We start from the raw sequence: 56,328 nt of genomic DNA on the forward strand, positions 1-56,328 counted from the left end.
CCAGCTCAGTCAACGCAAGACGTTGCAGATGGCAATTGTGTGGGTGATGATCATCGCAGGGCTGGCGTTGCTTTTTGGCAATTTCACCGGCTGAGCGGGCCATATTGCTGAGTTTGCATTTAACATAATATATATTATCATTCCAATATGTCCGAACCAGCCAGCCCCCCTCTCGACCGCCTCCTCGCGATCATGGCCCACCTGCGCGATCCGCAGCGCGGCTGTGAATGGGACTGCGCGCAGAACTTTGCAACGATCGCGCCGTATACGCTCGAGGAAGCCTACGAAGTTGCCGACGCGATCGAACGCGGCGACATGGATGCGCTCAAGGATGAACTTGGCGATCTGCTCCTCCAGGTCGTGTTCCACGCGCGTATGGCCGAAGAAGCCGGCCTGTTCGCGTTCAGTGATGTTGCCGCAGCCATCTCAACGAAGATGGAAGCACGGCACCCGCACATATTTGGTGATACGCCCGATCTTGGCCAAAGCCGCGAAGATCGCTGGGAGGGTTTGAAGGCCGCCGAACGCAAGGCCAAGGGCGCCGAGAGCGCAATGGACGGCGTCACCCTCGCCCTTCCCGCCCTGCTCCGCGCTGAAAAGCTGCAGAAGCGCGCGGCACGCCAAGGCTTCGATTGGCCTGATGTTCAGGGCCCGGGCGAAAAGCTCGTCGAAGAAATCGCAGAACTTGCGCAGGCCGGAACGGATGCGGAACGGGCTGAAGAGGCCGGAGACCTGCTGTTTGCTGCGGTCAACGTGGTCCGTGCCTATGGCGTTGCCCCGGAAGATGCCCTGCGCGCGGCCAACATCAAGTTCGAACGCCGGTTCCGGGCCATGGAAGCGCTGGCCAGCCAGCAAGGGAACAATTTCCCCGCATTGACGCTCGATCAGCAGGAAGAGCTGTGGCAGGCCGTCAAAGCCTCAGAGCCGGGCAAAGCGCCCTAACTCGCGCGGATCAAGCCGCACCTCCAGACGCCGCAATGGCCCGCGTTCGTCTTCTCCGGCATCAGCATCGTTCACCACCTCACCGTGGGCATGGAGCCAGGCGAGCCGCTGGCCGTCGCTGACCGGCAGGACAAAACTGTGCAGGCGGGCCCCCTGGGTGAGGAGCTTGCCAACGGCCTCAAGCAAGTCGTCGCAGCCCATTCCGGTTAGCGCTGAGACCGGGACAATCAGCTCGTCCGGATGTGCAAGGCGTTGCTCAGCCAATTCGCTCGCGCGTCCGGCATCGAGCAGATCCCATTTGTTCCAGGCTTCAACGATCGGCACCCGCGGGGTGGCACCTTCGGCTTCGATCAGACCGAGGTCTTCCAGGATTTCCAGCACCTGGCGCTTTTGCGCGCCACTATCTGGATTGGCCACGTCGCGCACGTGGACGATCACGTCGGCGGCCGTGACCTCTTCAAGCGTTGCGCGAAACGCGGCAATAAGCTGGGTCGGCAGATCGGAGATGAACCCCACGGTGTCCGACAGGATCGCCTTCTCAACCCCTGGCAGCCGGATCCGGCGCATGGTCGGGTCGAGCGTGGCAAACAGCAGGTCCTCGGCCATGACCCCGGCCCCGGTCAGGCGGTTGAACAGCGTGCTCTTGCCGGCATTGGTATAGCCGACCAGGGCGATGACCGGCCAGGGGGCCTTCTCGCGCCGACTGCGGTGCAGGCCGCGGGTGCGGCGCACCTGATCCAGTTCACGCCGCAACTTGGCCATCCGGTCACGGATCATCCGGCGGTCGGCCTCGATCTGGGTCTCGCCCGGGCCGCCCAGGAAGCCGAAGCCGCCGCGCTGGCGCTCAAGGTGGGTCCAGCTGCGCACCAGTCGCCCGGCCTGATAATCGAGGTGGGCCAGTTCTACTTGCAACCGCCCTTCAGCCGTGGCCGCACGTTCGCCGAAGATTTCCAGAATCAGGCCAGTCCGGTCGATCACCTTGCGCTTGAGCTTTTCCTCAAGGTTGCGCTGCTGGATCGCGCTGAGCGAGCCATCAACGATCACCAGATCAGCCTCGCCCAGGTTGCAGGCGACGTCGATGTTCTGGATCTGCCCTTCCCCGAACAACGTCCCGGCGCGCGCTTCGCGGATCGGGATGGCCATGGCTTCAACCACCACCAGTCCGATCGCCAGGGCAAGGCCCTTGGCTTCCTCAAGCCGGGCGGCGGTGTCGATCCCTGCCCCGCCCCGCTTGAATTCCGGGTAAACGACCAAGGCCCGCGCGCCGCGGGTTACCTCGCCATCGGTTTCCTCACCGAAGATCAGGCGAGTTCGCCTTCTTCGGCATCGCCGGTCAGATCGACAGGACCCAACGGCTGAATCGTCGAAACCGCATGTTTGTAGGCCAGCTGGACATAGCCTTCACGTTCCAGCAGCATGCAGAACAGGTCATAGGCGGCGACGCGGCCCTGCAGCATCACCCCGTTGACCAGGAACATGTTGACCTGAACCTCAGCCTGGCGAACGCTCGACAGGAACACGTCCTGCAGCAGACGGACCTTCTTGCCCCCTTCCCCGGTGCTGCCGAACTGGCGGGCATCGATCGGCTGGCTGGGCATGATGGTGGAGATCGCGTGCTTGTAAACCAGCTGGGCCTGGCCGTCGCGGCGCAGCAGGATCGAAAAATTGTCAAACCAGGTGACGATGCCCTGCAGCTTCACGCCCTTGACCAGGAACATGGTGACCGGGGTCTTGTTCTTGCGCAGCAGGTTCAGGAACTGGTCCTGCAGGTTCTGACCCTTCGGTGCAGCCGGTACAGGGCTTTCTTCGCTCGCTTCGGGTTCGGGCTTCGGCGGGCGCGGACGCGCGCTGAGTGTGCGAGAGGTCATTTCCTGGCTCCTTCTTGTTGGCGGCCGCCACTGCGGTCCGCGATCTGGCCCCTGGCGCGATGGCTGGGCCGTTTTCATCAAGCTTCTACTTAATCCCCTTTAGCCGACGGGTAAACGCCATTTTCATGACGTTTCCTTGTCAGCCGTCAAGCTCACCTTCGTCATCCTCTTCGCCTTCGCGCCGCTCAACCATGCCGAGCAGCTTGAGTTTGCGGTGCAGGGCCGAGCGTTCCATTCCGATGAAACTGGCCGTGCGCGAGATGTTGCCGGAGAACCGCTTGATCTGCACCCTGAGGTACTCGCGCTCGAAATTCTCGCGCGCCTCGCGCAGTGGGACACCCATCAAAGATGGCATCCCGTTGTCGCCCGAAATGCGGCCTGAAACCACTTCACCTGGGAGCATGTCGGAGTCGATCCGGGCCAGCTTGTCGCGCGGGGTGAGGATAATCGTGCGCTCAACCACGTTGCGCAGCTGGCGGACATTGCCCGGCCATTCATAGCTTTGCAGTGCGGCCAGAGCCTCGGGCGTCACTTCGGGAGGCGGTACGCCTTGATCGGCGGCAAACCGGGCAAAGAAGTGGTCGGCCAGCATCGGGATATCGTCGCGCCGCTCGGCCAGAGAAGGGATCGAGACCGGGACCACGTTGAGCCGGTAGAACAGGTCCTCGCGGAAGCGCCGTTCGGCGATCTCCTTTTCCAGATCCCGCGCGGTTGAGGACACGACTCTCACATCGACCCGGATCTGACGATTGCCCCCGACCCGCACGAACGACTGGTCAGTCAAGACCCGCAGGATCCGCGCCTGGGTCGAAAGCGGCATATCGGCCACTTCGTCGAGGTAAAGCGTGCCGCCATCGGCCATTTCGAGCAGCCCGGCCCGGATCAGCTTGCCGTCCGCTTCCTCCCCGAACAGCTCGCTTTCAAATCGTTCGGGCGTGATCCGCGCCGAATTGACGGTAACGAAGGCACCGCTCGAACGCCCGCTCCAGCTGTGCAGCAGCCGGGCCGCCACTTCCTTGCCGGATCCGGCCGGCCCGCTGATCAGCAGGCGACTGCCGGTATTGGCAACACGCTTCAGCGTTGCGCGAACCTGGTTGATCGCTGCGGAATTGCCGGTGAATTCGTCCGATGTCGCGAAGCCTTCGCGCAGCCGCGCGTTCTCGCGCCGCAGGCGTTCGGTTTCGGTTGCCCGTCCGACCAGCAGCATCAGCCGCTCAGCTTCGAATGGCTTTTCGATGAAATCCATCGCGCCGCGACTGATCGCGGACACGGCGGTGTCGATATTCCCGTGGCCGGAAAAGATCACCACTGGCAGTTCGGGTTCGCGCTGCTTGATCGCGTCGAGAACTTCAAGCCCGTCCATCGGGCTGCCGTGCAGCCAGACGTCGAGCAGCACCAGGCTGGGCCGACGTTCATCGATCATCTCCAGCGCGGTGACGCTGTCACCAGCCGTGCGGCATTCATAGCCTTCGTCGCTCAGCACGCCGGCCACGAGATCGCGGATATCGCGTTCGTCATCGACGATCAGGATTTCGAGCGCCATTTCAACCTACCTCTGCTTTCAACTACTCAGCCGCTTCCGGCTTGTCCTGCCGGTCGAGCGGATCACGCGCGAACCGCATGGTGACTACGGTTCCTTCGGTCTTGCCCGGGGTGAACTGGATATCGCCGCCATGTTCCTCGACGATCTTCTTGACGATCGCCAGGCCCAGCCCGGTGCCCTTGTCACGCGTGGTCACATAGGGCTCGATAATCCGTTCACCTTCCTGGGGCAGGCCGATACCGTTATCGGTTACCGCAACGACGACATCCTCAGAGCTGCCGGTAAGGACAACGCTGATCCGGCCGCGATAGTCTGCGTCTTCCTGCTTTTGCCGGGCTTCAACAGCTTCGACTGCGTTCTTGAGGACGTTGGTCATGGCCTGGCCGAACTGGTGCCGATCACATGCGATAATCCCGAAATCGGCATCCGCTGCGAACGAGAAGTTGATATCAGGCCGGGCCACTTCCTGCAGGAACAAGGCTTGCCGGGCCAGATCGACCGGATCTTCGCCGCGGAACAGCGGTTTGGGCAGCCGCGCAAAAGACGAAAACTCGTCAACCATGCGGCGCAGATCGCCGACCTGGCGGATGATCGTGCCGGTCAGCTCCTCGAACAGTTCGCCATCGGCAACCACCTGTTTGGCATAGCGCCGCTTGAGCCGTTCGGTTGCCAGCTGGATCGGGGTTAGCGGGTTCTTGATCTCATGCGCGATGCGGCGGGCCACGTCGGACCAGGCAGCCTGGCGCTGATCGACCAGCTGGCGGGTGATATCCTCGAAGGTCACGACGTGTCCGGTGGCCGATCGGGTTGATTTGACCGCCAGGGTCAACAGGTCATTCCCCTTGGAAAACTGAACGATTCCGCCCTCACTGCCCTCTTGGGCCAGCGCGGCAATCTGCGGGGCGATCTGGGCCAGCTCCACGCCGATCGGGATCTCCGCGCCGCGTTCAAGCAGCAGTTTCTGGGCCGACCCGTTCATGAGCTGGATTTCGCCCTTGGAATTGGTGCTGATGATCCCGGCGGTGACCGATTCCAGCACCGCTTCCATGAACGCGCGCCGCTCATCAAGCTGCTGATTGGCGCCGAGCAGCGCCTGGTTCTGGCGTTCAAGCTGCTGGGTCATGCGGTTGAAGGCGCGATTGAGCAGGCCAACCTCGTCAGCCCCGGTGCGCCCTTCGACCCGCATTGAAAAGTTGCCCGAGCCGACCTGTCTGGCAGCGTCAACCAGATCGTAGAGCGGCTTAACCTGCCGGTCGGCAAAGCGCAGCGCGAACCACACCGAAAGCCCGACCAGCGCCAGGCTGGCCACGAACAGCGCGACATTGACCCGCAGCTGCTGGATCCGGGTTCGCTGGGTCAACTCGTCATAGGAGCGCAGGATGTTCTGAGCATAGCCGGCCGAAAGCAGATCGCTCTTGCGCACGGTGTAGAGGTAGATCCCGGCCCGGCGATCGATTGGCGTGATCGCTCGGATCGTGTTGCCGCCACTCGAAACCGAAATCGCCTCGCCGCGATCCAACTGGCGCAGGACATCGGCGGAAATCTCCGACAGCGGGGCCTCGCCGCGGGTAAAGGCCGCCTTGTCCAGCCCGCCATCGGCGCGCTTTTGCAGGATCGTCGATTCATCGATCTTCCGGTGAAGCACCTGATAGAGGTAGTATTCCTGGAATTCCGCGCTGCCAAAGGGCACCAGCGTGATTTCCTCACGCAGGTCCTGAGCCATCGCCAGCGATTCGTACTCCATGTCCTTCTTGATCTGCTCGGAATAGCCCAAAGCCAGCTGGTTCGCGTTCTCCAGCAGCCCGCGTGACTTGTCCGAAAACCAGAACTCGACACCCGACTGGAACAGTACCGAGGCGAAGATCACGACCAGCAGTGTCGGCACTGCCGAAATCAGCGAGAACAGAAACACCAGGCGAACGTGCAGCTGACCGCTGCGCCCGATCTCTTCCTGCGCGCGCTGCAGTGCCAGGCGTCTTCCAAGCAGGACCAGAATTGCCATGGCCGGAACCAGGGTCCCGACCAGCAACGTCGAAGTCAGCTCGGTCGGCAGCATCTGTCCGCGATCGGACTGCGAGCGGAAGACGAACCAGGTAATCCCGGTCATCACCAGGAAGGCGACGACAGCACCAATTTCGAGGATCTGAAAAAGGTTGGAGCGACGCACAGCCACCTGGGCCCGACGCAAGATACGCGCCCAGGCCTTGCGGCGATCAGGCCGTTTCAAGGTACGTTGAGGGGGTGAGCCAGATTGCTCCATCGTTGCCTAGTTACAACACTACTGTTGCAACTGTGCAAGGCCTTTCGCAGTACCGGTTAACGCTGGTGTCCGCCCGGATCAATTTCGAGATCGGTCAAACGCTTGCGCAGGGTGTTGCGATTGATCCCCAGATACTGCGCGGCGCGTAGCTGGTTGCCGCCGGTTCGCCGCAAAGCCTCGATGAACAGTGGGCGTTCAAATGCCGCCAGCGCCGCATCATAGACCTGCCCCTCGCCTGGCCGGTTGTGGTTGAGCCAGTCGGCCACCGCGTCATCCATTGCGGTGTCTTCACCTGTGCGCGCTTCGGCAACGCCGCTCTCCAGCATAGGTTCCAACACTGCCGCGTCGATCAGGTCCTCACGCGCCAGCAATGCCATGCGATAGATGAAATTGCGCAGTTCGCGGACGTTGCCGCGCCAGGGCTGGCTGGCCAGCAGCGCAGTCGCATCGTCGGACAGTCGGTGACGTGGCAACCCCTCCCCTGCCGCCAGGTGGAGGAAATGCCGTGCCAGGGCCGGAACATCGTCGGCCCGCTCGCGCAGCGGCGGCAGCGTGATTGGCACCACGTTCAGCCGGTAGAACAGGTCTTCGCGGAAAGTCCCGGCTGCGATCATCGGAGCCAGGTCTCTGTTGGTGGCTGCCACGATCCGCACGTCGACCGCCACTTCCTCGCGCCCACCGACCCGGCGGATGCGTCCGGATTGCAGCGCGCGCAGCAGCCGGGTCTGGGCATCGAGCGGCATGTCGCCGATTTCGTCGAGGAACAGCGTGCCGCCCTGGGCCTGCTCGAACTTGCCCGCGTGCCGGGCCATGGCACCAGTGAAGGCGCCTTTTTCGTGCCCGAACAGCTCGCTTTCGATCAGGTCCGCCGGAATGGCTGCGGTGTTGACCGCTACGAATGGTCCGGACTTGCGATGACCTAGCTGATGAATTGCCTCGGCCACCAGTTCCTTGCCGGTGCCGCTTTCACCCAGCACAAGCACGGTCAGGTCATTGCGCAGCACCCGGGTGATCATCCGGTAAACCGCCTGCATCGGTGCCGACCGGCCGACCAATGGCAGACCAGCGACCGGCGCATCGTCCTCATCCCCGCTGCGTGATGCGGCATTGCCGACGGCCTGGCGGACGGTCCGGGCCAACTCGTCGATATCAAACGGCTTGGGGAAATACTCGAACGCGCCGGTGTCGCTGGCACGCACTGCCGTATCCAGGGTGTTCTGCGCCGAAAGGATGATGATCGGCATGTCGGGCGCTGCGTCGCGCACAGCCCCCAGGGTCTCAATCCCGTCGCCATCGGTCAACATCACATCGGTGACCAGCGCGGCATAGGCGCGTTTCTGCAGCAACCGATCGCGCTCGGCGATCGAATCGCATCCGGTCACCGCAAAGCCTTCGGCTTCCAGCGCGGCGGTGATTACCAGTGCGATCGAGGCGTCGTCTTCAACCAGCAAGACAGTCATGCGGCTTCCTCATGTGGTGCCCTGCGGCGATCTTCGGCCAGCGCGAGGTGGACCCGGAAATGGGTCCAGCCGGCTGCCTCGTCACGATCATGGGTGATCCGTCCGTTCATGTCTGCAACCAGACGGCGCACGAGCGCCAGGCCCAGCCCCTGCCCGCTCTTCTTGCTGGTTACGAACGGTTCGAACACATGATCACGCAGTTGCGGGTCGATCCCTGGGCCATTGTCACTGATCCGCAGTTCGATTGGCAGGCGGACCGATGATCCATCAGCAGCCCGATGCAGTTGCAGCCCGCTGGCAAAGCGGGTGCGTACCGCGATCCTGGGCTGTTCAAGCCCGCGCACAGCGTCGGCGGCATTGGCCAGCAGGTTGATCAGGACCTGCAGCAGCGCATCGGCATTGCCCAACACAGCCGGCAGCGAGGGATCGAACTCCTCGGCGATCTGTGGGGATTTGCCGCTGGCCTCGATCACTGCGCGAGCATGCCGAACCGCTTCGTGAAGGTTGCAGGGTGAAAGCTCGGGCGCAGTACGGCGCGAGAGTGACTGCATCTGGTCGATCAGCTTGGCAATCCGGTCCACCTCGTCGGCGATCAGCCCGGTCAGGGCCAGATCGTTGCCTTCCAGCTTGCGGCCCAGAAGCTGCGCCGCGCCGCGAATTCCCGCCAGCGGGTTCTTGATTTCATGGGCCAGCACGTCTGGCGCGCGCAGCATGCTGTCTTCGCCAGAGGATTGCGTTTCGCGCATCGCCTCGGCCCCACCGATATCGTGGAGGGTCAGCAGTTGCCATCCGGGCTGGTCGATGACCGGGGCAACCGTCACATCAACGCGGCGGCTCCCCTGCCCCAGCACCCGAATACCGGTTGCCCGCGCCGAAAGCTGCGCATCGGTTTCGGCCAAGCGCGCGGCCAGGCGTTCTTCATCGAAGACCAGCAATTCACCCAATCCGCGCCCTTCCAGTCGCTTGAACGACTGGCCCAGAAGATGCTCGGCTGCAGGATTGGCCGCTGCCAGCTTTTGCCCCGGCGCCAGCAGCACCACCGCGTGCGGCAGGCTGGCCAGCTGGCGGAGCGGATCAACCATCAGGCCGCCGCCCGGCTGAGGAACGGATCGTAGAATTCGGTCAGTTCACGGACCACGTCGTCGGCGCTCTCAATGAAATTGACCTTGTTCCGGAAGGCCGCTGAACCAGCTAGTCCCCGCGTGTACCAGGCCAGGTGCTTGCGGGCCATGCGCACGCCGGTGTGCTCACCGTAGTGTTCCAGCATCCAGCGATAGTGCTCAAGAACCAGATCGAACTGCGCGTCGATATCGGGATCGGCCAGTTCCTGCCCGGTCTTCAGCCAATGCATGACCTGCGCCAGCAGCCACGGCCGGCCATAGGCCCCGCGCCCGATCATCACGCCATCGGCGCCCGACTGCTCAAACGCCTTGGCGCTGTCAGCGATCGAACAGATATCACCATTGACGATCACCGGGATCGAAACGGCTTCCTTGACACTGCGGACGAAGGCCCAGTCGGCATCACCGCGGTACATCTGGTTACGGGTGCGGCCATGGACCGTGACCATCTTGGCACCCAGATCCTCGGCTATGCGCGCCAGTTCCGGTGCATTGAGGCTGTCGTGGCACCAGCCCATCCTCATCTTGACGGTAACCGGAACCGAGACCGCCTTGACCGTTGCCTCGATCAGCCGGGTCGCCAACGGGATATCGCGCATCAGCGCGGATCCGGCATCGCCGTTGACCACCTTTTTGACTGGGCAGCCCATATTGATGTCAATGATCGCCGCGCCGCGGTCTTCCTGCAATTTGGCCGCCTCGGCCATCTGCTCGGGCTCGCAGCCGACCAGTTGCATCGAAACCGGTTCTTCGATCGGGTCCCAAGCGGCCTTCTGGACCGACTGACGCGTTTCGCGGATCGCTGCCGGGCTGGCGATCATCTCGGTGACGTTGAGGCCCGATCCGAACCGACGCACCAGTCGGCGGAACGGCAGGTCGGTGACGCCAGTCATCGGCGCCAGGATCACCGGGCAATCGATCCGCACCGGGCCGACCATGATCGGCGCCACTTGCGGCGGGGAAGGTAGCGTGCTCATTGCAGATGCCTAAAATTTAGGCAGCACATAGGGAATTGCCCCGGCGAGAGCAAGCCTATACCGCGTTGCAACATGAAACCGTCCAATCCTTCGCCGCGCACCGCTGCCGTGATCGTCGCGGCCGGACAAGGGCTGCGCGCCGGGCAGCCTCTGCCCAAGCAATTTGCCCCGTGGCGCGGCAAGCCGGTGGTGCGACACTCGGCAGAAGCGCTGGCTTTGGCTGGCATCGCCCCGATTGTTGTGGCCATCCCCGACGGCGGGCAAGACCTGGCCGGCGCAGCATTGGCAGGTGTTCCGGGTGTGCGATTTGTAACCGGCGGGACCAGTCGCCAGGAATCGGTGCGCAATGCGTTGGAATCGCTCGTGCCAGATGCGCCCGTACAGGTGCTGATCCATGACGCGGCACGGCCAGGCTTGGGCCAGAATGTGATTGATCGGCTGGTCGCCGCGCTTGAGGTCCTGCCTGGTGCAATACCGGTGCTGCCGGTGGTTGATAGCCTGGCCGAAGCCCGCGGTGACGTGATGGGCGCGCCTGCCCGGCGCGAAGCCTTGCGGCGGGTGCAGACCCCGCAAGCATTCCGGTTTGCCGATATCCTGGCCGCTCATCGGGCCTGGCAAGGATCGAGCGAGGCAGGCGATGACGCGCAGGTGGCCCAGGCGGCAGGCCTGGCCGTTGGTTTGGTCGAAGGAGATGAAAAGCTGCACAAGCTGACTTTCGCGGAAGACTTTGCCGCCCAAGCCGCACCAATACGGGTCGGGATGGGCTATGATGTCCACCGCCTGGCCGACGGCGAAGAGTTGTGGCTCTGCGGCGTGCGGATCGACCATCCACGCGGCCTCGCCGGGCACAGTGATGCCGATGTCGCAATTCATGCGCTGGTCGACGCAATGCTCGGGGCGATCTGCGCCGGTGATATCGGCAGCCATTTCCCGCCAAGCGACCCACAGTGGAAGGGCGCCAGTTCCGACCGTTTTCTGGCCCACGCCGTAACCCTGGTGAATGAAGCCGGTTATCGGATCGGCAATGTCGATCTGACCATCGTGTGCGAAGCGCCAAGGATCGGTCCGCATCGCGAAGCTATGCGAACCCGCCTTGCCGAATTGCTGGGAACGGACATTGCAGCGGTAAGCGTAAAAGCGACCACCACCGAGCGGTTAGGCTTTACCGGGCGAGGTGAAGGGATCGCTGCGCAGGCTGTCGCAACACTGTTGGCCCAATAACTATTCGGACTGGATTTTGCGGTGGTTTCACGGCAGGTGATGACCAAGTCCGCGCTCAACAACGGAAACCTGAACAATGTCGAAGACCAAGTCAAAGATCGCCGCTACCCTTGCCCTTGCTGCTCTGACCCTTCCGCAGGCCGCTCAGGCTGCCGCCACGACGCAGTGCATGACGCGTCCGGAACTGCACGGGATGATGGCCTATATGATGCCGTTCGCGATCGACTCACTGGTCCAGAAATGTTCGACTCGCCTTTCGGCAAATTCATTCGTGGTTTCGCGTGGGCCCGCATTGTCGAAGGATCTGGCAACCGGTCAGGCCGCTGCCTGGCCCATGGCAAAGCGCGCATTCATGAAGTTTGGCGGCTCGGCTGACAAGGACGCCACCGCGATGATGGAAGCCATGCCCGAATCCGCGATGCGCCCGCTCCTTGAAAGCGTTGTGACCCAGGAGTTCTCGGGGATGATCAAACCGGAAAACTGCAAGGATATTGACGCAGTCCTTGGCACACTTGCTCCGCTTCCTGCCTCCAGCTACGTCGATCTTTTGACTCAGGTCGTGATCATCGGCGCCCGCGGCGACAAGGAAATGCAGATCTGCGAGGATTGAGGACGCAGCGGTGAGCACCAGCCTGCTGCCTGCCGAACTGACCGAACTTGCCGCGCGGGTCATCCATGAGAACCGCGCGGCAGGACGGACGGTTGCGCTTGCTGAAAGCTGCACTGGCGGCCTGGTTAGTGCTGCACTGACCGAAATTCCTGGCTCGTCTGCCGTGCTTGACCGGTCCTTCATCACTTATTCGAATGAATCCAAGAACGAAGCCCTGGGGGTTTCGAACGATATTATCGACACCTTTGGTGCAGTCTCGATCGCCTGTGCCTGGGCCATGGCGCAGGGCGCCCTGAAGAAGAGCCAAGCCGATGTTGCCGTGGCGGTCAGCGGAATCGCCGGGCCGGACGGCGGTACGCGGCAGAAGCCGGTTGGAACGGTGGTCTTCGCCCGGGCACTTCGCGGCGATGAAGAACTGCTGGCGGAGGAACGCCTGTTTGAAGCGCCCGATCGTGCTAACGTCAGGCTTCAAGCCGCGCTGGTCGCGCTTGAGTTGCTGTTGCCATAGAGGACAGCAGCACGATCTTCGAACGCGCCAACCATCTTGCGGAAAGCGCGATCGAAATATTGGCCGGCCAGCTTCTCGAACATGGCGTTGCGGAAGGTGAACTGGACCATGAAGTCCACTTCGCAGCCGCCTTCGACAGAACGGAATTGCCAGACATTGTCGAGATCGCGCATCGGGCCGTCGAGGTAGTGCACCTTGATCTCTAGCGGTCGCTGCTTGATCACCCGCGAGGTGAATTTTTCACGCAGGGCGTTGAAACCGATCAGCAGGTCCGCGATCATTTCGGTTTCCGAATTGGAGCGGATTCGGGTGCCGACCACCCAGGGCAGAAACTCGTGATAGCGCCCGACATCCGCCACCAGGTCGAACATCTGTTCGGCGCTGTACGGCAGACGGCGAGTTTCTCGAACGCCGGGCATCAGAGCTTCGCTGACAGCCTTGCCGTCTGGGCCTGGCGCGCTGCGCGCATTTCCTTGAAGTCATCGCCGGCGTGATAGCTTGAACGGGTCAGCGGGCTCGACGCGACCTGCAGGAAGCCCTTGGCCCGGGCAATCGCTCCATAGGCTTCGAACCCCTTGGGTTCGACGAATTCGATCACTTTGGTGTGCTTGGGGGTCGGCTGCAGGTATTGTCCCATTGTCAGAAAATCGATGCCGGCGCTGCGCATGTCATCCATCACCTGGTGGACTTCCAGCCGTTCCTCGCCCAGCCCCAGCATGATCCCGCTCTTGGTGAAGATCAGCGGGTCGTGGTTCTTGACCTCTTCCAGCAACCGCAATGAAGCGTAGTATCGCGCACCCGGCCGGATGGTGGGATAGAGCCGCGGAACGGTTTCAAGGTTGTGGTTGTAAACATCTGGTCCGGCGGCGACGATCGCCTCAACCGCCGCGCGCATCTTGCCGCGGAAATCAGGGGTCAGGATCTCGATCGTGGTATCCGGCGTATTGGCGCGCAGCGCCTTGATCACCTTGACGAACTGCCCTGCCCCGCCATCGGGCAGGTCATCGCGATCGACCGATGTAATGACGATGTGTTCCAGCCCCATCTTCGCTGCAGCCACCGCGACATGCTCGGGCTCGAGTGGATCGACCGGGCGCGGCATCCCGGTCTTGACGTTGCAAAAGGCGCAGGCCCGGGTGCAGACATCACCCAGGATCATTACTGTGGCGTGCTTCTTGGTCCAGCATTCACCGATGTTCGGGCAGGCGGCCTCCTCACACACGGTATGCAGGTTGAGATCGCGCATCAGCTTGCGCGTTTCGCCATAGCCCTTGCTGGTCGGCGCCTTGACGCGGATCCAATCGGGCTTGCGTTGGCGTTCGGTCTGGGGAGCACTGGAGAGGTCGTTCATGGCGCCCAGATAGGCTTTACCCGCCGGGGTTGCCAGCGGGAATTTGCACCGCCACAAGCGCGAGCATGACCCAAGATTCGTCGCTCGGATTTGACCGCCTCCTGGCCGGCTATCGCCGCTTTCGTGGATCTGGCTGGGAACCCAATCGCAAGCGCTGGGAACAGCTTCGCGACGGCCAAACTCCGGAAACGATGATTATCGCCTGTTCGGACAGTCGGGTCGATCCATCACAAATCTTCGACGTTGATCCCGGCGAGATCTTTGTCGTGCGCAATGTCGCAGCACTGGTTCCGCCTTACGAGACGTCTCCCGGCCATCACGGGGTGTCCGCCGCGCTTGAATTCGCGGTGCAGTTCCTGAATGTGAAAGAGGTACTGGTGATGGGCCACGGCCGCTGCGGTGGCTGCAAGGCCGCCCTGACCCAGGAAATGCACGGTCAGGAAATGGGCGCGGGCGGCTTCGTTGCCAACTGGATTTCAATGCTCGACGAAGTGCGCGCGCCAATCGCTCAGAGCCTTGGCATCGACGGACGCCCAGCCGAGCAGGCGATGGAGCAGGCAGCGGTCAAGGTCAGCCTGGCCAACCTCCGGACCTTTCCCTACATCCGTCAGAAAGAAGCAGCCGGCTCGCTCAGACTGCGCGGGGCCTTGTTTGCGATTTCGGATGGCGCGCTGCACGTGCTTGATGAAGCCGACGGCACTTTTTCGGCGGTCGAATAGCCATACAGAAAGGGCGACGGTTACCCGTCGCCCTTTCCCATTTTCGGTTATGCGCGCGGCCTATTTGCCGGCAGCCTTGCCCTTGGCATAGGCCGCCCACAGCTGTGCGATCGGCGCACGAGTGTCGGTGACCTTGTCGAAGCTGGCAATGGCATCCGCCCACTTGCCCTGATCGGCCTGGACGATACCAAGGCGCAGCTGGACGCGGTTGGCATCGACACCCGGCTTGCCCAGCGCGAGCTTGTACATTTCCTCGGCCTTGGCGGCATCGTCATAGCTGAGGTAGGCATCGCCGGCAGCCTGAGCCGTGGCAGCGGTGGAATTGGCTGCGCGGGCATCCTTATCCATGCCCGGAAGCGAGGCCTTGTCAGCTGCGATACGGCCGCTTGCCTGCGCCTTGGCGTCAGACACGAACTGATCGGCTCCGTTGAGCTTGCCTGCCGCGAGGCCAGCATTGATGATCTTCAGGGCTTCGCCCGGCAGACGCCGCGGATCGGCCGCCTGGATGTATTCAACGTAGTCACGCTCTTCCATGAAGCTCTTGGTGCGTTCCATCAGACGCAGCAGATCGATCTGGTCCTGACCCGAATAGCCACGCAGATCGCGCACGACTGCAATCGCCAGCGACCAGTTCTCGGTCGTCGGATAGTTGGTGACCAGATTGTTCGAGAACCACGAGGCTTCATTCGCCAGCTTGGCCTTGTACGATACGGCAATGCCATAGCGCAGCCAGTCTGAAGGGGTAGCCGCGCCAGATTTGGCAGCGGCGTCCTGCAGCACCTTGAGCCCGGCAGCCTGCTGACCATCCTTGATATAGGCATCGGCAAGCAGGATCGCGACGTCACCCTGGGTGTAACCGCCATCGAGAGCCGCCTGCAGCGCCGGACGGGCTGCGGCATAGTCCTTCAACTCCATCGAGAGCTGGCCATAGATGGCGTTGTACTTGGGCACATCAGCTGCCGGCAGCTTGCCGCTGTCAATCTGCATCCGCACGCCCTGCCGCTGAGCCTGCTTGTCAAAACCAAGATTGCCCAGATTCAGCAGCAGGCCGCCCGAAAGGTACTTGTCATCAGGCGTGGTCGCAGCCGCAACCGCAGTATCGACGGCTGTGCGTTCGGCGGGCAGCAGAGCGGCCAGTTCCTTGTTGCCTGCATCGATTGCCAGCTGGGCATCGGCCTTTGCCTTCTTTGTTGCAGCGTTGTTGTATGCTGCCTGGGCGGTCGTTACCTTTTGCCGAGCGGCGACAACGTCAGCGCGCTTGGCGCCTTCGTCCAAAGCCTTCTTGGCAGCAACATAGATGGGAATATACGCCTTGGACGGCGCAATCTTCATTTCCTGCGGCTTGCCCTTGTCCTTTTCCTTGTCCTTGGCCGCAGCGGGGCTGGCGGCACCGGCAGCAAGGCCCATCGCCATGACCAGGCCCAGCGCACTGCGGGCGAAAAACTTGGTACGGATCATCGACTTCGTCTCCTTCGCGAACCGCCGGAGCGGGCGGAATGCCCTTCCCGCGGCACTTATCCCTCGGTTTCGCCATAGGCGTTCTGGCGCCGGTTTGGCAACAGTCATGCGCACTAGTGCCGGGGCGCTGAACCATGATTGAATGCGGCAATGACCAATGGTTCAGAAATGCCCTTCCAGATGTGGAAAAATAGCACTTGACCGTGCCTTCAGGTGGCCTTGGCGCACCGCATCGCCTAGGGTCAGCGCAACCAAATTCCCCGCAACAGATGAAGTGATCCCAGGCGCGTGAGCGACGAGACCGAAACTCCCGATTCCACCCCCGAGCCGACCGGCCCCTCGGGCGAATTCCAGCGCGTCGATATCGTCGACGAAATGAAGAATTCCTACCTCGATTACGCGATGAGCGTGATCGTGGCGCGTGCCCTGCCCGATGTGCGCGACGGGTTGAAGCCGGTGCACCGCCGGATCCTGTTCGCCAGCCAGGAAGGCGGCTTTGTCGCCGGACGATCCTATCGCAAGAGCGCAAAGATCGTCGGCGACGTGATGGGCAACTATCACCCGCATGGCGACAGCGCGATCTATGACGCGCTGGCCCGCATGACCCAGGACTGGTCGATGCGGCTGCCGCTGGTCGATGGCCAGGGCAACTTCGGCTCGATGGACCCCGATCCGCCGGCCTCGATGCGCTACACAGAAGCGCGCCTGGCCAAGGTTGCCAACTCGCTGCTCGAGGATCTCGACAAGGACACCGTCGATTTCACCGACAACTATGACGGTTCGCGGCAAGAGCCGACCGTCCTGCCGGCCCGCTTCCCCAACCTGCTGGTCAACGGCGCGGGCGGGATCGCGGTGGGCATGGCGACCAACATCCCGCCGCACAACCTGGGCGAAGTGATCGACGGCTGCCTGGCCTACATGGACCGGCCCGCGATCACCTCGGAAGAGCTGTTCGAAATCATTCCCGGGCCGGACTTCCCCACTGCCCCGCTGATCCTGGGCCAGTCTGGCGCGCGCAAGGCCTATACCGAAGGGCGCGGCAGCATCATCATGCGCTGCCGGCACGAGATTGAGGAAGGCCGCGGCGATCGCCGTTCAATCGTGCTGACCAGCATCCCCTATCAGGTCGGCAAGTCGGGCCTGGTCGAAAAGATCGCCGAGGCCGCCAAGGACAAGCGGATCGAGGGCATTTCCGACATCCGCGACGAATCGAGCCGCCTGGGCGTGCGCGTGGTGATCGATCTCAAGCGCGATGCCACGCCTGAAGTGGTGCTCAACCAGCTATGGCGCAACACGCCGGCGCAGTCGAACTTCCCGGCCAACATGCTGGCGATCCGCGGCGGCCGCCCCGAAGTGCTGACGCTGCGCGATTTCATCAGCGCGTTCATCCAGTTCCGCGAAGAGGTGATCACCCGGCGCACCAAGTTTGAGCTCAACAAGGCGCGCGACCGGGCGCATATCTTGCTGGGTCTGGTGGTTGCGGTCACCAATCTGGACGAAGTGGTCCGGATCATCCGTGCCGCCCCCAATCCGGGCGCCGCGCGTGATGCGCTGCTGACCCGCGAATGGCCGATCGGCGAGATCGCGCCCTATATCCGTCTGGTCGAGGCAATCGAACCCAGCGCCGAACAGGACGGCGGCACCTATCGCCTGTCCGAAGCCCAGGTGAAGGCGATCCTTGACCTGCGCCTGCACCGGCTGACCGCGCTGGGGCGTGACGAGATCGGCGACGAGCTCAAGGAGCTGGCGCTGGCGATCGAGCACTACCTTTCGATCCTGGCCGACCGGATCAAGCTTTATGGCGTGATGCGCGACGAACTGGTCGCGATCCGCGAAGCCTATGCCACCCCGCGCCTGTCCGAAATTACCGCCGCCGCCGACGGGATCGAGGACGAGGACCTGATCGAACGCGATGAGATGGTCGTCACCGTCACCATGGACGGTTACATCAAGCGCACCCCGCTCTCCACCTTCCGCGCCCAGAACCGCGGCGGCAAGGGCCGTGCCGGCATGGCGACCAAGGACGAGGACGTCGTCACCTCGATGTTCGTCACCAGCACCCACAACCCGGTGCTGTTCTTCTCGACAGCCGGCAAGGTCTATCGCCTCAAGGTCTGGAGGCTGCCCGAAGGCGGGCCGACCACGCGCGGCCGGCCGATCGTCAACCTGCTGCCTGCGCTCGACAAGGACGAAACGATCCAGACCGTGCTGCCGCTGCCCGAGGACGAGGCCGAATGGGCCAAGCTTTCGGTGGTCTTCGCCACGGCCAAGGGCAACGTGCGGCGCAACAGCATGGATTCCTTCGCCAACATCCCGTCAAACGGCAAGTTTGCAATGCGCTTCGAAGAGGACAGCTCCGATCGCCTGATCGGCGTCGCCCTGCTGGAAACCAGTGACGATGTGCTGCTCGCCACCCGCAGCGGCAAGGCGATCCGCTTTGCCGGTGACGAGGTGCGCGAATTCCAGAGCCGCACTTCGACCGGCGTGCGCGGCATGACGCTGAAGGGCGATGACGAGGTGATCAGCCTCTCGATCCTGCACCGCGTCGGCACCAGCAGCGAAGAGCGTGAGGAATACGTCAAGTTCGCACCATGGAAGGGCGAAAAGGAAGGCGCACCGTCGCTCTCGCCCGAACGGATGGCCGAACTGGCCGAGCGTGAACAGTTCATCCTCACCGTCTGCGCCAACGGCTATGGCAAGATGAGCTCGGCCTACGAATACCGTCGCACCGGTCGCGGCGGCCAGGGGATCACCAATATCGACAACATCGCCCGCAACGGCCTGGTTGTCGCCAGCTTCCCTGCCACCCGGGGCGACCAGCTGATGCTGGTGACCGATCAGGCCAAGCTGATCCGCCTGCCGCTCGAAAGCCTGCGGGTGATCGGACGCGGCTCGGCCGGGGTACGGCTGTTCAACGTCGCGGATGAGGAACATGTCGTTTCGGCAGTGCGCCTGGCAGAAGAAGACAGCGACAGCGAAGGCGACGAGGCTGAAACCGGCGGCGGTGAAGCTCCACCGGCTGAAGCGTGAGCGCCCTGCCCGGCCACGCCTGGAAAGTGCTGACGGCTGAGCAGAAAGACCGGTTTCTCGCTGATGGCGTCTTCCATGGCGCGCCGGTCGATCTGGCTGATGGCTATATCCATCTTTCGGCCGAACCGCAGGTCGCGGGGACGCTCGACAAGCATTTTGCGGGTCAATCGGACCTGTGGCTGGCCCGCGTGGACTTGACGCGGCTTGGCGATCTCGTCCGCTGGGAGCGGTCGCGCGGCGATGCCCTGTTCCCCCACATCTACGCTCCGCTGCCGCTCGATGCGGTGACCGCCTTGGGGGCCTTGCAGCGTGCGGATGATGGTTCGATCGTCTATCCGACCTGACGCCGGTTTGGCTTGCGCGGCCCCGCAATCAGAGTGAAGATGCGGGGAAGACTGAACAGGATTTCAGGCGATGGGATTGATGGTTGAACCTTCGGGGCAGGCCTGCGGGGCGCGCGTCACCGGGCTTGATCTCAAGGCCGGGCTGAGCACAGATCTGGTGGCTGAGCTTCGCGCGGTCTGGCTTGAACATCATGTCCTGGCCTTCCCGGGCCAGTTCCTCAGCGATGATGATCTTGAGCGCCTGACCCTGGCCTTCGGCGGGTTCGGCGTTGACCCGTTCTTCGCGCCGATCGCAGGCCGTCAGCACATTGCCGCGATCCGGCGCGAGGCCGATGAGCAAAGCCCGCTCTTTGCCGAAAACTGGCATGCGGACTGGTCGTTCCAGGAATTTCCGCCCGCCGGGACCTGCCTCAATGCGGTCGATATCCCGCCGCTGGGCGGTGACACGCTGTTTGCCAACCAGCATCTGGCCTGGGAAACGCTGAGCGCAGAGCAGCAGGCGCGCTATGCCGATCTGATTGCGGTCCATTCGGCCAGGCTGCCCTATGCCCCAGACGGAACTTATGGAGTGAAGGACAAAGGGCGGTCGATGGACATCCGGCCGAGCGAAGCGGCATTGGCCGAGCAAACCCACCCGCTGGTTCCGGCACACCCTGAAACCGGGCGGCGCGGGTTCTATTCAACCTTGGGCTACATCGTCGGGATCGAAGGCATGGAGCAATCGGCTGCGATTGCCCTGCTGATGGAGCTGCAAAGCTGGCAAGGCGATTCCCGTTTTACCTACACCCACAAGTGGGAACCCGGGATGCTGGTGATGTGGGACAACCGCTCGGTTCTGCACCGTGCAACCGGCGGCTATGAAGGCCACCGGCGCGAACTGCACCGAACCACTATCGCGGCGTGGCGGGGTTAGAACTCCACCGTTCCGCCGTTCTTCTTGATGCAGCTTTTCAGATGGTTGTACCCGTAATTCGGCATCATTTTGGGTGATTGCTGGATCTGGATCGGGCCATACTTCTTGCCCTCAAACTCGACCGTCACCGTGGTTCCGTCCTTGAGCGCGGAAAGCACCGGCAGGCCATTCTTCGAATCCGCCCACCAGCCCAGATACTTGTAATAGTAACCGCTGCGCAGCGAGCCCTTGTCGGTCTTGATCTTGGTTTTGCCGAAAGTCAGCTTCACCGGCCCTTGGGCCTCCTGCAGCTTGGGCGTGGCGATGCTGCTTGGCAGCTTTGACATGCCGACATTGACATTGCCGTTCTTGGCCAGGACGCTGATTTCCAGCTCTGGCTCTTCAAGATTGTCCGGGTTGGTGGGCAGGTAGATGTAGCAGACCCCGCCCCGGTCATTGGTGCCCACGGTAATCTTGAAGCTGATGGTCTCAGCCGATGCCGATACGGCGCAGGCAAGGGGCAGTAGCCCCAGCACGAGATAACGCATGCCAATCTCTCCTATGGGTTTCTAGCAGTAGGGATTGCTGGAACGGCAGACCGAGGTTCCGCCCGAGTAGTAACTGATCGCATTGTTGAAATTGTGCTGGTCATAGATCTGCGAAACCGACGGCCCGCTGTAGGTCGGGGTCGGGTTGTAGCTGGTGCTCGGTGCGGTCCAGCTGCGTGAGAACATCGAGGCCGGGCTGTTCCAGAACTCGCGGCTTTGGCGGGCCCATTCCTCGTACTGGGCCTGGCGCCGGGCATTGGCCTGGCGGATCGGCTCGTTTTTCATCGAGGTCAGGATCGCATCGGCCTTGCGATCACCGCGGCTGGCGGCAATCGCCATGTAGTTCATGCCCTTGTTCTGATCGACCGGCACTTCCTGGCCATACCAATAGGCCATGCCCATAAAGATCGCGGCATCGACATGCCCCACCCGGGCGGCATTCTCGAACAGGATCAGCCCGTCCTTGCGGCGCTCGGTCCCAAACAGACCGGGGAGCCCATAGTACATCCAGCCGCCCAGCAACCAGTCGGCATCCTCGTTGCCTTCGCGCATCAGGCGAACAACCGTGGCCAGCCCGGTGTCGCGGCCACTGCCCCCTTCAACCATTGTGCGGGCCTGTTGCAATTGCTGGACCGCCGGGGCCGCCGGGTTGATCGCCGGGCGACTGGATTTGAAGGCGGGATTGGCCGCTGCCATCTTGGCCACGCGCCCGCACGAAGCCTGTTCGCCCAGTGCGCAGCCGCGCTCGAACAATGCGAATGCGACAGGTTGTTCGATTGTGACCTTGCCGTAATCCCCGGTATAGATCAGCCCCAGCAGCAGGCAGGCCCGCCCCTCACCCAGTTCGCAGCCGCGGCGGGCGAAATACATGGTTTCCTGAAATGTCGTTGTTGCCCCCGGATTGCCGAGCAGGAAAACCCGCGCCACGTAGAAGCAGGCCTGGCCATCGTTGGCCGAGCAGGAGGCTGACAGGTACTGCTCGCCGCGGTTGAAATCGGTCTTGGCGCTGGATTTGGTCAGGCGTTCACCATGGTAGGTGCACAGCCTGAGCTTGTCGCCAGACGTTTCGACACAGCCAATCCGCTCGAACTCGCTCGCCTTGGCGGAATCGGCGGCTACGCCCCAGCCGTTGCGATAGGCATCGGCCATGCCCATGCAGCCCCACGATTTGCGGGAGCTGCAGGCCGGTTCATACAGTTTCAGGGCTTCGGCCCGCGAGGCGGCATCCTTGCGGACATAGAACAGACTGTTGGCCCGGTTGCGGCACCCGGCGTCGTCGCCACCTGCGCAGGCCTTGGCCAACAGGGCGTCTGACTGATCCGATCCGGTCGGAGCACTCGCCGCCTGGCTGACCGCCAGCGAGGCACAGGCCGGTTGATACTTGAGCTGGTTGCAGCCGCGATCGACCTGCTGCTGCGCCATTGCCGGCAGCTTGTAGCCCGGCACACCTTCGCGCAGCATCTCTGCCGCGCGGACGCAGCCGGCACCGGAGCCTCTCTTGCAGGCCTCCATATGAAAGCCGACCGCCGCCCGCTGATCGGCGCCGATCACGCCAAAGCCGGTTTCAAGCGCCTGGGCCAGTTTCAGGCAAGCCTCGGCCTTACCCTTCCAGCAGGCCTTTTCCCAGTCGATCATGACGCCGCGCAGCACGATCGGATAGTTCTGGCGTCCATCCACCACATAGGTTTCGCGATAGGGATCATAGCCCGTCGGCGGTTTGTCCTTGGCCTGCGCCAGCGACGAACCCATTACAGAAACCAGCAAAGTCAAAAGCGCAATGCGCAGCACACGGCTCATCGGCCTACCTCAGCAGAGGGTGCGCGTCCTGATGGGAATATTGCGAACGAAATTCCGCTTGGCAAGCCCTACCCGTGGCGGCGACGCAGTTCGCCGATCACCCCGGTGCAGATCAGGAACTGTCCGAAGTAATACAGCGGCCAGATCAGTAGGTTGGGAATCGCGCTCTGCGCCAGGGGGCCAATCCGGGCAAAGATCAGCAGGTCCGAAATGGCGAACATCACCGCGCCCAGCCCTACGGTGTAGCGCGAGAAACTGCTGGTCCAGGCGGCGGCGGTCATCGCGCCAAGGCCGGTTGCGTAGAGCGCCACTCCCGGAGCCGCCGCACGGTCAGCCGGCAGCAGGAACGAGATTGCCGGGATCAGCACCAGGAATGCCAAAGCGGCGGCTTTCTGGCTGATCTTCACCTTGCTGCGGCGGTGGCGGAGATAGAGGTGGATCGCCACCAGATGGCCGATCAAAAAGGCTACCGCGCCCCATTCCAACTGGATCTCGATCAGCACGTCGCCCAGCGCCCCGAACGCCATCACCGCCGCGATCTGGCGAGAGTCCGCTCCGGAATGCCGCACCAGCGCATAGACTGCCAGCAGCGCCACCCCTGCCCCTTTCCAGGCCATCTGGTAGAGGCCCGGCAACTGGGTTTCACGGATGAAGTAGAAGCTGATCCCGGCCACCAGGCTGGCAAGTAGCCAGGGACGCTCTTCGATCAGGGCACGTTGGGGCATCCGCAAAATCCTCTCGAGCGCCTGCTTGCCGTTGGAATTTGCCGCGCGCAAGGCTAGGCGACCGATGATGACCTACGATGTTCACATTATCGGCGGCGGGATGGCCGGCAGCGAAGCGGCCTGGCAGCTCGCGCGGCGCGGCTGCAAGGTGCGGCTGTCGGAAATGCGCGGCGGCGGCGACAGCACCCCGGCGCACCAGGGCACCGGCCTCGCTGAACTGGTCTGTTCGAACTCGTTCCGTTCGGACGATCACGAAAACAATGCGGTCGGTCTGCTGCATTATGAGATGCGCGCGCTGGATTCGCTGCTGATGGGCGCTGCGGAGATCGCCAAGGTTCCGGCCGGATCGGCGCTGGCGGTGGACCGCGATGTCTTCTCGGCGGAAGTCGAGCGGCGGCTGGGCGAATTGCCCAATCTCGATGTGGTGCGCGAACGGATCGACACCCTGCCCGCAGCCGGACTGACGATTGTCGCCACCGGCCCGCTTACCGCCGCCAGCCTTGCAGAAAGCATCGGCAAGGCGACCGGAGAGAGCAGCCTGGCATTCTTCGATGCGATCGCCCCGATCGTCCACCATGATACGATCGACATGGATGTGGCCTGGCGCGCGGCCCGCTGGGACAAGGGCGGCAAGGACTACATCAACTGCCCGCTCAACCGCGAACAGTACCTGGCCTTCCACCAGGGGCTGCTCGATGGCGAGAAGACCGAATTCCGTGAGTGGGAGGCCAATACCCCCTATTTCGAGGGCTGCATGCCGATCGAGGTGATGGCCGGACGCGGGATCGATACCTTGCGGTTCGGGCCGATGAAGCCGGTCGGGCTGGACAACCCGCACTGGGCCACGCCCGAGCATCCCAACGGCCGCTGGCCCTATGCGGTGGTCCAGCTGCGCCAGGACAACAAGCTGGGCACGCTGTGGAACATGGTCGGCTTCCAGACCAAGCTGAAGCATGCCGAGCAGGTCCGGCTGTTCCGGTCCATCCCGGGGCTTGAAAATGCCGAGTTCGCCCGGCTGGGTGGGCTGCATCGCAACACGTTCCTGAATTCCCCGCTACTGCTTGATCGCCAGCTTCGCCTGAAGAGCGCGCCGCACATCCGCTTTGCCGGGCAGGTCACCGGCTGCGAGGGCTATGTCGAAAGCGCGGCGGTTGGCCTGCTGGCCGGGCTGATGGCGGCAACCGAGCTGGCCGGGCAATCGTGGACCGCCCCGCCCCGCACCACGGCGCTGGGGGCCTTGCTGTCGCATATCACCGGTGATGCCGAGGCCGAGAGCTATCAGCCAATGAACGTCAACTTCGGACTGTTTCCGCCGGTTGATGACGCAGTGAAGAAGAAGCAGCGCAAGGCCGCCTACACCACCCGCGCCAAGGCAGATCTGGCCGCCTGGCTGGGGTAATCAGCAACGACAGGCGGGCTTCTTGGCCGGCTTGGGCTTGGTCGCGACAAATTCCTGCCGGGTCAGATTGCTGTCACCATTCGCATCGGCCTGCTTGAACCGGTTCGAGGTGGCGACTGCCCATTCCTCAAAGCTCAACAGGTTGTTGTGATCGGTATCCAGCTTGCGGAAAGCCGCGACGCGCGGCTGCAGGATTTCGACCCGGCTGATCACGTTGTCACGATTGCGGTCCAGACGATTGAACCGCTTTTCCTCGCGACTGGCCGCGTTGGCGCCCGGCGGCGCCGCGCCAACCAGGCCATCTCCGTCCTCGGTCGGCAGTTCCTCAAGCGGCAGGCCGCTTTCCTCGATTTCGGCCATCGGCGGCGGCGGCGGTGCGCTGGCATCGATCGATGCGCGTCCCTGCCACCAGAACAGGCCGGCCCCGGCAAGCAACAATGCCGAAACGGCGCCCAATACGATCCGGTTCATCCAGCAGCCTCCAGTTGCACCGAAGCCTAACTCAAAAACCCAGCAAGCCAAGCCGGAATCCAGCGAGTAAATCGCGCCGACGTCCCAGCAGGGGCCGTGATCCGCGTGATCGTCGTGCCAGGCCGTGCAGGACCTTGAGTGGACGCAGGTCCCGCGGCACATCTGCTGGAAGCCAGCGACAGTCACCGATCAAGCCCATCACGCCAGCCCGCTCGTCCGGGTTGCTCAGGTGGCAGCCCAAATCGGCCAGTGCCCATTCGTATCCCGCAGTGCGGGCCTTCTGGGCAGCCGAACCGTTACCAACCACTTGCGCCACCCTGGCCCAGGCTTCGCCGCGCGCCTCGGCCAGGGCATTGAAAGCCTGGCCGGCAATAGCAGCCTCGCCCAGCAAGCCTTCCCAGGCGTCGATCAAGCCAACCAATTCGCCGGTACGCTCCCCGAAGACCTCAAGAGCGTCCAGCAGAGGCTCGCCCTTTGCCCGGGTTCCGACCGGTTTCGCCAGTTCTTCCCGCCACCAGGCCAGGCGCAGCTGGCCAAGCAGCGGTTCGCGGCTGCTGCGGATCAGGTGTCCCAGCATGGCATCAAAGCCAAGCAATGCCCCACAGGCCCGGCGAGCCGCTGACGCGGCATAGCTCAAGGCCAAACGGCGCTCGATCGGGAGGGATTCGGCCAGATCGCTGAAATTCATTGCTTAGGTACTAACCCACTTGGTCTGGCTGGCAAATCCCGGCGCGGTTAGCCCGCCGCTTGCCCAGCGCAATTTACTTTTGATTAACCACGGTTTTTCAATACCCTGACACCTTACCTCGGTACTCGCACTGGCATAGTCCAGATTTGCTGGGGATCGAAATGCTGGTTCGAATTGCTAACAAGCTGCGCAAATTGGGCAAGGATACCGGCGGAAACGCGGTCCTTCTGGTTGCGGTGGGTGTACCGATGCTGATCGGAGGCGCCGGAGCTGCGGTCGATATTGCCCAATGGTATTCGTGGAAGCGCGAACTGCAGCAGGCGGCTGATCAGGGGGCTTTGGCTGCTGCCTGGGCGCTGTCCAATTCCAGCATGCGCGACAACTATCGCACGCGTGGCCAGCAGGACTATCAGAACAACCTGGCGCTGACCCGGGACTTTGCTTCTGCTGCATCGTTTCGCCTGGCCAACTACTCGAACGGCAGCAACAACAGCGTGGTCGCCACCGCCAGCGCCTCTAGGTCGCTTCCTTTCTCTGGCTTCCTCACCGGCAATGCGGTGACTGTATCAGTCTCATCACAGGCCAGTTTCCGCGCCGGGGCGAACTATTCGGCATGCCTGATTGCGGTTGGTGACAGCGGCACGACCTTCAGCGTCGGCGGGAACGCGAATGTCCAGGCGCGTTGCGGCCTCGCCGCGCTGTCCTGTTCGGATGATGCGATCGTGATCGACGGTTCGGCCACGGTGGTGACAGATTCGATCGCCACCTGCGGTACGGCCTCGGTACCTTCGGCAAACGAAAGCGTACTGACCGAGAACGCCACCGGCCTGGTCGATTCCTTCGCTGATCTGACGCCGCCCACCAACAACACGACGCGAAGCTATGCCTGCACTGGCACCGGCCAGAACAAGCAAGCATCGCCGCTTGCAGGAACATATGCAGGGGGCTTGACGGTAAGATGCCGCACCACCTTCGGGGCTGGCATCTATGTCATCAACGGTGGCACTCTGGATCTGACCGGAAACTACACGGTGACGGGCAGCAATGTCATGTTCGTGCTAAAGAATGGCGCCACGCTCAAGCTGGGCGGTAGCGGCAATAACAACACGCTGTCGCTGACCCCGATGCAGGCATCGAACTTCATTGCGTTGGGCTATTCAACCACACTGGCAAACCGTTATGCCAACATGTTGATCTTCGAGGATCGCACCAGCAATCCCACCCAGGATCACATCATCAACGGCAACTCCACCTCGCTGTTCCAGGGCACGATCTACCTGCCCAAGGGGACCGCACGCCTAAACGGTACGTCAAGCATTTCGAGCACCTGCCTGCAGATCTCGGCGCGCAATATCAATATCCTGGGTAACGCGTATCTCGATACGCGTTGCACCACCAGCCAAACCAACAGCGCCGGCCATTCCGCCGCTCGCGTGCTGCTGGTGGCATGATGTTGCGGCTTGCCTCTCTGTTTGCGCGCCTGCGGGATGATCGTGCCGGATCAGTCGTGGTCGAAACCGCGATCGTGATCCCGGTTCTGGTCGTCCTGGCCCTGGGTACGTTCGATGTCAGTCGGATGATTGCCCGCCAATCGGAAATGCAGGCCGGCTCAACCGACGTGCAGGGTATTGTTCTGGCAGTTTCGAACGGAACCGCCACGAATGTTGGCACGATCAAGCAGGTGCTGATGAGCTCGCTCTCGCTCAGTTCTGATGAAGTGGCGGTGACAAAGGTCTATCGCTGCACCACGAACGACACCCTGGTTACCGCGATCAGTTCTTGCAGCAGCAATGCAATCATTTCGACTTACGTCCAGGTGACGTTGACCGAAAGCTATGAGCCGGTCTGGACCAATTTCGGGGTCGGTCAAGCAATCAATTACCGTATCCAGCGCACGGTGCAGGTATCATGAAGCCAGAAGCGCTCTTGAAGCGGCTGCTGCGTGACCAGAATGGTGCGGCGATCATCGAATTCGCGATTCTCTCGCCAGTGATCCTCGGGCTGCTGCTTGGCGTATTACAGGTGGGCCTGCACATGCATGCCTACAACGCCGTGCGTTCGATCGTGACAGACACTTCGCGCTTTACGGTGGTTGAATACCAGAAGAACAACGACCTGACGCTGGAGCAGATCGAAAGCCGGGCGCGAGCCTACGCGGTTAACCCGCCTTATGGGCTGGACACCAACGCGCTGACGGTCACGGTCACCCAGCCAACGTCGGGTATCACCGGCACTACTCGCTTTGATGTTCAGGTCAGCTACGTTCCGCGTGGTATCCTGGGCGTCTTCGGCGTCACTGCACCGACGATTACGGTGACAAGGCCTGTCTTCGTTGGCAGCTAGGCTGTCGTTGCCTCGCAATAACTACCCAAATTCATTGTAGAATTAACCATATCTTTTTCCCGAGCCGTTACCCGGACGGCTTATGGCCCGATGCTGGGCAAAAGGGATTTTGATTGCTGCATGGGACGCAAATTCGCCAACTCCGATGCTGACGGCACCGTGAAGGTGCTGCGTCGGCTGCTGCGGGATCGCGCGGGTAACACGCTGGCGCTGATCGCAGCCGGGCTTGTGCCGATCATGGCGATGATTGGTGGCGGTGTCGATATGGGCCGCAGCTATCTGGCGCAGAGCCGCCTGCAGCAAGCCTGCGACGCCGGGGTACTGGCCGCGCGCAAAAAGCTCGGTTCGGAAGTGGTAACCACTGGCGTGATCCCTGCCCAGGTTACCGAGATCGGCAACAAGTTTTTCAATATCAACTATCGCAACGGTGCCTACTGGACCGAAAACCGCAGCTTCGAAATGACGCTGGAATCAGACTATGCGATCAGCGGCGTGGCCAGCGTGGATGTGCCGACCACGATCATGGGGCTGTTCGGCTACAACGAAGTTGCTCTTCAGGTCGATTGCGCTGCCAAGCTGAACTTCTCCAACACCGATATCATGTTCGTGCTCGACACCACCGGGTCGATGACCACGACCAATTCGGGTGACAGCGAGCCGCGGATCGATGTCCTCAAAAACGTGGTGCGCAATTTCCACGGCCAGATCGAAGGGGCCAAATCGCCGGGCACACGCGTGCGCTATGGCTTCCTGCCCTATTCCACCAACGTCAATGTCGGCCTGTTGCTCAAGTCCGATTGGGTGGTTGACAAGTGGAAGTACAACGGGCGCGAGTCGATTGATACCGGGGTTACCCAAACCTATTGGGATACCAGCACCACCTATACCTATGTCAGTGGCAGTGCCTCAGCGATTGCCACTTTCGCATCGGCCACCTGTCCGGCTGATACGGTGACCTATACCTATTCGGGAACTGGGACCAACCCGGATGGCAGCACCTATGGCACGACCACGGTCAACGGTACGCGGTACGATAATTACACCTATTCCTGGCTGACCACCGCCCCGGTTGAAAAGACCCGCCAGATCTACAAGTGGCGCTATCATCCGATGAAATTCAACCTGGCCTTCGTGAAGGGCGCCACCGGCGAAGATCCGCTGAAGACCGGGGTGATGCAGGCGCGGATGTATGGCTATCCCTCCCCCACGCCGGAAAACCTTGACATCTATTTCCGCGGCTGTGTCGAAGAACGCGATACCTACGAAATCGATGATTATGACAACGTCGATCTGTCGAAGGCGCTGGATCTTGATATCGATCTGGTCCCGACCCCAGGTGACGAGAAGACCCAGTGGCGTCCGATGCTGCACGAAATCTCGTTCGAACCGGAAGTCTGGTGGGATGGTTCGGGCACGTTCAAGAGCCCGGCAGTAGCCGAGTACGACTATCTCATGGCCAGTTGGGCCAACCTTTCGGCTTGCCCGGCAGAAGCGCGCAAGCTGGATGAAATGGCCGCCGCTGATGTTGACGCGTACCTCGACACGCTGACCGCCGATGGCAATACCTATCACGATATCGGGATGATCTGGGGCGGACGGCTGCTGTCGCCGACCGGACTTTTCTCGGGTGAGAATGCCGACGTTGATGGCAAGCCCACCAGCCGCCACATGATCTTCCTGACCGACGGCGAAACCGCACCGCTCGATCTGTCATACGGGACTTACGGGATCGAGCCGCTCGACAAGCGGCGCTGGAACCCTGAAAGTCCCAAGCTGGGCCTGACGCTGACCGATGTGGTTGAACGCCGGTTCGGGGTCGCCTGCGAAGAGGTCAAGAAGCGCAACATCACGGTCTGGGTGATTGGCTTCGGCACGACGCTCAACCCGATCATGACCGAATGCGCCGGGCCGGGGCATTTCTTTGAAGCCCGCGATTCCGCGGAATTGAGCGATGTGTTCAGCGAGATCGCAGCACAGATGGGCGATCTGCGGGTTTCCAAGTGATGCGTCGGCTTGTCGCCCTTCGCAGCGACGTGGAAGGCGTCAGCGCGGTTGAATTCGCGATGATCGCGCCGGCGCTGTTTGTTCTGCTGTTTGGCCTCTTTGACCTGTCGTACAACATGTACACGGCTGAGATGCTGCAGGGAGCAATCCAGAAAGCAGCCCGCGATTCGACGATTGAAGGCGCTTCGGTCCACTCGAGCGAACTCGATGGCATCGTGACCAAGGCCGTGAAATCCGTGGCTCCCGGCGCCACCCTTACCTTCAATCGATCGTCCTATGCCAATTTCACCGATGTCGGTCGACCCGAAGACTATACGGATCTCAACGCCAACGGAACCTGTGACAACGGTGAGCCGTTCGAGGATGCGAACAGCAACTCGGCCTGGGATGCCAGCAGCGGGACCAACGGTTTTGGCGGTGCGCGTGATGCGGTGCTCTATTCGGTGACCGTGCGCTATCAGCGCGCATTTCCGATCGCTTCGTTCATCCCGGGCCAGAGCGATGAATTCACGCTGGTGGCCAACACCGTGCTGCGCAATCAGCCCTATGGTTTGCAGGAATCTCCCCCAACCCCGCCGGTCGGAAACTGCACATGAGCAAATCAAGACTCCTCCGGAGCCTGGCCAACAGCCGTTCGGGCGTGGCGATGACCGAATTCGCACTTGGTGCGCCGTTCCTGCTCATGGCGGGATTGTGGGGTGCGGAAGAAGCGAACTTCGCGCTGACCACAATGAAGATCAACCAGCTGGCCATTCACATCGCTGACAACGCCAGCCGGATCGGTGACACCAGCACGCTTCAGGATCGCAAGATCTATGAAAGCGATATCAATGAAGTGATCTACGGTGCCCAGCTTCAGGGCGGCGTCGGAATAGACCTGTACGCCTTTGGCCGCGTCTTCATATCCAGTGTCCAGGTCGATCCGGCTGCCGGCAACCAGTATATCGACTGGCAACGCTGCCGCGGCGCGAAGCCTGTCGGATCAAGCTATGGCGATGCGAACGACAATCTGGGAACTGCCGGGATCGGCCCTACGGGCGAGGAAGTCCTGGCCATGCCCGATGACGCGGTGATCTTTGTCGAGATCAATTACACCTACCAGCCGCTCATTTCGCATCGGTTCCTGGGCCGGCCGGATATCCGTTCGATCGCTTCATTCACGGTGCGTGACGACCGCGATCTTACGCAGATCTACCAGCGCGACCCTGCTAGCCCTGATCCGGTTCAAAGCTGCAGCTCGTACGCAGGGCGTATGGTTGTCGGCAGCGATGGCTCGATTTCGGATGGTGGCTCCAGTTCCGGCAGCAGCAGCACAACCACGAGCAGCGGCAGCAGCAGCACAACCACGAGCAGCGGCGGCAGCAGCTCGACAACGTCCAGCGGCGGCAGCAGCACATCGACCGGGGGCAGCTCTACCACCAGCGGTGGCAGCTCGACCACTAGCGGTGGCAGCTCCTCTTCTGGCGGAAGCAGTGGCGGCGCTAGCAGCGGCGGTGCCAGCAGCGGCGGTGCAAGTGGTGGTGGCGCCAGCAGTGGTGGCGCCAGCAGCAGCGGTGGTCGTCCCTAAAGTTGCAAATCAGCGATAGCAGACTTTCCGCACCGCGGCGGCAATCCGTCCGGCGTCGATCAGCGCCGCCTTTTCCAGGTTTGCGGCATAGGGCAGCGGCACGTCTTCATCGCACACCCGCAGCACGGGCGCGTCGAGATGGTCGAAGCCGTCTTCCATGCAAATTGCCATGATCTCGGATGCGATCGAGCATTGCGGCCAGCCTTCTTCGGCCACCACCAGACGGTTGGTCTTGGCCAGCGAGATCAACACCGCTTCGCGATCGAGCGGGCGCAGGGTGCGCAGGTCAAGCACTTCGGCGTCGATCCCCTCACCCGCCAATTGCTCAGCCGCTTCAAGCGCCAGACCGACCCCGATCGAGTATGAGACGATCGTAACGTCCTTGCCCTCGCGCATGATCCGCGCCTTGCCGATCGGCAGGACATGGTCGTCAAGCTCAGGCAGGTCGAAGCTGCGGCCATAGACCAGTTCGTTTTCCAGGAAGACGACCGGGTCCTCGCTGCGGATCGCGGCCTTGAGCAGGCCCTTGGCGTCCGCCGCATCGTAAGGCGCGATCACGATCAGCCCGGGGACATTCGCGTACCACGGGCCATAGTTCTGGCTGTGCTGCGCGCCCACCCGGCTGGCCGCCCCATTGGGGCCGCGGAACACCACCGGGCAGCGCATCTGGCCCCCGGACATGTAATTGGTCTTGGCGGCCGAATTGATGACGTGGTCGATCGCCTGCATGGCGAAGTTGAAGGTCATGAATTCGACGATCGGACGCAGCCCGCCCATCGCCGCGCCTGCACCGATCCCGGCAAAACCGTATTCGGTGATCGGGGTGTCAATCACGCGCTTGGGCCCGAATTCTTCGAGCAGCCCTTGGGTGACCTTGTAGGCGCCCTGATACTGCGCAACTTCCTCGCCCATCACGAAGACGCGGCTGTCGCGGCGCATTTCCTCGGCCATGGCATCGCGCAGCGCTTCGCGCACGGTGGATTGGCGCATGTTGGTGCCGGCGGGTATTGCCGGGTCCGAGGCGCGCGGCGCGGCGATCGGGCGATCAACTGGTGCGGGAGCGGGAACAGCGATCGGCGCGGGAGCGGCGACAGGCGCCGCAGCAGGGGCAGGAGTGGTGGCCGCGCCATCCTCGCCGATCACCGCAATGACGGTGCCAACCTTGACGCCTTCACTCCCTTCGGGAACCAGAATCTTGCCGATCACGCCTTCATCGACGGCTTCGAATTCCATCGTCGCCTTGTCGGTTTCGATCTCGGCCAGGATGTCACCCGATTTGACCTCGTCGCCTTCCTTGACCAGCCACTTGGCCAGCGTCCCCTCTTCCATCGTCGGGGACAGCGCGGGCATTTTCAGTTCGATAGCCATCAGTAGCTCTCCACCAGGACGTCGGTGTAGAGTTCGCTCATTTCAGGCTCCGGTGAGTTTTCGGCAAAATCGGCAGCCTCGTTAACCTGGCTGCGGATCTGCTTTTCAATTTCCTTGAGGCGATCCTCGGCGACGCCGCGCTTCAGCAGTTCAGCTTTGGCGGCATCGATCGGATCGTGCTTCTCGCGCATTTCCTGCACTTCTTCGCGGCTGCGGTACTTGGCCGGATCGGACATCGAGTGGCCGCGGTAGCGGTAGGTGTGCAGTTCCATCAGCACCGGACCCTTGCCGGCGCGAACGTGAGCAACCGCCACTTCAGCCGCCGCGCGCACTTCCAACACGTCCATCCCGTTGACGCTAATCCCGGGAATGCGGAACGCAGTGCCGCGGCGATGGAAATGGGTTTCAGCCGAGCCGCGTTGGACAGCGGTGCCCATCGCATAGCCATTGTTTTCGACCACGAAGATCACCGGCAGGTTCCACAACGCGGCCATGTTGAAGGCTTCATAGACCTGCCCCTGGTTGGCCGCGCCGTCGCCGAAATAGGCCATGCACAGCCCGCCATCCTCGCGGTACTGATGCGCGAAGGCCAGCCCTGCCCCCAGCGGCACCTGCGCGCCGACGATGCCGTGACCGCCATAGAACTTGTGGTCGGTGCTGAACATATGCATCGAACCGCCCTTGCCGCGCGAAATCCCCGCGCCGCGCCCGGTCAGCTCGGCCATGATGACCTTCGGATCGATCCCATAGGCGAGCATGTGGCCATGATCGCGATAGCCGGTGATCACGCTGTCCTTGCCGCCATCGAGCGCGGATTGGAGCCCAACCGCAACTGCTTCCTGGCCGATGTAAAGGTGGCAGAAGCCGCCGATCAGGCCCAGGCCGTACAGCTGCCCGGCCTTTTCCTCAAACCGGCGGATCAGCAGCATCTGTTCGTAGAACTTCAGCAGCTGCTCATCGCTGGCCGCAAAGCGCGGATTGGCATCGTGAGCATCCTGCAGGCTGCGCAGCGCGAAATTTTCGTCGCCAGCAGCAACCTTTGCAGGTGTCTTGCGGCTCGAACCGGTCTTGGCCAAGTTGGGCTCCCCTGGGGTTTTGGAACGCTAGAGCGAGCCTATAGGGCCAGTTTGCCCTTAGGGAAACCGCCCCATACGTATTTCGCTGGCGAATTTTTCAGGCGGATCAACGCCTGTGCGATCTGCTCAGTCGAGCAGCAGCACCATTTCGTCGGGATGGACCACGTTGAGGTCAGTGCGCAGCAACTGCCCGGCCATGTCGGCATCGACGTGATTCGGGTTGAGCAGGGCAACGCGATTCTTCAAAACGTCACGCTCTGCCGAAAGCTGTTGCAGCTCCTTCTGGCGTTCGGTCAGCAAGCGGTTGTTTTCGCTCCACGAAATAAGTCCGCTCGGCCCGAAGAGCACCCACCCGCCCATCAACAGCAGGCAAGCCAGAGCCAAGCCCTGCGACATGCTTTCCTTGACCAGCTTTGGAGTTCCCCGCCCATTCATGGTTTGCACTAGAATCATAATTGATTCAGCAGTTCAACCCCTAAATTTGTCGCGAAAGGCAAGCTCGGTCGATTTAACTATCCACAGCCTTGTTAACAGGCTGTCTGCAGTAGGAAAATCGCTTGGGGTTGGTGCGCCCGACGGGATTGGCCTCGCCTTCGGCTCGGCCGTCTGCGCGCCAAAGGCGCTTCGACTCCGAATGGTTCGCTCCCGAAGCGTCAAACCATCTTTCAGCAATGCCCGGGCATCACGGAAAGATGGTGCGCCCGACGGGATTCGAACCCATGGCCCCCAGATTAGGAATCTGGTGCTCTATCCTGCTGAGCTACGGGCGCGCCGCGATCCCCATAGGGGCGCAGCGGGCGCTAGGCAATCAGTTGAGTTCGTCGGGCGGAGCGACCGGGAATGGCAGCGGCATCAGCGCTATCCCTTCGTCGAGCAGATCGCGCGCCTGTTCGGGCGTGGCCTGGCCGTGGATCGTTTCGGCTTCGCTTTCGCCATAATGCATCTTGCGCGATTCATCGGCGAAGTTCTTGCCAACCCAGCGTGATTGTTTGAGCGCCTCAGCCTGAAGCGTCGCCAGCTTGGCCATCAGTTCTTGGGCTTCGGGTGGGAGTTGACCGGCGAGCACCGGCTGCGCAGCGACTGCCGTCGTTTGTGCAAGCTGGTTACCCTTGCGGCCTACGCTGGGTGCCATCACCGCCTTTGTGACATCGGCCGTGCCGCAATGCGGGCAGCCTATCAGTCCACGCTGTTGCTGGGCGGCGTAGTCATCGGAGCTGGCGAACCAGCCTTCGAAGCGGTGGCCAAGGGGCCGGCATTCAAGATCGAAGACAATCATTGCAGCTGCTTATGAGGCGATTTGCCGCTTGTTTGCAAGACACGGAACCTGCGACCGGATCGCGGCGATGCGCGCCGGATCAATCTCGGCAAAGCTCAGACCCGTGTCGCGACCGCCCATGTCGAGCAGCACTTCGCCCCACGGATCGACCACCAGGCTGTGCCCGAAGGTCTCGCGGCCATCGGCATGCTGACCAACCTGCGCCGCGCTGACGACATAGCCGGTCGCTTCGATCGCCCGGGCGCGTTGCATCACATGCCAGTGCGCCTGGCCGGTTGGGACGGTAAAGGCCGCCGGGATCGCGATCAGATCGCACTCTGCGCGGCCATAGGCTTCGAACAGCGCCGGGAAACGCAGGTCATAGCAGATCGTAAGTCCCAGCCGGCCCAGCGGGGTATCGACCACCACCGGCCCTTCACCGGGGGCATAGGCATTCGATTCCCGCCAGCTTTCACCGGTTGCCAGATCGACATCGAACATGTGGATCTTGTCATAGCGCGCAACCACTTCGCCGCTGGCGTCAATCACGAAGGCGCGGTTGGCCCAGCGGCCATCCTCGCGCAGCACGGCCATGGATCCGATCGCCACCCAGATTCCGGCCCCCGCCGCGGCTTCGCGCACCTGCGCCAGAAAACTGCTGTCAGCCTCGGGCACGACCTGCTCTTTCGCCCGCTCGCGATTGCGATCAACCAGTGCGCTCATCTCGGGCGTGAACAGCATCGACGCCCCGCCCATTGCCGCAGCACCGATTGCGCCAACAACCGTGGCAGCATTGGCCTGGGGATCAATCCCCGAGCACATCTGCAGCAGGGCGATGCGCCGGGGCATCAGCGGCCCAGCAGCGGATCGAGCTTGCCGGCGTGATCGAGCGCGTGAATATCGTCGCACCCGCCCAGCGCCTGGCCATCGACGATCACCTGCGGAACGGTCCGGGCGCCGGGCACCCGTGCTTCCATTTCGGCCTTCTTCGGGCCGCCAAGGGTGATATCGTATTCGTCATAGGCCACGCCCTTGCGATCCAGCAGAGCCTTGGCGCGCACGCAATACGGGCAGCCCCATTTGGTATAGATCTCGACTTTGGGCGTGGTCACGATGCGCTCCTCTTGAATTGCCGCCGGGCTATCATACATGGTTACCGGTGTCATGGTCCGCAATGGGGATGGCACCAGCTGCGGGGCGCCGATTTCGGGTCCCGTAATCGCACGATTGCTCAGAAAGAGGATTATGCCATGAACCGTTTCGATTTCACTCCCTATCGCCGCACCATGGTCGGCTTCGACCGGCTGTTCGACCTGCTGGAAAATCAGGGCCGGATGAACAGCGGCGACAACTACCCCCCGTTCAACATCGAACGCCGCGGCGAAGATGCCTATCGCATCACCCTGGCGGTGGCCGGCTTCAAGCCCGCCGATATCGAGATTACCGCCCAGCAGAACCTGCTGGTTGTTCAGGGCAAGAAGGGCGAAGACACGTCCGCCGGCCAGTTCCTGCATGTCGGCATCGCCCAGCGCGGGTTCGAGCGCCGCTTTGAACTGGCAGACTATGTCCGCGTCGATGACGCCAATCTGGAAGACGGCCTGCTGCAGATCGATCTGGTCCGCGAAGTGCCCGAGGCGATGAAGCCCAAGAAGATCCCGGTCGGCACGCAGAAGACCCTGAGCGTGGTTCGCGACGACAGCGACAGCGCCGCAGCCTGACCTACTCAACTCTTGGCTAGAAAAGTTCGGGGGCGAAGCTTTTGGCTTCGCCCCCACGACGCTTTCACGCCGCCTTACCATTTCGTGATCGTCCGGGTCGCAGAAGACGATCAGATCCGGCAAGTTCGTACCGTCTTGCCATTGTCGGCAAGATGAAAGCGATGGGCCGATGATGGTCCCTTGCCATGCAAGGAACGACAAACGGACAAGGTTTGGAAATCCTTAAAGCCGCCTTGGCAGCTTGTTCCCAACCCGTCCACGATCATCTTGCGAGTCGCTTTCAGTTGCGTCCCGCTATCGGTTTCGAACGGCTCTTTGCAAGGATTTTCGCCGGTTTGCGTGCAGCATTTCGACAGTTGCACAACGCAGACCGACTAACCTCCTGAAACCATTCGATCAGACCAGCCGCGCCTGTTGCAAAGCTGCCGCAATGAAACCCGCGAAAAGCGGATGCGGTTCGAAGGGCCGGCTCTTGAGTTCGGGGTGAAACTGCACGCCGACGAACCAGGGATGGTCAGGCCGCTCGACAATTTCGGGTAGCAGCCCATCGGGCGACATGCCCGAGAAGACCAGCCCGCCCTGCTCCAGCGCTTCGCGGTAGGCACCGTTAACTTCATAGCGATGGCGATGCCGTTCGCTGATCGTGGTGGCGCCGCCATAGATTGCCGAGACGTGGCTGTTGGCGCCAAGTTTGGCTTCATAGGCGCCCAGCCGCATCGTGCCGCCAAGATCGGTATCCGCGCCGCGCTTCTGCAGGCCTTCGGGGCTCATCCATTCGGTGATGATGCCGACCACCGGCTCGCTGGTTTCACCGAACTCGGTCGAACTGGCGCCGGCAATGCCGGCGGTGTTGCGGGCCCCTTCGATGCAGGCCATCTGCATGCCCAGACAGATCCCCAGGAACGGCACCTTGCGTTCGCGGGCAAAGCGGACCGAGGCGATCTTGCCTTCGGTCCCGCGCACCCCGAACCCGCCGGGCACCAGGATGCCATGCATCGGTTCCAGCTTGGTGACGATTTCATCGTCGCCGGCTTCGAACAGCTCGGCATCGATCCATTTGATATTGACCTTGACCCGATTGGCCATGCCGCCGTGGACCAGCGCCTCGTTGAGGCTCTTGTAGGCGTCGGGCAGCCCGACATACTTGCCCACCACCCCGATGGTCACTTCGCCTTCAGGGTTCTGGTAGCGATCGACGATGTCTTCCCAGCCCGACAGGTCGGGCGCCGGACTGGACATTCCGAAATGATGCAGCACTTCGGCATCGAGCCCTTCGGAATGGTACTGCAGCGGCACGGCATAGATGCTGCGCGCGTCCAGCGCCTGGATCACCGCTTCCTTGCGCACGTTGCAGAACAGCGCGATCTTGGCGCGTTCGTTTTCGGGCAAGGGATGTTCGCAGCGGCACAGCAGAATATCGGGCTGGACGCCCAGACTGGTCAGTTCGCGCACCGAATGCTGGGTCGGCTTGGTCTTGAGTTCACCCGCCGCCGAAACATAGGGCACCAGCGTAACGTGGACCGAACAGAACCGCTCGCGGCCCAGTTCGTTGCGCAGCTGGCGGATCGCTTCGACGAACGGCAGTCCTTCGATGTCGCCCACCGTGCCGCCGATTTCGCACAGCACGAAATCGAGGCCGTCGGTATCGGCGAGCGCGAATTCCTTGATCTGGTCGGTAACGTGCGGAATCACCTGGACCGTCGCGCCGAGATAGTCCCCGCGGCGTTCCTTGGTGATGATATCGCGGTAGATCCGCCCAGAGGTGATATTGTCGGCCTGCCGCGCGGACACGCCGGTGAAGCGCTCATAGTGCCCCAGGTCCAGATCGGTCTCGGCCCCGTCGTCGGTCACATAGACTTCGCCGTGCTGATAGGGGCTCATCGTCCCCGGATCGACGTTCAGATAGGGATCGAATTTACGGATTCGCACCTTGAATCCGCGTGCCTGCAGCAGTGCCGCGAGGCTTGCTGCCATGAGACCTTTGCCGAGCGAGGAGACCACGCCGCCGGTGATAAATATGTACCGCGCCATGGGAGTCGGGCCTTAATCCGAATGGGGTTGATCGGGCAAGCGCCCTTTGCGGCAATCCACAGCCACGCGCGAAATTAATCGCGCGGGCCACTTGCCAGACCGGAATTGTTACTTGGTGGCGGGAGCAGTCGGCGCCAGAGCACCGGCCGGAGCCGGGCCTGGCTGGGCCGTGCCAGCACCACCCAGCGGATCGAGCGGCGCGGCGGGGGCCTGCTGCTGGACCGGAGCGGTCCGTTCCAGAGTCTGGTCAATGGTGCGATTGCTGCTTGAACGGGTCGCCAGTGCAGCAAGGACGATCGAAAGCACCACGAACAGGGTGGCCAGGATCGCGGTCAGCCGGGTCATGAAATCGGCGGCGCCGCGCGCCGACATCAGTCCGGCCGGGCTGCCCCCGGTGCCCAGGCCGCCGCCTTCCGACTTCTGCATCAGGATGACGCCGATCAACAGCGCGGCAATGACAGCCTGGAGAACGGTCAGGAAAATGAGCAGCGACATGGATGTTCCAAAAATAGAGGTGCTGGCGCGCATCTAGGCGCGCAAGGGCGATTGTGCAAGGCGCGAGGGGTTTACTCCCCGTCGATCGCCGCTGCAGCCACGATGGTCAGAAAGCTCTCTGCGGTAAGACTGGCTCCGCCCACCAGCGCGCCGCCAACATCCTCGGCCGCCAGCAATTCGGCCGCATTTCCGGCATTGACCGAGCCGCCATAGAGGATGCGGACATCGGCCCCGCCCTCGCCCAGCAGCTCAACCAGCTTGGCCCGGATCGCACGGTGCATGGCGCTGACATCGTCAACCGAAGGAACGCGCCCGGTTCCGATTGCCCAGACCGGCTCATAAGCCACAGTCAGCTGTGCCGCGGCGACATCACCTTGCGGAAGTGAGCCGGCCACCTGTCCGGTGACGACCGCTTCGGCCTGTCCGGCATCGCGCTGCGCCTCGGTTTCGCCGACACAGACGATCACGCCCAGCCCGGCTGCCAGCGCAGCCTCAGCCTTGGCGCGAACATCGGCATCGGCTTCACCGTGCATTGCGCGGCGCTCGCTGTGGCCGACGATCACAAACCCGGCCCCGGCATCGGCCAGCATCGCTGCGGCAACATCACCGGTGAAGGCACCCGAAGCCTTGGCATGGCAATCCTGCCCGCCCACCCCGATCGCCTCGGCCGCTTCGGCCATGGTGTGAACCAGCGTGAACGGCGGGGCAATTCCCACCTGGACGCCGGGGTGCCGGGCGGCGCCACGATCAATCGACCGTGCCTCGGCCAGCATCGCGCGGGTGCCATTCATCTTCCAGTTGCCGACAATGTAAGGGCGCAAAGCCATTATGGGTATTCCTCGCTGAACCTTTGTTGCCCGATCCGGTCAGGCCTGTTTCCTACGCGGTTAGACAAGCGCGGTGCCGCTTGTCAAAGCCCTTGCGACAAGCCGGGGGTGAAGCGCGCAGCCCCCATTGCCTGCAAGGCCAATGATCCGTAAAGCGCCGGCTTGATCCGCGCGTCGATCAGGCGCGCTTGGCAATATCAGACGACGGACCACCATGATCCAGTTTTTCCGCAGGATGTTCGATTCAAAGCTCGGCGTGGGTTTTACCTTGGTCTTTCTTGGCCTGATCGCGCTGGCGTTTGCCGGCGGCGACATCGCCGGTTCGGGCGGGTTCGGTGCATTCTCCAGCAGCTCGAAGATTGCCCAGGTTGGCGATGACAAGGTTACCGCGACCGAACTGGACGGCCAGATTCGCCGGATCCTTGACCAGGCCCGGCAGGACAATCCCCGGCTGACAGTCAAGGAGTTCCTGGCCAACGATGGTCTGGAGCAGGTGCTTTCCTTCGTGATCGACAACAAGGCCGCCCTGCAATGGGGGGAAAAGTACGGGATCTATATCGGTGAGCGCCTGATCGACAGTGAAGTAGCCAAGGATCCCAAGGTCCAGGCCCCGGACGGCAAGGTCGATCGCACGCTTTACCAGCAGATGCTCAGCCAGCGCGGGATGACCGATGCCGAATACCGCGGCGAGCTGGCCGAACAGCTGATGACCCGTCAGCTGCTGGGTTCGACGCTGCTTGGCCTGCGTGCGCCCACCAAGGTCACGCGCCGCTATGCCGCTTCGTTCACCGAGACCCGCAAGGGCGCCATTGTGCTGTTGCCGCCGGCGGCTTTCGCACCGGGAGCGGCGGCCAGCGACGCCGAAGTGCAGGCCTGGTACAACAACCACAAGGCCAGCTACATGCTGCCTGAGCGGCGCACGATCCGCTATGCGACCTATACCGATGCCGCGATCAAGAATGTGCCGGTGCCAACCGATGCCGAAGTGGCGGCGCGCTACAACGCGCAGAAAGCCAAGTTCGCGGCGACTGACAAACGCAAGCTTTCGCAGGTGATTTTCCCGACCGAGGCTGCTGCAAAGCAGGTTCTGGCTGAAACCGGCGGCGGCAAGGCCCTGGAAGCCGTGGCGCGCAGCAAGGGGCTCGCGGTGGCTGCCCTGGGCAGCCTGACCAAGGATGCCTATGCCCTGCAAAGCTCGGCGGACAGTGCAAACGCGGTCTTCGCAGCCGAAAACGGCAAGGTGGTTGGACCATTCAAGGCGCCGCTCGGCTGGGTCGTGGTGCGCGTCGATGGCCGCGAAGCGACGGCCGGCAAGACGCTGGACCAGGCCCGCCCCGAACTGCTCAAGGAACTGGGCGAAGAGAAGCGCCGCGGCGCGATCATCGAGTTCGGCGCCCGGATTGAAGATGAGCTGAGCAATGGCGCCAGCCTGGCGGATGTCGCCAAGGAACTTGGTCTCGAGGTGGTCGAAACCCCGGCCTTGACCAGCGATGGCGCAGTCTTTGGCCAGGACGGCACGGCTGCTCCGGCCCTGCTGGAGCGGATCATTCCGACTGCCTTCCAGGCCGACGGACCAGGCTCCCCCCAACTCGCCGAAATCGAACCCGGCAAGACCTTCATGATTTTCGATGTGGGCAAGCTCACCCCGGCTGCCCCGCCGCCGCTTGCCGAAATCCGTGACCGCGTTGCCGAGGATGCGCGCATCGCCAAGGGCGAAAAGGCCGCTGAAGAGGCCGCACGCAAGCTGAAGGGCCAGCTTGAAAAGGGCGTCCCGGTGGATGTCGCGGTCGCCTCGCTGGGCGTTGCGCTGCCGCCGGTCGATCATGTCACCAAGAACCGGCAGGAACTGCGCCAGATGGGCCAGAATGTGCCGCGTCCGCTGTTGATGCTGTTCGCCACGGCCAGAGGCAAGGTTACCTTGATGCAGGCACCGCGCGGCCGTGGCTGGTATGTTGTTACGGTGAGTGAAGTGATCCCCGGACCGGTGCCCAATGACGAGGCGCTCAAGGGCCTATCTGGCGATCTTGAGCAGGCCTATTCGAACGAATACGGCGATGCCATGCGCGCCGCTTTCCGCAATGAGATCGGCACCAACCGCAACGAAGACAACGTCAAGAAGCTGGGCACCCAGCTTGCCGGCGGCAATTGATCTTCGGTGAGCGGCACGGCTGAGAACCGCACGGCAGCGGCCGCGGCGCTCGATCAGGGCAAGGCCGGCGTCATCTGGCGGCGGCTGATTGCCGATTGCGAAACTCCGGTTGGCGCTGCGGCCAAGCTGATGGTCGAAGGCCGGGGTGACTACCTGCTTGAATCCGTTCAGGGCGGCGAGGTGCGCGGGCGCTACAGCCTGCTGGGGCTGGATCCCGATCTGGTGTTCCGCGCCAAGGGCGACAGGGCCGAAGTCAATCGCACCTGGCGCCACGATCGCGAAGCTTTTGCCCCGCTGCCGGGCGACAGCCTGGCCGAGTTGCGGGCGCTGGTCGAACAATGCCGGTTCGAAGTGCCCCCAGCCCTGCCCCCGGCGCTGGCCTGCCTGGTCGGCTACTTCGGCTATGAAACCTATGGCCTGGTCGAGAAGCTGCCGCGCCCGGGCGAAAACCCGCTTGAGCTGCCCGATATGCTGTTCGTGCGGCCGGCGCTGGTGCTGATCTTCGACCGGCTAAGCGACGAGCTGTTCGCGGTCGCCCCGGTCTGGCCGGGTAGCGGATCGAGCGAGGCCACCCTTGGCGCGGCAGAAGATCGGATCGACGCTGCATTGCGCCGCCTGGGCGAGCCACTGGTCCAGGCTCAGCTGGACGCCAGCCTGCCCGAACCCGCGCTGCAGCCGGTGATGGCACCGGGCCAGTACGGCCAGATGGTGCTGCGCGCGAAGGACTATATCGAGGCAGGGGACATCTTTCAGGTGGTGCTGGCCCAGCGCTTTACCTGCCCCTTCACCCTGCCCCCGCTGGCACTTTACCGCGCGCTGCGCCGGGTGAACCCATCGCCGTTCCTCTATTTCCTTGACCTGCCCGGCTTTGCGCTGACCGGATCGAGCCCCGAGATCCTGGTCCGGGTGCGCGATGCCGAGGTTACCATTCGCCCGATCGCCGGCACCCGTCCGCGCGGCAAAACACCCGAAGAGGACCGCGAAAACGAAGCCAGCCTGCTCGCCGATCCCAAGGAACGCGCCGAGCACCTGATGTTGCTTGACCTGGGCCGGAACGACGTTGGCCGGGTGGCCACCGCCGGATCGGTCAAGGTAACCGAGAGCTACACGATCGAGCGCTATAGCCACGTGATGCACATCGTCTCCAACGTGGTCGGCCAGCTCGATAGCGCCAATCACGATGCGATCGACGCGGTCTTCGCGGGTTTCCCGGCCGGGACGGTCAGCGGCGCGCCCAAGGTCCGCGCGGCTGAGATCATCGCCGAGCTCGAACCCGAAACGCGCGGCGCCTATGCCGGCGGGGTCGGTTATTTCGCCCCGGACGGCAACCTCGACAGCTGCATCGTGCTGCGCACCGGGGTGATCAAGGACGGCGTGCTGCACGTCCAGGCCGGTGCAGGGATCGTGGCTGACAGCAATCCAGACTACGAACAGCGCGAGTGCGAAGCCAAGGCTGGAGCACTGATTGCGGCCGCAAGGGAAGCTGTGCGGGTGGCTGGTGAAGCCGGTTTTGGGCAGTGAACCCATATTGGGAAACCCTCGAAAGGTTTTCCTTCGGCGATTCTACTGAAATGGCTGACCGGTTGCTGGCTTACGTGCTGGCCGGGGCGAAGCGCGCGACCTGCTGGTCGGTGGCCGATGGCCAGCAGACCCATGTCGGCAAGCAGATGGTTGTGCTCAATGGGAGCGGCAAGCCCCGTGCGATCGTTCAAACCCTCGAACTCGAACAACGCCGATTTTGTGATGTCGATCTGCAATTCGCGATCGATGAAGGTGAAGGCGATGAGACACTCGAAGACTGGCGCCGCGGGCATCGCGGCTACTTTGAGCGAAATGGTGGCTTCGATCCCGAAATGATGCTGTGGTGTGAGCGATTCAGGCTGATCGATGTGATCGGTGATTAGGAGCGCGTTGATGACGGGCAAAGTTGCACTGGTAACGGGCTGTTCGACCGGGGTTGGCCTTCACACCGCAATCAGGCTGGCCGAAGCTGGCTATTCTGTTGTCGCGACAATGCGCGATGTGGCCAAGCAGCAGGCTTTGCTGAATGAGGCTACGAGGGTCGGCGTTACGGTCGAAGTGAAAGTGCTCGATGTCTGTTCGCAGGCTTCGATCGAAGCGGCAGTCGCCGACGTCATGGCCCTACACGGGCGGATCGACTTGCTGGTCAACAATGCCGGGGCCGGTTTCCTGGGTTCGGTCGAACAGACCAGCGATGCTGACCTGCGGCGGACAATGGAAACCAACTTCTTCGGCGTCTGGAACCTGACCAAGGCGGTCTTGCCGCATATGCGCGCGGCGGGCAGCGGGCGGATCATTTCAGTGACCAGCGTTGGCGGGCTGCTTGGCCAGCCCTTTAACGAAGCCTATTGCGCGGCAAAGTTCGCGGTGGAAGGGATGATGGAAGGCCTTGCGCCGCTGGCACAGCAGTTCGGCGTGCAGGTCTGTCTGGTCGAACCGGGACCGATCAACACCGAATTTGTCGCCTCGGTCCGGTCAAGCTCGCAGGCCGCGCTGGCGACCATGGCAGAGCCCTACGCCACTCTGGCGCAGCGCTATATGGCCGCATCAGGCAATGTCTTTGCAACCCATGGCCAGACCGGCGATGATATCGCCCGGATCATCGCCGCACTGGCTGCCGTCGATAGCCCGGATTTCCGCACCATTACTTCGGATTTTGCGATGGCGACGGTGGCCAGCAAAGTCGTCGATCGCACTGGAAATTCGGTGATCGAAGCATTTGCCAACCGGCTCAAGGGATAGAACATGCGCAAGTTCCTCTTCCTGCTCCTCGCCCTGATCGCTGCCCCGCTGCACGCCGAAGACTGGTCGGCCCACGGTACGCAAAGCGATGTGGTGCTGAAGGACTTCAGGTTCGGCACCGGCGAGACGATGGACCTGCGTATCCATGTCACCACGCTGGGGACGCCGCACCGCAATGCAGCAGGCCAAATCGACAATGCGGTCATGATCCTGCATGGCACAGGTGGTTCGGGATGGCAGTTCTTTCGCCAGCAGTTCGCGGATCAGCTGTTTGGGCCGGGCCAGGTGCTCGACGTGCGGAAATGGTATGTGATCCTGCCCGACAACATCGGGCATGGCAAAAGCAGCAAGCCCAGCGACGGGATGAAGATGGCCTTCCCGCGCTATGACTATGACGACATGGTTGATGCCCAGCGCCGGATGCTGATCGAGGGGCTGGGCGTGAACCAGCTGCAGCTGATCCTGGGCACGTCGATGGGCTGCATGCACGGCTTTGTCTGGGGCACCCGCTATCCCGGCTTCGCGCGGCGGCTGGCGCCCTTTGCCTGCAACGCCATGCAGATCGCCGGGCGCAACCGGATGTGGCGGCAGATGTCAATCGACGCGATTCAGGCTGATCCGCTGTGGAATGGCGGGAACTATACCCAGCCCCCCGAAGGTGGCCTGCGCACCGCGCGCTATCTATCGATCATCGCCGGCGGCAATGCCTGGGCGATGCAGGAACAGTTTCCGTCCCGCAATCAGGCGGTCAATTTCCTGCACGACAGCTATGCGTCGCGGGCCAAGAGCGATCTCGACGCCAACGACCAGATCTACCAGCTCGACAGCTCGCGCAATTACAACCCGGCCCCTGACCTTGCGAAGATCACCGTCCCGGTGCTGTGGATCAACAGCTCGGACGATTTCATCAATCCGCCCGAACTGGGCCAGGCGCAGCAACACTCCAAGCTGATGAAGCATGCCCGGTTCATCCTGTTGCCCTACAGCCCCGAGACCAAGGGGCACGGCACCCACACCTGGGCCAAGTTCTGGAAGGCGGACCTGGCCAAGCTGATGGAAACCCACCCATGACTGCCGCAAATGCCAGCGAGCGCCGCACGCTCTATCCGCCGATCGAACCCTACGCCTCGGGCATGCTCGATGTTGGCGATGGCCATTCAATCTATTGGGAACGCTGCGGGACGCCGGGCGGCAAGCCGGCAGTGTTCCTCCACGGCGGGCCGGGCAGCGGCTGCAGCGCCAAGCAGCGCCAGCAGTTCGATCCCGCGCTCTACGACGTCCTGCTGTTTGACCAGCGCGGCTGCGGACGCTCGACGCCGTTTGCCAGTCTTGAAAACAACACCACCTGGCATCTCGTCGCCGATATCGAGCGGCTGCGCGAAATGGCCGGACATGACAAATGGCTGGTTTTCGGCGGATCGTGGGGCTCGACGCTCAGCCTGGCCTATGCCCAGACCCACCCCCAGCGGGTGAGCGAACTGGTGCTGCGCGGTATCTTCCTGGCGAGTCAGGGCGAGGCTGACTGGCTGTACAAATACGGCGCGAGCGAGATCTATCCCGATGGCTGGGACGACTTTGCGGGCCACATCCCCGAAGATGAACGCCACGACCTGGTCGAAGCCTACAATCGCCGCCTGACCAGCCATGATCCGCAAGTGCGCCTGGCTGCGGCCAAGGCCTGGTCGATGTGGGAGGCGGTCACCGTCACGCTGCTGCCCGATCCCGACATGATGGCCGATTTCACTGCCGACGATCACGCAGTCGCCGTGGCCCGGATCGAAAACCACTTCTTCCGCCACGACTGCTGGCTTGAGCCTGGGCAACTGCTGCGCGATGCGCACAAGTTGCGCGCAATTCCGGGCGTCATCGTCCAAGGCCGGCACGACAGCTGCACCCCGCCCTCGGCCGCCTGGGCGCTCAAGAAAGCCTGGCCCGAAGTCGAGCTGCAGATCGTCCCCGATGGCGGGCACCTGTTCACCGAATCCGGCATCACCGATGGCCTGGTGCGCGCGAGTGACCGGTTTGCGGGTAAGCCAAGCTAGCCCTTCGCCCCATCAAGCAAGCTTATCTGGCAAATCGCTGCTGCCGCCGCTAAGGGCGCCTGCATGATCCTGGTTATCGACAACTACGACAGCTTCACCTGGAACCTGGTCCATTATCTGATGGAACTGGGCGCGGAAGTGCGGGTGGAGCGCAACGATGCGATCTCGGCCGGACAGGCGATCAGCAGCGGGGCCAAGGGTTTCCTGATCTCGCCCGGCCCCTGTACTCCCAACGAAGCCGGGATCAGCCTTGATCTGGTCGCGGCCTGCGAAGCGGCGAAGCTGCCGCTGCTGGGCGTGTGCCTGGGCCACCAGTCGATCGGTCAGCATTTTGGCGGGCAGGTCGTGCGCGGCGGGCTGATGCACGGCAAGACCTCGCCCGTTACTCACGACGGGACCGGGATCTTTGCTGGTATCCCCTCACCCTTCAACGCCACGCGCTATCACTCGCTGATCGTCGATGATGTGCCCGATGGCCTGGTTACCAACTGCACCAGCGACGATGGCCATGTGATGGGCTTTCGCCACCGGGATCTGCCGATCCACGGTGTGCAGTTCCACCCAGAAAGCATCGCCACCGAACACGGTCACGCGATGCTGGCCAACTTCCTCAGGATCTGCGGCCTGCCGGTGAAGGAACTGGCGTGAGCCTGACCTTGACCGAAGCCCAGGCGCTGTTCGGGCGCATGCTCGATGGCGATATGGGCGACGAAGAAATCCGTGATGTGCTGGTCGAGCTGGCCGATCGCGGCGAGACTGCGGCCGAGATTGCCGGAGCCGTCAAAGCCATGCGCGAACGGATGAAGCGGATCGCCGCCCCTGATGGGGCAATCGACGTCTGCGGAACTGGCGGCGATGGTCAGCACTCGCTCAATGTTTCTACCGCCGTTGCGCTGGTGGTTGCCGCTTGCGACGTGCCGGTGGCCAAGCACGGCAACCGCGCGGCCAGCAGCCAGGCAGGCGGGGCCGACACGCTCGAGGCGCTGGGGCTCAACCTGACCCGCGCCAGCGAACTGGCCGAACAGACCCTGCCCGACCTTGGCATCGCCTTCCTGTTCGCCCAGGCTCACCATCCGGCACTTGCCCGGGTTGGGCCGATCCGCAAGGCGCTTGGCCGGCGCACGATCTTCAACTTTTGTGGCCCGCTGGCCAATCCAGCCGGGGTCACGCGCCAGCTGGTCGGCGTGGCCCATCCCAACCTGATCGCGCTCTACCGTGAAGCGATGGAGCTGCTCGGCAGCGAAAGCGCCCTGATCGTTTCGGGTGAGGAAGGGCTCGACGAACTGTCGATCGCCGGAGCCAGCTATTGCGCCGCGATCGGCCTGCCGCATTTCCCCGGCCAGGTGATCCCCGGCGATGCAGGACTGCTGCCGCACCCGCTGGAAGACCTGCGCGGCGGTGATGCCCAGTTCAACGCCGCCGCCCTGCGCCGTCTGCTCGATGGCGAACGCGGTGCCTATCGCGACGCCGTTCTGCTCAATTCCGCAGCCGCGCTGATCGTCGCCGGCCAGGCCGAAGACTGGTTTGAAGGTGCCGAAGAAGCCGCCGAAGCGATCGACAAGGGTCTGGCCAAGGCGTTGCTGGACTGCTGGATCGAGACTGTGAAATGACCGACAAACTCGCCGAGATCTGCGCCACCAAGGCCGATGAAGTTGCCGCGCGCAAACCGCTGGCCTCGTTGGCTGATCTGGATGCCCGGGCTGCCGGGCAAAGCGCGCCGCGCGGGTTTGAGGCGGCATTGCGGGCCAAGGCGGCCACTGGTTTCGCGCTGATTGCGGAAATCAAGAAGGCCAGTCCTTCGAAGGGGCTGATCCGGGCCGATTTCGATCCTCCGGCGCATGCCAGGGCCTATCAGGCGGGCGGTGCGGCCTGTCTTTCGGTGCTGACCGACGCGCCCTATTTTCAGGGGCATGAAGACTATCTGATCGCCGCGCGCGCTGCTTGCGACTTGCCGGTTCTGCGCAAGGATTTCATGGTCGATCCCTGGCAAGTCGCCGAAGCCCGCGCGATCGGTGCCGATGCGATCCTGATCATCGTCGCCGCCCTGGACGACGGCCAGATGGCTGAGATCGAAACTGCGGCGATCGAACGCGGGATGGATGTGCTGGTCGAAGTTCACAACGAAGCCGAAATGGAGCGCGCAGCCAACCTGCGCAGCCACCTGATCGGGGTCAACAACCGCGACCTCAAGCGGTTCGTGACCGATCTGGCCACGACCGAGCGGCTGGCGGCCATGGCCCCCGCAGGAGCGCTGCTGGTCAGTGAGAGCGGGATCAACAGCCATGCTGACCTGCTGCGGCTTGAACAGTGCGGCACCCGCACATTCCTGGTGGGCGAAAGCCTGATGCGCCAGCATGACGTTGCAGCGGCCACCCGCATGTTGCTGACTGGCGTCTAGGCCTGTCCTACAGCGCGGCAATCTGCCATGCTGTGCGGCATGACCGTGCCCCGCCCTTCCCGCTCTTGCCACACATCAAAGGCAGCAGGATTTTGGACCTTTAGAACAGTGTCCATTGTGTCCATTCGTTCAAGGCGATTGACCGGAATATGAACAAGCTCACCCATCTTGATGATCAGGGCAAGGCCCGGATGGTCGATATCGGCGGCAAGGCGGAAAGCCAGCGCGTCGCCGTGGCCGAGGGCCGGATCGCCATGTCGCCGACTGCCCTGGCGGCGATCCGCGATGGTTCCGTGCCCAAGGGCGATGTGCTGGCTGCGGGGCGGATCGCCGGGATCATGGCGGCCAAGAAGACCGCCGAATTGATTCCGCTGTGCCATCCGCTGGCGCTGGATGCGGTGACGGTGGATTTCGTGCTGGAAGATCAGGGCGTGAGAGTCACCGCCAGCGCAGCGCTGACCGGCCGCACCGGGGTCGAGATGGAAGCGCTGACCGCAGTCTCGGTCGCGCTGCTGACGATTTACGACATGGCCAAGGCTATTGATAAAGGCATGGTCATTTCGGCCGTACGTCTGATCGAGAAGCGTGGCGGCAAGTCCGGCCACTGGAAGGCGGCGGACTGATGGCGCTGCTGCCGGTTAACGAAGCCCAGGTCCGCCTGCTGGCCCTGGCCAAACCACTGCCGATCGAACGCGTTCCGGTGGCCGAAGCACTCGGGCGGTTCCTGGCCGAGCCGCTGGTTGCTGCACGCACTCAGCCTCCGGCGGATCTTTCGGCCATGGACGGCTATGCGCTGCGTCAGACTGACATGCCCGGCCCGTGGCGGGTAATCGGCGAAAGTTCCTGCGGCCATCCGTTCACCGGCACGTGCGGCGCGGGCGAAGCGGTGCGGATCGCGACCGGCGCACTGATGCCGGATGGTGCCGACATGGTGCTGATGCAGGAAGATGCGGCGCGTGACGGAGACGACCTGGCGCTCACCGGTACCCCGCCCGGTCCGCTGGGCAAGCACATCCGCCGCAAGGGCAATGACTTTGCCAAGGGTGCCCAGCTGCTGCCCGCCGGGTCCCGGCTGGGGCCGGGTCAGCTCGCGCTGGTGCTCAGCGCCGGGCACAATTTCGCAGCGGTGCGCCGTCCGCCCAGGATCGCGATCATCGACAGCGGTGATGAACTGTCCGAGGATGCCGGCAACTGCGCCGATCACCAGATCCCGGCCAGCAACGGCGTCATGCTCGAAGCATTGGTGCGGCAGGCCGTGCCGTGCGAGGTTGAGCGGATCGGCCCGGTGATTGACCGGATGGACGCGCTCGCTGCCGCTTTGCAGCAAGCGGAAGGTGCGGATGTTATCGTTACCAGCGGCGGGGCTTCGGTCGGCGAACATGACCTTATCCGCCCGGCGCTTGCCGAATGGGGTGCGACGCTCGATTTCTGGAAAGTGGCGATCAAGCCGGGCAAGCCGATCATGGTCGCGACTCGCGGCCATCAGGTGGTGGTCGGGCTGCCGGGCAATCCGGTTTCAAGCCACGTCACCGCCTACCTGTTCCTGCTGCCGCTACTGCGCGCGCTGCTGGGCGCGGTGCAGCCCTTGCCGCAGCCGATTGCGGCCCGGGCAGCCGAAGCCCTGCCCGCAGGCGGTCCGCGTCAGGAGTTCCAGCGGGCGCATTTTGACGGAATTCAGGCCACCTCGCGGCTGAATCAGGACAGCGGCGCGCTGGGAGCGTTGGCCCGGGCCAATGCCTTGATCGATCGCCCGATCGATGCCCCGGCCGTTGAAGCCGGTGGGGTGATTTCACTCTATCTGCTCGAAAATGGCGGTATTGCTTGACTGGAACGAATCTGTTGCTTAATTGTTCCGCATTCGTTCACTGAACGGTGCCGGAACATTCCGCTCCAGCCCGTTCCAATCGGAGTGAGGCAGGCATGCTGACCCGCAAGCAGCACGAACTGATCCGCTATATTCAGGCCAAGCTTGAAGAGACCGGGGTTTCTCCCTCGTTTGAGGAAATGAAGGAAGCGCTCGATCTCAAGTCCAAGTCGGGCGTGCACCGCCTGATTTCTGCTCTGGAAGAACGCGGGTTCATTCGCCGCCTGCCCAATCGGGCGCGCGCGCTCGAAGTGCTCAAGCAGCCAGAGGATGTGACCAGCAAGGCTCCGCGGGCCGCGAACTCGAACGCTCCTGCTGCGGCGGTGATCCGCCCGCCCGAGGCCAGGCCGGCTCCGGCCAATGATGTGATCGAAATCCCGCTGCATGGCCGGATCGCTGCCGGTGTGCCGATTGAGGCGCTGGAAACGTCGGCCATGCTGCCCGTCCCTGCTGCGCTGCTTGGCTCGGGTGAGCACTATGCGCTTGAAGTATCCGGCGATTCGATGATCGAAGCCGGGATCCTTGATGGCGATTATGCCCTGATCCGCCGGACCGACAGCGCCCGTGATGGTGAAATCGTGGTCGCACTGGTACGCGGCGAGGAAGCGACGCTCAAGTACCTGCGGCGCGAGAACGGCCGGGTCCGGCTCGATCCCGCCAATGCCGCCTACGAACCGCAGATCTACGATCCGCGTGAAGTGGTGGTCCAGGGCAAGCTCGCTGGCCTGCTGCGGCGCTATCACTGAGCAGGATTGGCCGGGCGCCGCTCGGCCGATGCCGCATCGGCCTCTTCGCTGCCGCTTGGTTGCGGATTGGGCCGCCGGTAGGGCGGCGGAGGCCGCCACCAGCCATGCTCACCTTGGCTGGCGGCCACGCTGGTGACCTTCGCTTTGGCAAGGTCAATGGTTAGCCCGCCGGTGCGATCGAGCATCCGCCGGTCGGCCTTGAACCAGCGTGGCTGGCATGGCCGGGGCAGGTATCGCGCGGCAATGACCACGTCGACCCGGTCACAGGCGGCAGCTAGCGCGCGGGCATCGATGTAATCGCTGCCCCGCGCCATGAGCAGTTGCCAATCGCGCCCGCCGCGCCGCAATCTGAGCGTGCAGTAGCCCTTGTTGCAGCGCGCACCGGGCCAATCGTCGAGCAAACGGGTGGCGCCGTTCATCCCGGCGGTTTCGAGCAGATTATCGCGGGTGTAATCGCTGCGGCTCTCGCGCAGGACCAGCAACTCTTCTCCTGCCTCGCCGGTGATCCCGACATGGCGGCCGTCACCCGAGATCAGCAGGTCCGGCTCACGTACCTGGGTGACCAGCACGCTCGCTACCAGGACCGGTGCCAGCCCCAGCAGTCTTACCCGCCCGTGCCAAAGCGCCAGCCACAGCCCGCCCAGGACGAACAGCGCGAAAGTACCACGCCCCATCCCCGGCATCATTGTCACTGCACCGGGCATCGCTGCGGTCCAGTGCGCCAAGGCGAGGAGCAGCTCTAGCGACTTGCCCGCCAACCACCAGAACGGCGCCCCTGCCCCGACCGCATCGAACAGCAAAGCCAGAGCTATCAAGGGCATCGAGGCCAGCGTGGTCAGCGGGATCGCCACCACATTTGCCAAGGCCCCGTAAAGCCCGGAGCGATGGAAATGGAACAGCCCGATCGGCATCAACGCCAGCTCGATTACCACTCCGGTCAGCAGCAACGAGCCAAAGCCGCGCAACCCGCGCGCCCACCATGGCTCCTCGTGCGGCGCCAGCCAGCCCCGCAGCCGCTCCGAACCATGCAGTGCCACAATCGCGATCACGGCGGCAAAGCTCATCTGGAAACTCGGTCCCATCAAGGCCTCGGGCCAGATCAGCAGGATCACGAATGCGCCGACCGCGACCATCCGCATCGACAAGGGCTCACGTCCCAGCACCAGCGCCAGCATCACCAGCACAGCGCCGATGCAACTGCGGATCGTCGGCACCTCGGCCCCGGTCAACAGAGTGTAGCCGATCCCCGCGCTCGCCCCCACCCCTGCCGCCAGGATCGGCAACCGCACGCGCAAGGCCAGCCACGGCAGCAAGGCGAGCAGTCGCAGTGCCAGGAAATAGGTGGCCGCGATCACGGCACTGACGTGCAGTCCACTGATCGACAGCAGGTGCGTGAGCCCGGCGTCGCGCATCGCGTCTTCGTCCTCCGGCGCGATCGCTCCGCGATCCCCGCTGGCGAAAGCGGCAGCAAGGGCGCCGGGCGAGCCCTGCAGGTTCATCCTCACATGTTGCGACAGGCTGCGCTGCAGTCGCAGGAGGGCGCCCTCACGCTCACCTTTGGCCAGCACGATCGGCCGTCCCAGCACTCCGCCGGTCGCCGCAATTCCGGAAAACCAGGCGCTGCGGGCAAAATCATAGCCTCCCGGCAGCATTGGCGGGGCTGGCGGGACCAGCCTTGCCCGCAACCGCACGGTTGCCCCCTCGCCCAGTGCGGGCAGGTCGTTGTCCAGATCGAGATTCACCCGGACCACGATGGCTCGTGCGGTCTCTGGCTCACGCGTGGCAAGCCGCAGACGAACACGGTGTTCAGCCGGCTGCTCTTCACGTTCCAGCACTTTCCCGTCGATCTGCACCACCATCGGACGCGCGATCGGTTCGGTTCCAGCGAGTGTAGATTTCGTCCAGACCAGCCCGCACCCCGCTGCGACTGCCAGCGGAAGCAGGATGCCGGCCTGGCGCAAATATGGATATCGGCCTTCCCCGGCGAGACCAGCCAGCGAAGCCAATGCCAATCCCAGGCACAACGCCATTGCGGCCAGCCACTGCCATTCGTTCGCAAGTGCAAACCACAAGGCAATCCCGCCTGCCAGCGCGACGACCAGCCATGGCCCCCGCTCGAACCGGGAATTGGCAAGGAATTGCTCGATTTGATCGACACTGCTGGACAAGCGTGGAAGCTTGCGCCAAAGATCATGTTGCATTGCAGCGTCAGCCTGGGAACCATCCCCCAATGGCACCACTGGCGTTGCTTCGCTGGTCATGGCCGCAATGTGGACAGGATCGGATCGACGGGAACAAGGCCAAGCGCTTACCTGGTATTCAAACCCAGTCGCGCCGCAGCTTCGTTACCGCCTCAATCCGGGCTCTATCGCAGTGCGGCGATGCGCCGGAATGGATCGACAAACGACTGGACAGGATGCAATCCCAAGGCCAGTCTGATGCCGAGACTGGAAGCGTGCGGATGGGGCCGCATCCGCTTGGCGCTTGCCCCTAGGGCGGCGCTAACCGGAGCGAACGCTTTCCATGCCAGGTTTGAATTGCGGCCCCGCCCTGTGCGCGGCGCGATCGTGCGGGGCCAGACCCTGCCGGCGCAGCCCAGCGGTGAAGGCCCGGAAGCGCAAGGAGTGTAATGGTGGGCAATCAGGCTAAACTCGTCACCGGCGGCGGCGAATTCGACTATCCGGTGCTGTCGGGCTCGGTCGGTCCGGATGTGATCGATATTCGCAAGCTCTATGGCCAGACCGGCATGTTCACGTTCGATCCGGGCTTTACCAGCACGGCCAGCTGCGAAAGCGCGCTGACCTATATCGATGGCGATGAAGGTGTCCTGCTGCACCGCGGCTATCCGATCGGTCAGCTGGCCGAGAATTCCAGTTTCATGGAAACCAGCTACCTGCTGCTCAACGGCGAACTGCCGAGCAAGGCAGAGCTGTCGCAGTTCGAAACCACGATCATGCGCCACACCATGCTGCACGAACAGCTGGCCACTTTCTACCGCGGGTTCCGCCGCGATGCGCACCCGATGGCGATCATGTGCGGCGTGGTCGGCGCGCTGTCGGCATTCTATCACGACAGCACCGACATCTCCGATCCGGAACATCGCAAGATCAGCAGCCACCGCCTGATCGCCAAGATGCCGACGATTGCGGCCATGGCCTACAAGTATTCGGTCGGCCAGCCCTTCATGTATCCGGACAACAACTTGTCCTACACCGGCAACTTCCTGCGCATGACCTTCGGTGTCCCGGCCGAGGAATACGAAGTGGTACCGGCGGTCGAAAAGGCGATGGACCGGATCTTCATCCTCCACGCCGATCACGAACAGAACGCCTCGACCAGCACGGTTCGTCTGGCCGGCTCGTCGGGCGCGAATCCGTTTGCCTGCATCGCGGCCGGCATCGCCTGCCTGTGGGGTCCGGCGCATGGCGGAGCCAACGAAGCCGCGCTCAACATGCTGCACGAGATCGGCACTCCCGATCGCATCCCGCACTATATTGAACGCGCCAAGGACAAGAACGATCCGTTCCGCCTGATGGGCTTCGGCCACCGCGTCTACAAGAACTACGATCCGCGCGCGACCGTGATGCAGCAGACCGTGCGTGAGGTGTTCGAAGCGCTCAAGGTTACCGATCCGGTCTTCGAAGTTGCCCTGCGGCTTGAGGAAATGGCGCTCAACGATCCCTATTTCATCGAGAAGAAGCTGTTCCCCAATGTGGACTTCTACTCGGGCGTGATCCTTTCCGCGATCGG

General features: G+C 62.9%; 54 protein-coding genes and 1 tRNA gene (1 of these 55 only partly in view). 29 read left to right on the top strand and 26 right to left on the bottom strand.

The window, feature by feature from the left end; translation table 11 throughout:
- The first annotated feature begins 147 nt into the window (after positions 1 to 147).
- Complete coding sequence (gene mazG, locus IT549_RS06910; protein WP_292971247.1) at positions 148 to 942, top strand: nucleoside triphosphate pyrophosphohydrolase; 795 nt, start codon at positions 148 to 150, stop codon at positions 940 to 942.
- Here mazG and hflX read toward each other — a convergent pair.
- The 7 genes from hflX to dusB form a co-directional block, all read right to left on the bottom strand.
- Positions 919 to 2,196 carry a GTPase HflX gene (hflX, locus tag IT549_RS06915; protein ID WP_292971250.1) on the bottom strand — a complete coding sequence of 426 codons (1,278 nt, stop codon included), beginning with the start codon at positions 2,194 to 2,196 and terminating at the stop codon, positions 919 to 921. The two genes, mazG and hflX, sit on opposite strands and share 24 nt — an antisense overlap.
- 47 nt (positions 2,197 to 2,243) lie before the next feature.
- Positions 2,244 to 2,810 (bottom strand): RNA chaperone Hfq, encoded by a 567-nt coding sequence (hfq, locus tag IT549_RS06920; RefSeq protein WP_292971252.1) that lies wholly within the window; start codon positions 2,808 to 2,810, stop codon positions 2,244 to 2,246.
- A gap of 139 nt (positions 2,811 to 2,949) precedes the next feature.
- Positions 2,950 to 4,353, bottom strand: a complete 1,404-nt coding sequence (locus IT549_RS06925; protein WP_292971254.1) for a sigma-54 dependent transcriptional regulator — start codon at positions 4,351 to 4,353, stop codon at positions 2,950 to 2,952.
- Positions 4,354 to 4,375: 22 nt separating this feature from the next.
- Entirely contained in the window at positions 4,376 to 6,613 is a 2,238-nt protein-coding gene (locus IT549_RS06930; RefSeq protein WP_292971257.1) for an ATP-binding protein, read from the bottom strand.
- Positions 6,614 to 6,669: 56 nt separating this feature from the next.
- Complete coding sequence (locus IT549_RS06935) at positions 6,670 to 8,073, bottom strand: sigma-54 dependent transcriptional regulator (RefSeq protein WP_292971260.1); 1,404 nt, start codon at positions 8,071 to 8,073, stop codon at positions 6,670 to 6,672.
- Positions 8,070 to 9,155 carry an ATP-binding protein gene (locus tag IT549_RS06940; protein WP_292971262.1) on the bottom strand — a complete coding sequence of 362 codons (1,086 nt, stop codon included), beginning with the start codon at positions 9,153 to 9,155 and terminating at the stop codon, positions 8,070 to 8,072. The genes IT549_RS06935 and IT549_RS06940 overlap by 4 nt, the downstream gene beginning before the upstream one ends.
- On the bottom strand, positions 9,155 to 10,171 hold the full coding sequence (gene dusB / locus IT549_RS06945; protein ID WP_292971264.1) for a tRNA dihydrouridine synthase DusB: 1,017 nt from the start codon (positions 10,169 to 10,171) through the stop codon (positions 9,155 to 9,157). The genes IT549_RS06940 and dusB overlap by 1 nt, the downstream gene beginning before the upstream one ends.
- A 72-nt stretch (positions 10,172 to 10,243) precedes the next feature.
- On the opposite strand from dusB, the gene IT549_RS06950 reads away from it, so the two are divergent.
- The 3 genes from IT549_RS06950 to IT549_RS06960 all read left to right on the top strand — a co-directional run bounded on the left by IT549_RS06950 (position 10,244) and on the right by IT549_RS06960 (position 12,510).
- Positions 10,244 to 11,392, top strand: coding sequence for a bifunctional 2-C-methyl-D-erythritol 4-phosphate cytidylyltransferase/2-C-methyl-D-erythritol 2,4-cyclodiphosphate synthase (locus IT549_RS06950; protein ID WP_292971266.1), 1,149 nt, complete (start codon positions 10,244 to 10,246; stop codon positions 11,390 to 11,392).
- A 76-nt stretch (positions 11,393 to 11,468) separates the two neighbouring features.
- Entirely contained in the window at positions 11,469 to 12,002 is a 534-nt protein-coding gene (locus IT549_RS06955) for a hypothetical protein (RefSeq protein WP_292971268.1), read from the top strand.
- A 10-nt stretch (positions 12,003 to 12,012) separates the two neighbouring features.
- Positions 12,013 to 12,510, top strand: a complete 498-nt coding sequence (locus IT549_RS06960; protein WP_292971270.1) for a CinA family protein — start codon at positions 12,013 to 12,015, stop codon at positions 12,508 to 12,510.
- Here IT549_RS06960 and IT549_RS06965 read toward each other — a convergent pair.
- A complete protein-coding gene (locus IT549_RS06965) occupies positions 12,471 to 12,929 on the bottom strand; it encodes a type II toxin-antitoxin system RatA family toxin (protein ID WP_292971272.1) in 459 nt (152 codons plus the stop codon). The genes IT549_RS06960 and IT549_RS06965 overlap by 40 nt on opposite strands.
- On the bottom strand, positions 12,929 to 13,861 hold the full coding sequence (gene lipA, locus IT549_RS06970) for a lipoyl synthase (protein WP_292971275.1): 933 nt from the start codon (positions 13,859 to 13,861) through the stop codon (positions 12,929 to 12,931). Before lipA ends, IT549_RS06965 begins: the two co-directional genes overlap by 1 nt.
- Positions 13,862 to 13,926: 65 nt before the next feature.
- On the opposite strand from lipA, the gene IT549_RS06975 reads away from it, so the two are divergent.
- Entirely contained in the window at positions 13,927 to 14,580 is a 654-nt protein-coding gene (locus tag IT549_RS06975; protein ID WP_292971278.1) for a carbonic anhydrase, read from the top strand.
- A gap of 60 nt (positions 14,581 to 14,640) precedes the next feature.
- Here the strand turns inward: IT549_RS06975 and IT549_RS06980 are convergent, their stop codons facing one another.
- Complete coding sequence (locus IT549_RS06980; RefSeq protein WP_292971280.1) at positions 14,641 to 16,038, bottom strand: hypothetical protein; 1,398 nt, start codon at positions 16,036 to 16,038, stop codon at positions 14,641 to 14,643.
- 288 nt (positions 16,039 to 16,326) lie between these two features.
- Here IT549_RS06980 and gyrA point away from each other — a divergent pair, with 288 nt between their 5' ends.
- From gyrA to IT549_RS06995, 3 genes are all read left to right on the top strand, one after another.
- On the top strand, positions 16,327 to 19,068 hold the full coding sequence (gene gyrA, locus IT549_RS06985) for a DNA gyrase subunit A (protein ID WP_292971282.1): 2,742 nt from the start codon (positions 16,327 to 16,329) through the stop codon (positions 19,066 to 19,068).
- Positions 19,065 to 19,412 carry a DUF952 domain-containing protein gene (locus IT549_RS06990; protein WP_292971284.1) on the top strand — a complete coding sequence of 116 codons (348 nt, stop codon included), beginning with the start codon at positions 19,065 to 19,067 and terminating at the stop codon, positions 19,410 to 19,412. Before gyrA ends, IT549_RS06990 begins: the two co-directional genes overlap by 4 nt.
- Positions 19,413 to 19,482: 70 nt before the next feature.
- Positions 19,483 to 20,325 (top strand): TauD/TfdA family dioxygenase, encoded by an 843-nt coding sequence (locus tag IT549_RS06995; protein ID WP_292971286.1) that lies wholly within the window; start codon positions 19,483 to 19,485, stop codon positions 20,323 to 20,325.
- Here IT549_RS06995 and IT549_RS07000 read toward each other — a convergent pair.
- From IT549_RS07000 to IT549_RS07010, 3 genes are all read right to left on the bottom strand, one after another.
- Positions 20,322 to 20,852 (bottom strand): hypothetical protein, encoded by a 531-nt coding sequence (locus tag IT549_RS07000; protein WP_292971288.1) that lies wholly within the window; start codon positions 20,850 to 20,852, stop codon positions 20,322 to 20,324. The genes IT549_RS06995 and IT549_RS07000 overlap by 4 nt on opposite strands.
- 21 nt (positions 20,853 to 20,873) lie before the next feature.
- Positions 20,874 to 22,649, bottom strand: a complete 1,776-nt coding sequence (locus IT549_RS07005) for a hypothetical protein (RefSeq protein WP_292971290.1) — start codon at positions 22,647 to 22,649, stop codon at positions 20,874 to 20,876.
- Positions 22,650 to 22,717: 68 nt separating this feature from the next.
- The gene (locus tag IT549_RS07010) at positions 22,718 to 23,374 is read right to left on the bottom strand and encodes a lysoplasmalogenase family protein (protein WP_292971293.1); all 657 of its coding nucleotides are present in this window, start codon (positions 23,372 to 23,374) and stop codon (positions 22,718 to 22,720) included.
- A 67-nt stretch (positions 23,375 to 23,441) separates the two neighbouring features.
- Here IT549_RS07010 and trmFO point away from each other — a divergent pair, with 67 nt between their 5' ends.
- The gene (gene trmFO / locus IT549_RS07015) at positions 23,442 to 24,773 is read left to right on the top strand and encodes a methylenetetrahydrofolate--tRNA-(uracil(54)-C(5))-methyltransferase (FADH(2)-oxidizing) TrmFO (protein WP_292971528.1); all 1,332 of its coding nucleotides are present in this window, start codon (positions 23,442 to 23,444) and stop codon (positions 24,771 to 24,773) included.
- On the opposite strand, the gene IT549_RS07020 is transcribed toward trmFO, so the two are convergent.
- Positions 24,774 to 25,244, bottom strand: a complete 471-nt coding sequence (locus IT549_RS07020) for a hypothetical protein (protein WP_292971295.1) — start codon at positions 25,242 to 25,244, stop codon at positions 24,774 to 24,776.
- Positions 25,245 to 25,275: 31 nt separating this feature from the next.
- A complete protein-coding gene (locus IT549_RS07025) occupies positions 25,276 to 25,932 on the bottom strand; it encodes a hypothetical protein (protein ID WP_292971297.1) in 657 nt (218 codons plus the stop codon).
- Between the two features lie 161 nt (positions 25,933 to 26,093).
- On the opposite strand from IT549_RS07025, the gene IT549_RS07030 reads away from it, so the two are divergent.
- The 6 genes from IT549_RS07030 (at position 26,094) to IT549_RS07055 (ending at position 31,846) form a co-directional block, all read left to right on the top strand.
- Positions 26,094 to 27,383 (top strand): pilus assembly protein TadG-related protein, encoded by a 1,290-nt coding sequence (locus IT549_RS07030; protein WP_292971299.1) that lies wholly within the window; start codon positions 26,094 to 26,096, stop codon positions 27,381 to 27,383.
- A 56-nt stretch (positions 27,384 to 27,439) separates the two neighbouring features.
- Positions 27,440 to 27,844: a TadE/TadG family type IV pilus assembly protein gene (locus tag IT549_RS07035; RefSeq protein WP_292971302.1), complete on the top strand. Its 405-nt coding sequence runs from the start codon at positions 27,440 to 27,442 to the stop codon at positions 27,842 to 27,844.
- Complete coding sequence (locus IT549_RS07040) at positions 27,841 to 28,275, top strand: TadE/TadG family type IV pilus assembly protein (RefSeq protein ID WP_292971304.1); 435 nt, start codon at positions 27,841 to 27,843, stop codon at positions 28,273 to 28,275. Before IT549_RS07035 ends, IT549_RS07040 begins: the two co-directional genes overlap by 4 nt.
- A 120-nt stretch (positions 28,276 to 28,395) precedes the next feature.
- Entirely contained in the window at positions 28,396 to 30,279 is a 1,884-nt protein-coding gene (locus IT549_RS07045) for a pilus assembly protein TadG-related protein (RefSeq protein ID WP_292971307.1), read from the top strand.
- Positions 30,279 to 30,875, top strand: coding sequence for a TadE/TadG family type IV pilus assembly protein (locus tag IT549_RS07050; protein WP_292971310.1), 597 nt, complete (start codon positions 30,279 to 30,281; stop codon positions 30,873 to 30,875). The genes IT549_RS07045 and IT549_RS07050 overlap by 1 nt, the downstream gene beginning before the upstream one ends.
- A complete protein-coding gene (locus IT549_RS07055) occupies positions 30,872 to 31,846 on the top strand; it encodes a hypothetical protein (RefSeq protein ID WP_292971313.1) in 975 nt (324 codons plus the stop codon). The genes IT549_RS07050 and IT549_RS07055 overlap by 4 nt, the downstream gene beginning before the upstream one ends.
- A 9-nt stretch (positions 31,847 to 31,855) precedes the next feature.
- Here the strand turns inward: IT549_RS07055 and IT549_RS07060 are convergent, their stop codons facing one another.
- The 7 genes from IT549_RS07060 to grxC all read right to left on the bottom strand — a co-directional run bounded on the left by IT549_RS07060 (position 31,856) and on the right by grxC (position 36,696).
- Positions 31,856 to 33,214: a pyruvate dehydrogenase complex E1 component subunit beta gene (locus IT549_RS07060; protein WP_292971316.1), complete on the bottom strand. Its 1,359-nt coding sequence runs from the start codon at positions 33,212 to 33,214 to the stop codon at positions 31,856 to 31,858.
- The gene (pdhA, locus tag IT549_RS07065) at positions 33,214 to 34,290 is read right to left on the bottom strand and encodes a pyruvate dehydrogenase (acetyl-transferring) E1 component subunit alpha (protein WP_292971319.1); all 1,077 of its coding nucleotides are present in this window, start codon (positions 34,288 to 34,290) and stop codon (positions 33,214 to 33,216) included. Before pdhA ends, IT549_RS07060 begins: the two co-directional genes overlap by 1 nt.
- A gap of 126 nt (positions 34,291 to 34,416) precedes the next feature.
- Positions 34,417 to 34,686 carry a septum formation initiator family protein gene (locus tag IT549_RS07070; RefSeq protein WP_292971322.1) on the bottom strand — a complete coding sequence of 90 codons (270 nt, stop codon included), beginning with the start codon at positions 34,684 to 34,686 and terminating at the stop codon, positions 34,417 to 34,419.
- A 297-nt stretch (positions 34,687 to 34,983) separates the two neighbouring features.
- A tRNA-Arg gene (locus tag IT549_RS07075) sits at positions 34,984 to 35,060 on the bottom strand.
- A gap of 38 nt (positions 35,061 to 35,098) precedes the next feature.
- A complete protein-coding gene (locus tag IT549_RS07080) occupies positions 35,099 to 35,566 on the bottom strand; it encodes a DUF1178 family protein (RefSeq protein ID WP_292971325.1) in 468 nt (155 codons plus the stop codon).
- A gap of 9 nt (positions 35,567 to 35,575) precedes the next feature.
- Positions 35,576 to 36,394 (bottom strand): carbon-nitrogen hydrolase family protein, encoded by an 819-nt coding sequence (locus IT549_RS07085; RefSeq protein ID WP_292971327.1) that lies wholly within the window; start codon positions 36,392 to 36,394, stop codon positions 35,576 to 35,578.
- Positions 36,394 to 36,696 (bottom strand): glutaredoxin 3, encoded by a 303-nt coding sequence (grxC, locus tag IT549_RS07090; protein ID WP_292971330.1) that lies wholly within the window; start codon positions 36,694 to 36,696, stop codon positions 36,394 to 36,396. The genes IT549_RS07085 and grxC overlap by 1 nt, the downstream gene beginning before the upstream one ends.
- A 99-nt stretch (positions 36,697 to 36,795) precedes the next feature.
- Here grxC and IT549_RS07095 point away from each other — a divergent pair, with 99 nt between their 5' ends.
- Positions 36,796 to 37,263: an Hsp20 family protein gene (locus IT549_RS07095; RefSeq protein ID WP_292971333.1), complete on the top strand. Its 468-nt coding sequence runs from the start codon at positions 36,796 to 36,798 to the stop codon at positions 37,261 to 37,263.
- A 396-nt stretch (positions 37,264 to 37,659) separates the two neighbouring features.
- On the opposite strand, the gene IT549_RS07100 is transcribed toward IT549_RS07095, so the two are convergent.
- The 3 genes from IT549_RS07100 to tpiA all read right to left on the bottom strand — a co-directional run bounded on the left by IT549_RS07100 (position 37,660) and on the right by tpiA (position 40,616).
- Complete coding sequence (locus IT549_RS07100) at positions 37,660 to 39,294, bottom strand: CTP synthase (RefSeq protein ID WP_292971335.1); 1,635 nt, start codon at positions 39,292 to 39,294, stop codon at positions 37,660 to 37,662.
- Positions 39,295 to 39,402: 108 nt separating this feature from the next.
- Entirely contained in the window at positions 39,403 to 39,783 is a 381-nt protein-coding gene (secG, locus tag IT549_RS07105) for a preprotein translocase subunit SecG (protein ID WP_292971529.1), read from the bottom strand.
- Positions 39,784 to 39,860: 77 nt separating this feature from the next.
- On the bottom strand, positions 39,861 to 40,616 hold the full coding sequence (gene tpiA, locus IT549_RS07110) for a triose-phosphate isomerase (RefSeq protein WP_292971337.1): 756 nt from the start codon (positions 40,614 to 40,616) through the stop codon (positions 39,861 to 39,863).
- Between the two features lie 214 nt (positions 40,617 to 40,830).
- Between tpiA and IT549_RS07115 the strand changes: the two genes are divergently transcribed.
- From IT549_RS07115 to lexA, 12 genes are all read left to right on the top strand, one after another.
- Positions 40,831 to 42,765, top strand: coding sequence for a peptidylprolyl isomerase (locus IT549_RS07115; RefSeq protein WP_292971339.1), 1,935 nt, complete (start codon positions 40,831 to 40,833; stop codon positions 42,763 to 42,765).
- Between the two features lie 6 nt (positions 42,766 to 42,771).
- Positions 42,772 to 44,286 carry a chorismate-binding protein gene (locus tag IT549_RS07120; RefSeq protein WP_292971342.1) on the top strand — a complete coding sequence of 505 codons (1,515 nt, stop codon included), beginning with the start codon at positions 42,772 to 42,774 and terminating at the stop codon, positions 44,284 to 44,286.
- A 50-nt stretch (positions 44,287 to 44,336) separates the two neighbouring features.
- A complete protein-coding gene (locus IT549_RS07125; RefSeq protein ID WP_292971344.1) occupies positions 44,337 to 44,669 on the top strand; it encodes an ASCH domain-containing protein in 333 nt (110 codons plus the stop codon).
- Positions 44,670 to 44,679: 10 nt separating this feature from the next.
- Positions 44,680 to 45,528 (top strand): SDR family oxidoreductase, encoded by an 849-nt coding sequence (locus tag IT549_RS07130; RefSeq protein ID WP_292971347.1) that lies wholly within the window; start codon positions 44,680 to 44,682, stop codon positions 45,526 to 45,528.
- 3 nt (positions 45,529 to 45,531) lie between these two features.
- Entirely contained in the window at positions 45,532 to 46,599 is a 1,068-nt protein-coding gene (locus IT549_RS07135; protein ID WP_292971349.1) for an alpha/beta fold hydrolase, read from the top strand.
- Positions 46,596 to 47,570: a prolyl aminopeptidase gene (pip, locus tag IT549_RS07140; protein ID WP_292971351.1), complete on the top strand. Its 975-nt coding sequence runs from the start codon at positions 46,596 to 46,598 to the stop codon at positions 47,568 to 47,570. The genes IT549_RS07135 and pip overlap by 4 nt, the downstream gene beginning before the upstream one ends.
- A 63-nt stretch (positions 47,571 to 47,633) precedes the next feature.
- Positions 47,634 to 48,218, top strand: coding sequence for an aminodeoxychorismate/anthranilate synthase component II (locus IT549_RS07145; RefSeq protein WP_292971353.1), 585 nt, complete (start codon positions 47,634 to 47,636; stop codon positions 48,216 to 48,218).
- On the top strand, positions 48,215 to 49,180 hold the full coding sequence (gene trpD / locus IT549_RS07150) for an anthranilate phosphoribosyltransferase (protein ID WP_292971355.1): 966 nt from the start codon (positions 48,215 to 48,217) through the stop codon (positions 49,178 to 49,180). The genes IT549_RS07145 and trpD overlap by 4 nt, the downstream gene beginning before the upstream one ends.
- Positions 49,177 to 49,968, top strand: coding sequence for an indole-3-glycerol phosphate synthase TrpC (gene trpC / locus IT549_RS07155; RefSeq protein WP_292971357.1), 792 nt, complete (start codon positions 49,177 to 49,179; stop codon positions 49,966 to 49,968). The genes trpD and trpC overlap by 4 nt, the downstream gene beginning before the upstream one ends.
- Before the next feature lie 149 nt (positions 49,969 to 50,117).
- Positions 50,118 to 50,591 carry a cyclic pyranopterin monophosphate synthase MoaC gene (gene moaC, locus IT549_RS07160; RefSeq protein WP_292971359.1) on the top strand — a complete coding sequence of 158 codons (474 nt, stop codon included), beginning with the start codon at positions 50,118 to 50,120 and terminating at the stop codon, positions 50,589 to 50,591.
- Positions 50,591 to 51,793 (top strand): molybdopterin molybdotransferase MoeA, encoded by a 1,203-nt coding sequence (locus tag IT549_RS07165; protein WP_292971362.1) that lies wholly within the window; start codon positions 50,591 to 50,593, stop codon positions 51,791 to 51,793. Before moaC ends, IT549_RS07165 begins: the two co-directional genes overlap by 1 nt.
- Before the next feature lie 95 nt (positions 51,794 to 51,888).
- Entirely contained in the window at positions 51,889 to 52,578 is a 690-nt protein-coding gene (gene lexA / locus IT549_RS07170) for a transcriptional repressor LexA (protein ID WP_292971363.1), read from the top strand.
- Here the strand turns inward: lexA and IT549_RS07175 are convergent.
- On the bottom strand, positions 52,572 to 54,779 hold the full coding sequence (locus tag IT549_RS07175) for a ComEC/Rec2 family competence protein (protein ID WP_292971365.1): 2,208 nt from the start codon (positions 54,777 to 54,779) through the stop codon (positions 52,572 to 52,574). The two genes, lexA and IT549_RS07175, sit on opposite strands and share 7 nt — an antisense overlap.
- A 428-nt stretch (positions 54,780 to 55,207) precedes the next feature.
- Between IT549_RS07175 and IT549_RS07180 the strand changes: the two genes are divergently transcribed.
- Positions 55,208 to 56,328, top strand: partial view of a citrate synthase gene (locus tag IT549_RS07180; protein WP_292971367.1) — the 5' portion only. The gene runs 166 nt beyond the window's last position; 1,121 of the gene's 1,287 nt are visible here — the first part of the coding sequence; the start codon lies at positions 55,208 to 55,210; the stop codon falls past the right edge of the window.

Source organism: Novosphingobium sp., assembly GCF_020852455.1.
GTDB lineage: Bacteria > Pseudomonadota > Alphaproteobacteria > Sphingomonadales > Sphingomonadaceae > Novosphingobium.

Coding starts and splice junctions, on each gene's coding strand:
- IT549_RS07145 (WP_292971353.1), top strand. CDS start 47,634: ATGATCCTGGTTATCGACAACTACGACAGCTTCACCTGGAACCTGGTC.
- IT549_RS06975 (WP_292971278.1), top strand. CDS start 13,927: ATGACCCAAGATTCGTCGCTCGGATTTGACCGCCTCCTGGCCGGCTAT.
- IT549_RS07130 (WP_292971347.1), top strand. CDS start 44,680: ATGACGGGCAAAGTTGCACTGGTAACGGGCTGTTCGACCGGGGTTGGC.
- mazG (WP_292971247.1), top strand. CDS start 148: ATGTCCGAACCAGCCAGCCCCCCTCTCGACCGCCTCCTCGCGATCATG.
- IT549_RS06980 (WP_292971280.1), bottom strand. CDS start 16,038: ATGATCCGTACCAAGTTTTTCGCCCGCAGTGCGCTGGGCCTGGTCATG.
- moaC (WP_292971359.1), top strand. CDS start 50,118: ATGAACAAGCTCACCCATCTTGATGATCAGGGCAAGGCCCGGATGGTC.
- IT549_RS07010 (WP_292971293.1), bottom strand. CDS start 23,374: ATGCCCCAACGTGCCCTGATCGAAGAGCGTCCCTGGCTACTTGCCAGC.
- IT549_RS07030 (WP_292971299.1), top strand. CDS start 26,094: ATGCTGGTTCGAATTGCTAACAAGCTGCGCAAATTGGGCAAGGATACC.
- trmFO (WP_292971528.1), top strand. CDS start 23,442: ATGACCTACGATGTTCACATTATCGGCGGCGGGATGGCCGGCAGCGAA.
- IT549_RS07135 (WP_292971349.1), top strand. CDS start 45,532: ATGCGCAAGTTCCTCTTCCTGCTCCTCGCCCTGATCGCTGCCCCGCTG.
- trpC (WP_292971357.1), top strand. CDS start 49,177: ATGACCGACAAACTCGCCGAGATCTGCGCCACCAAGGCCGATGAAGTT.
- IT549_RS07005 (WP_292971290.1), bottom strand. CDS start 22,649: ATGAGCCGTGTGCTGCGCATTGCGCTTTTGACTTTGCTGGTTTCTGTA.
- IT549_RS06940 (WP_292971262.1), bottom strand. CDS start 9,155: ATGGTTGATCCGCTCCGCCAGCTGGCCAGCCTGCCGCACGCGGTGGTG.
- grxC (WP_292971330.1), bottom strand. CDS start 36,696: ATGTATGATAGCCCGGCGGCAATTCAAGAGGAGCGCATCGTGACCACG.
- IT549_RS07175 (WP_292971365.1), bottom strand. CDS start 54,779: ATGCAACATGATCTTTGGCGCAAGCTTCCACGCTTGTCCAGCAGTGTC.
- lipA (WP_292971275.1), bottom strand. CDS start 13,861: ATGAACGACCTCTCCAGTGCTCCCCAGACCGAACGCCAACGCAAGCCC.
- IT549_RS06950 (WP_292971266.1), top strand. CDS start 10,244: ATGAAACCGTCCAATCCTTCGCCGCGCACCGCTGCCGTGATCGTCGCG.
- hfq (WP_292971252.1), bottom strand. CDS start 2,810: ATGACCTCTCGCACACTCAGCGCGCGTCCGCGCCCGCCGAAGCCCGAA.
- IT549_RS07025 (WP_292971297.1), bottom strand. CDS start 25,932: ATGAATTTCAGCGATCTGGCCGAATCCCTCCCGATCGAGCGCCGTTTG.
- IT549_RS07020 (WP_292971295.1), bottom strand. CDS start 25,244: ATGAACCGGATCGTATTGGGCGCCGTTTCGGCATTGTTGCTTGCCGGG.
- IT549_RS07115 (WP_292971339.1), top strand. CDS start 40,831: ATGATCCAGTTTTTCCGCAGGATGTTCGATTCAAAGCTCGGCGTGGGT.
- tpiA (WP_292971337.1), bottom strand. CDS start 40,616: ATGGCTTTGCGCCCTTACATTGTCGGCAACTGGAAGATGAATGGCACC.
- IT549_RS07055 (WP_292971313.1), top strand. CDS start 30,872: ATGAGCAAATCAAGACTCCTCCGGAGCCTGGCCAACAGCCGTTCGGGC.
- IT549_RS06925 (WP_292971254.1), bottom strand. CDS start 4,353: ATGGCGCTCGAAATCCTGATCGTCGATGACGAACGCGATATCCGCGAT.
- IT549_RS07000 (WP_292971288.1), bottom strand. CDS start 20,852: ATGCGTTATCTCGTGCTGGGGCTACTGCCCCTTGCCTGCGCCGTATCG.
- IT549_RS07100 (WP_292971335.1), bottom strand. CDS start 39,294: ATGGCGCGGTACATATTTATCACCGGCGGCGTGGTCTCCTCGCTCGGC.
- pip (WP_292971351.1), top strand. CDS start 46,596: ATGACTGCCGCAAATGCCAGCGAGCGCCGCACGCTCTATCCGCCGATC.
- IT549_RS07050 (WP_292971310.1), top strand. CDS start 30,279: ATGCGTCGGCTTGTCGCCCTTCGCAGCGACGTGGAAGGCGTCAGCGCG.
- lexA (WP_292971363.1), top strand. CDS start 51,889: ATGCTGACCCGCAAGCAGCACGAACTGATCCGCTATATTCAGGCCAAG.
- IT549_RS07040 (WP_292971304.1), top strand. CDS start 27,841: ATGAAGCCAGAAGCGCTCTTGAAGCGGCTGCTGCGTGACCAGAATGGT.
- IT549_RS06935 (WP_292971260.1), bottom strand. CDS start 8,073: ATGACTGTCTTGCTGGTTGAAGACGACGCCTCGATCGCACTGGTAATC.
- IT549_RS07070 (WP_292971322.1), bottom strand. CDS start 34,686: ATGTCGCAGGGCTTGGCTCTGGCTTGCCTGCTGTTGATGGGCGGGTGG.
- IT549_RS06995 (WP_292971286.1), top strand. CDS start 19,483: ATGGGATTGATGGTTGAACCTTCGGGGCAGGCCTGCGGGGCGCGCGTC.
- IT549_RS07045 (WP_292971307.1), top strand. CDS start 28,396: ATGGGACGCAAATTCGCCAACTCCGATGCTGACGGCACCGTGAAGGTG.
- IT549_RS06930 (WP_292971257.1), bottom strand. CDS start 6,613: ATGGAGCAATCTGGCTCACCCCCTCAACGTACCTTGAAACGGCCTGAT.
- IT549_RS06955 (WP_292971268.1), top strand. CDS start 11,469: ATGTCGAAGACCAAGTCAAAGATCGCCGCTACCCTTGCCCTTGCTGCT.
- IT549_RS07085 (WP_292971327.1), bottom strand. CDS start 36,394: ATGCCCCGGCGCATCGCCCTGCTGCAGATGTGCTCGGGGATTGATCCC.
- IT549_RS07165 (WP_292971362.1), top strand. CDS start 50,591: ATGGCGCTGCTGCCGGTTAACGAAGCCCAGGTCCGCCTGCTGGCCCTG.
- IT549_RS07060 (WP_292971316.1), bottom strand. CDS start 33,214: ATGGCTATCGAACTGAAAATGCCCGCGCTGTCCCCGACGATGGAAGAG.
- IT549_RS07095 (WP_292971333.1), top strand. CDS start 36,796: ATGAACCGTTTCGATTTCACTCCCTATCGCCGCACCATGGTCGGCTTC.
- dusB (WP_292971264.1), bottom strand. CDS start 10,171: ATGAGCACGCTACCTTCCCCGCCGCAAGTGGCGCCGATCATGGTCGGC.
- IT549_RS07125 (WP_292971344.1), top strand. CDS start 44,337: ATGGCTGACCGGTTGCTGGCTTACGTGCTGGCCGGGGCGAAGCGCGCG.
- IT549_RS07080 (WP_292971325.1), bottom strand. CDS start 35,566: ATGATTGTCTTCGATCTTGAATGCCGGCCCCTTGGCCACCGCTTCGAA.
- IT549_RS06965 (WP_292971272.1), bottom strand. CDS start 12,929: ATGCCCGGCGTTCGAGAAACTCGCCGTCTGCCGTACAGCGCCGAACAG.